The following is a 56,904-nucleotide window of genomic DNA, read 5'->3' as shown; positions in this document are numbered from 1 at the left end:
CCAAGTGAATACCGTACTCAGTGATGGTGAGCCATTCAACGTTGACAAACTAAAGCTACCCGTTTCATTAAAAGCATCATTCGGAGAAAAAGACCACGCTGCTCCGGACGAAGCTGTCGTACTCGCAGAAATCACAACACCCTGATTGGTTATCGACCTATAGACACCATTATCTAACACCCAAGTATTGCTACAATAAGCAATAGCAGGTGCCGTCGGTGCTACCGCATTATTTGCAATGATGATTTGGTAATCCTCAACTTCACCATCACTAGCGGCACCAGTGGGTGTTGAGGCAGCTGTATCACTGGAGAATCTAAAGCGAGCATAGGCTGTAGCAAGTGTTGCACTTAATGGCACATTGACTACGACAGCTAACGTTTCGTCAGCCCCAGCAACGGCATTGGCAATCTGCTCACCTAAGTCGGCAAAGTCCCCGTCACCATTCCAGTCAATCCAAGCAGAGAGCTTTCCACTACCGGTCACTGGCACATACAAAGTCACAGAATCCTCAAGATTAAGTGAAGCATCCTGAAAACCAGTAGTTAATGCTGCATCGGTAAAGACACCATCATCATCACTACCATCGCCCGACGCATCATTACTCTCAATACTCGTGCCATCCGAGTCAACCGTTACCCCTAGCTTCAGACCAGACACTAATGAATGTGTTGCTTCACCAAAACTTGTAGGCGCATCGGAACGGTCTCTTTCAATATCACGGTAGCTAAGATCCTTAGTTAAAGGAACCGCATCACTGCCATTGGCTGCCGTATCATTATCAAAGTCGGCCAACAGGAAATTAGTCCCGTCGTGGGATGATCCGTTATTATCCGCATAGGTATCAGCAGCTTCTCCCTCATTATCTAAACCATTCGTACCAACGACTCCATCCGTTTTCCCGTTAGCATCGGCATCCAGTAGCGACAGCCCACTTTCCGCTAAATCGGTTAAACCATCGTTGTCACTGTCAAGGTCCAAGATATCATTCTGAGTATCCCCATCTGTGTTAACCGGAGTTAAGCCAGCAGAGGCCGCTTCTGCCGTATTGTTATCATCTAGGTCAAAAGCATTATCCAGACCATCATTATCCGTATCGATATTGACGGCTACGAGATAAGAAGCGGTTGTCTGTGCCTCAATGGTATCGGGAATACCATCGTTATCACTATCAAGATCGAGATAATCATCAATTCCATCACCATCACTATCTATCGCAGTGGTTGCAGCGTAGCCGAAAGTGAAGTTTGCATAGTTCTCGTTGGCTGTATACTGAAAGCTAACACTAGAATGAGTGCCCGGCACCCGAACCACTAAGAAACCCTCATTAGCAGTAAATTGCCTCAGACTATCAACGGTGTAGGCACCACCCGCCTCACCCGTTCCCCACAGCACCTGAATATCCTTATTAAAGATCACAGGAACAGATGTTGAAGGATTACCCACAGAGGTAAATACAAACAAAGGATTCTCAACCGGTTGACTGAATGTAATCGTATTATCAGACGCAACCGTATTCTTAATACTCGTCGAATCAGGAACCAAATATTCAGAGGGCACAGTGGCATGATGATACAGTGATGAGGTAGTTTCTACTGTTTGAGAAGAGGTATAGCTTACGCCAATTCCAAATGCCGTCCCGGTAATTGCATTGCCAGATGATGCATTCCACGTCGTCCATTGATAGTTGCGAGTTACGCCCTCGTTTTTATCGATAATACCGTCATTATCATCATCCAGATCACACGCATTGGCGATGCCATCACCATCGGTATCAACCCCTGTCGCACAAGCGGAAGATTCGACCGCTGCTGTTACCGTTAACTCAGCCTGTGCGATATTCTTGAGTTCATTAATATTACTGATATTTGTACTAGGGTCATCGTACACACCAGCGGTTACAGAGGTTACATCGGCAACAACCGTACATGATTGGGTACCCCCCGTCATTTGCCCTCCTGCTAGGGTGATGGTGCCTCTTCCTCCGCTAGTGCCCGTGGTTACAGTTCCTCCACATTGAGATGCTGCAGGCGTACCTACAATGGTAACATTAAGAGGTAGAGTTTCAGTAAAACTTAACGGCCCCTGAGCCGGGTTTCCAGGACGATTAGTGATATCAAAGGTTAACGTTGTGGTATCTCCAACCCCCATCGTATGATCTACATCACCATCATCAGGGCCATAGCGCTTGGTCAATGTTGGCTCAGTGAGCGAAAAAACAAAGTCGTAATCTGCCGTGAAAGTCGTATTTGATACGCTACCAATATCCCACTGCACTGCGGCCCCCACATCATGATTGGTAGTGACTAAGGTATTTGGTAGGTCGCCGCTTTGAGTGCCTGCAATATAAGTATTCGGAGCAGCACTATAGTTACCACATTGATAGCGATCCCAATGATTGCTCACAGAGCGCTGGCGATAACCCGCGTACATTGTCCCAGCGGTATTATCGGCAATGACATACTCAGGGAAAGCCGCAATTCGTGAGCATGTCCCATTGTCATTACCGTCTAACATAAGATCTGTCCAACTGTACAATCTCACGTCTTGTGTATTTCCTACTGGCACGCCTACATCCAGCTTCACAGAGTAAAAATCATTGGGAAAAATGTAGGTAACGGTTTGTGTCACGGTATACGTTAACCCACCCGTGACTGCACTATAAACGGTGATAACCGAGCCATCACCGAGCGTTGATCCCCCACTGCTAGAAATACTTGTCCAAGCAGTATTTACAGCCTGCAAGCCACTCGCACCAAAAACAGTGCTTCCTACACGAAGGTATATTGAGTTGAATACACTGCCCGAAGGAGGTATCGCACTAGTACTATAATACTGTCTTGAACCACTGTTAAGACCATTAGCAGAACAACGCTCAACCTGAAATTGCGAGTTATCCCCGACATAAACCTTAAGCCCCCCATTACTCCCGTCAAACGCACACTGCCCGCCGTTGCTATTAAGGATTTGTGTTGCAGCCTGTGATTGACCGCTTAGCAGCAAGCATGACAACACAAAAAAAGCCACCAACAATGAACTCGTTAAATTATTTTTATCGCTCATTAGTATCTTCATATCCGATAGATTTTCAGTGGCTGATAAATAAGTTTATTTTTTATCAGTTAAAATATGCCATAAAAACAGAATTATAGGCACGTTATTGCTAACATACCCCCTCTGGCCTCGACCGAAGCTGAATAGCAATACAACTGCTGATAACCACCATAGGAGCCTTTACTGAGCTAGTCGGATTAAATGACAGCACCTGACCAATCATTAATTGAATAACACACGAAGTGTGGCCGGTCATTGCTTGGCCGCTGAGAGTGATAGGTGGAAAACACGATGCTCATGTGCGCTTGGTTATGCCATTCGTTCATTTCCTTTGCTAAGCGTTCTGCATTGGTCGTTGCGGGGTACTGCAGTTCATGTGCGAATGTTTGAACGATGTCGTCGTCTTTTTTGCGCTTCTTGCCGATGTCATACCGCGAAGCTGTGCAAAGGGACGCCAGACTCTTGTGTCCACTCAGTTAGAGTTTGGGACAAGTAAGGAAAGGCTTGGAACCAGAAACAGTACGCGCTTCCCAGCGCCTGCCATGGTTTCTGCAACCTTAAGGCTGGTGAAGGTTTTACCCGTCCCACAGGCCATAACCAGCTTGCCGCGCTCTGCTGTTTTAAGCCCTTGTGTAACGCGTTCCAGTGCCTTTTCCTGATGTGGCCTGAGTGTCTTTTGGGGCTTCAGAACAACAGGTTTGTTAGGTTGGTATTTTGCCCAGTCTATCTGGCTGTTTTCGAGGTCATTAAGGTCGATCTTTTGGGCGGGTGCTAGTCTCTCAGCGCATCATCAGCGTGCTCACTCCAGTTATTAGTGGTGGTCACGATGACTCTACGACTAAAAGGCTTCTTTACGGAGGCGGTGAAGAAGCTATCAATGTCACTCTGGATATCCCGTCTGCCTCCCCAGCAACTCACCTGATACCAGTGTGCCAAAAGATATATATTTATATAGATATGTAGTTATATATCTATATATATATAACTAACTAATAGAACGAGCAACAGCGAACCATTCAGCCTCTCCATTAAAAAGCCCGCAGGCAGCGGGCTTTCATGTTTGCAGGTGACTCTCAAAGCCAGCGAGTCACGATGATGAGCCTTGTTTAGTATTCTTCTTCAGATACGATGCCAGAGAGTCCGTACTGCTCGCAGCATAGGTTGTTGAGGTAATAGCACTCACCATTAATATGAGTAATATTGCACTGATGGTTTTCTTTTTCATGGCTAAATCCTGGTCTCAATAAAGTTAACAAGTGTCGGGGTTGCTTCTATTCTCCAGCACTCTCGTTTGCCGCGATGCGTATCCTTGTAAAAGCGAATAATATTAAATCTTTCCAGTCTTTCAATGAGCAGCCTTAACCGCTTCTCCATTGCTTTAATGCTATTGAAGTCTTCACCATCCATTGCCATAGACAGTGATCTAAGCGTAAACGGCTCACCACCCTCAAAAAACTTATGGCACAAAAGTAAGGCAACTACATAGGTGTCCAAGTCAACCAGCGCTCTTTTGGCTTGTTTCTCTGTACCCTGACTCGCAGGGACGTATCCGCTCTCTAACAGGTACGGGTAAATGTCACTCCACTTGGCAAGCTGAAGCAGCTTTTCAACGACTCTTGATGAGGCTTCAGCGTTTGAGTGCTCAAGGTCAGCAGAGCTGTTTAATAATGTTGGTTCCATAGTAATACCTCGCTATGTGTAAAAATAACACATCGGGTCAGGTAGTACATAGGGCGAAAACAGCCCTATAGGGCTAATGCTGATAGCGCTTATGCATAGGTCGGAAACGGACAGGTAGGTTGCGTTATGACGCTAAAAGCTCCTCTTTTCATAATTCCTGAGCTTGTTAAATTGCAGACTCACTTAAACGAAACGGAGTAACTCATGAAAAATTCATTTCTATCAAAAGCAGCTTCAACGGTTCTGTTTGCTTCGGCTATTGGATCTGCCGTGATGGCATCTCCAAGCGCAATGGCCTGCCCTGGGTGTTGCGATGACAGTTGTAACACTGAAACTAAACCAAAGAATTTTGAGCAACCATTCGGGGACAGCATGAGTCAGACAATGGGCTACTACAATGGTAGTCGCGTAACACCAAGACCACGTGGCCACAGCTAACAGTCATATTTCATCAATTGAGCTTTACGTAATAAATGAGTGATTTTATCTAATAGGAGAAAGACAATGATTCGCAAATATTTAATGATTTTTATGCTTGCTGTCAGTGGGCTAACGGCAACTGGCTTGGCGATGGGGGGATACAATGAGTGCATGGACGCTGGTGGGTATCAGGGTGACTGTGAGCACCACTTAAGAAAATAAGCCAAGGCTCAGAAGGCCTCTGACATTAAGAGGCCTTCTATTGCCAAGAACAAATAGTGATCTGTCAGAGACTCATGACGCTGTTTAGGCTTAGGTGGGATGAATTGAATCCCCTTTAGTTTTTCAGAATTCTTTACCCGTGTGCCTACCCAAGGTTTCCTGGTTAGCTAAAGACCTTGCTTTCCTTTGGCATCACAGGTGACCAGCCTGAATTTACTAGTGGCATGAACTCCGCCAAGCATTTGAATAGTTGTTGCGGTGAGTTGACGATCAGCTGGGCTTCTAAACAACCAAATGCCCAAAGCTCTATCAGGTATTTCTCACCATCCCGGTGTGGGAGCACCCCTATCCCAATCCCCTCTTCTGTATTGCCAGACTCAATGCAACCAAAAAAGCCAGCGTCATCCAGTTGGTCCTCAGGGGGAAGTGTCTGATTAAACGGTGAATTGGTTTCTTGCCAGTTGCTGTCTTCCCAGTTGTAAACAATGCCCATTGCCGTACTTCCTTTATTTTTATTAGTGAGCACCCACCCTAAAAAGCATCGTGTGAGTTGCTTTGAGTAAACTAAGCTTGCTCTATTTTTGAGTAAAAATAGCACACAGTCGGACATAAGAGTAGCTTTGTTATTCTAATATTTTTCACTTTGGTCGTTAATAATAAGAAACAATAAGCTTATAATTTATGACAACGTTATCATAAAATGATCACTTAATTTGATGTTGTCGGTGTCTTTGTCAATTGCGATAATGATAGTCACCCCCAGTCACTATATATTCTCAGCGTTTCAGGAAACCTCGAAGGTATGCAGTCTCCTCCTCGTCACTCATCATCTTCAGCACGATGGAAGATAGCCACAGTTCAATTCATCGATAGCGAGTTTGTGGGAGCCGGTTTGTTAAATGCATTTAACACACTACATCCCGAGGCCTATACCTTGAACATCGTTTGGAATAAGGTGCCGGTTGCCCAATACCGCTGTACTCAAAGCACCTGCACACTTCACAATATTGAACGTTTGGTTGATGACAAGCCTCTAGCTTGCTTGTGCCAGCTTCCGTGGCATCAATATCGAAGAAGGTACAAGACTACTTTGGTCTAACCTTTACCGAGCTGGAATCTACCCGGAAACGATCAGGTGTTATGAGGATATTGAAAACAGTTGTCAGTACTTGGCCGGTAGGGAAACGCTGGGGATCTACATAGACGCAGAGATGAGAGTCGCCTATCTGGATTGGGCTCAGTCAGTAATCAAGGATTTCGATAATTTACTCACATTTACGTCAGGATAGTCCAGCCTAGCTATGAAACATAACCAAACCGCTTAATAGGCGTAATGGGGAAATTTTATATCTGATGGGGGGCGATCATATGAGGCCTCATGTGCCCTCTTTCCCACTCTATTTGTTTATTCGCTGTGCTTTAGTTTTAAGCGAATGTCCTGAATGGGTGGGCACTTTCGGCTGCCGTAAGAACAATAGATACAGCAATCTCCTGGCTTTTCACTGAGCAAGGTATGGCATCGAGTGCATTCGTAAAGTTGCCCTCCTGGCATTTTAGGCATGGTAACGGTTTCCTGATGTTTACAATTAGGGCAAGTCATAACTGACTCATAGATAACACCTGGACCAAATGATTTGAACATTTGTTGATCTCATTGATTAATTAATAGTCACGCAAGATACTCCAAAATGCCGCTAATTGTTGTTTTAAATGATGTGTAGTTAAGTGAATGTTCTAAAAAACGTCGGCGACTTTTTAAGAGGCTTATAAAGTTGCTGATTGAAACAAAGCTGTAACACACCGCACTAGTAGCGGTTGTACTACCCCGTATGCCGCGATTAGAAGGTAGTTTATTCCTGAGCAGTTGTCGCACGGATTGCGAAGTGCATTAGCACGGAAGGGTGAAGGATTTGAAAGGCAATGTGTCCCATGGGGATGTAGTGATAGCTTAACCTGTAGAAGCCTGCTGCTTAGCACTCCCAAGGCTATAAACTAAATTGTGTGTCTGCATCCGATGGGTCATTCCTTGGCGATAGCCGCAATGTGCGTAACGGTTACACTCCTGAAACAGTGATTAGCAACCAGGGAGAGGTGATGCTCTATATCTCCCGTGGCCGCACGCAACGCTGCTAGTTAGATGATTACGATAAGCGAATAATCGTACCTACTTTCAGGTTGTTAGCCTTCTTTTTGGTCAAGTTATTCAGCTTCATCAGTTTACTTACAGGTACTTTTGTTTTAGCAGCAATGCTGTAAAGCGTATCGCCTCTAGTGACTCGGTAAGTTTTCTGAATATTTTTATGATTCGCTGACTTCACAGCAACCTTGCTGATTGCCGCTTTACCCTGACCTTTAACGTCGTGTCCTTGTGCCGCCATTGCATTACCAGCCAAGCCAATTGAAAGAAGAGTTGAAAGAACAATTGTGTTTAACAGTTTCATAATGAATCCCTTAGCTAAATATGCTTCAAAAATAGTTGATGTAGTCAGCGACGTTGCGTCAGCCGATTAAGCTATTGTGCATTAGGTGACTGTTAATGTGTGTCAAGCAGGCGTAAAGTCATGCAAACAAAATATGCATTTTTTGCCTTACAATAGGCAGGCATGCAAACTGAGCATAAAGTCATATCTATAAGACCAGTGTGATTGAATCATCCTATTTTTAAAATCGGGCAGAGACACAAAGTGATTTACAGCCTAGTACAACCACAACCGTTAAATCGATAGTGAGGTTCGATAACTACGACCTGAGTGCTTTCAGTCCTCGACTTTGCCTCGCATAAATGCGATCACCGGCTCAATCTCTTGAGGCACCCTGCCCGTCGCCACTAAAATCTTACGCCAGATCCCATAAGGCGGTTTGTTTTCTCCGGTCTTATAAGAGCGCAAGCGGCGCTCTGCATTGTTACCCTTGAGTCCTAGCCACTGAACTATGGCTGCATCAGAGGTATACTCGCTGTGACGCTTTAATTGATCAATATAGGCATGTACCAGATCAGGGTGTGGTGGTTCCCAGCGATCCTCAGATAACAAGTGGCTATGACTATATTGACGCTCGTCTAACTCCAGATCATCGATGACCGGAGCCTGTAGATTTTTTTCTAGTTGTTCAATACCGGCCTTCGTCGCCGCTTCAAAGATAAAGCGTTGCTGCGCGGCCATCCCAGGTACGTTAATCTTCATTGTCTCACCTGCAAAAGAGAACGGGGCTTTGCCCCGTCCTTTGTTATTTCATTAAGAGTTCAATATTGCGGATATCATCAACACGAATCTGAACCAGATCAAGCGATCCATATGCTAGTGGTTTCCAGCGTCCGGTTTCATGCCAATGGATGAACATATAATACAGATAGTCCGGTAGCAAAATCTCTGTTTTCTCGACTTTAACACCAATGTGATAAGGGGAGTAAGTGCGGGAGGGTTGGCCAATTGTCTCAATTGAACCTCGACGGGATAACCAGAAGTCGGCCCCCTCAAAATCGGTACGGACGACCGCTAGATCTTTTAAGCGCATAATAAAAACCCGTAGCAATAACTAGCCCTCCAATGCTGGCGGCTTTCTGTATGCTACAGTCTAATTATATTATAAATCAGTGATTTATAGGTTTATTGCCGATGAATGGTAGTAGTTTTTGAGGAGAAAAAAACAATAATTAGAGTGTTTCAATAACTGACAATACTACGGCCCCTTTTCTGGCAAGACTTATGGCTTAGAATATTTTATGAGTTATATATTTATGTAATTATGCATCTATATAGTTATATAACTTATCTTGTGATGTAGTGCATGTCATGGAGGGCATAAACTAGCGTGCTAACTGATCAATACCTTCCTTCGTTGCCGCTTCGAATACAAAGCGCTGCTTGTGAAAAAATAGTGATCGTCACAACAATTTTTTTTCATTTTCTGGTTGCTAATTTTATGTGTATAAGTCTTCCTCTGAAAAATATAACAATATTGGAAGCTAATAATATGAAAAATAAACTTTCTTTCGCGTTACTTTGCGTGACGCTATGCTGCTCTTTTTCTGTGCTTGCCTATGCAGAGAATACTGATTCTGATGAAACTCCTCTCGCTTATGAAATGAGTGAAGATGAGTTAAACGACGTTATGGAGACTTGCCATCAGCTGGGTGTTGATAGTGGGGTGTCAAATGATGGTCTACCGACTTTTGTTAGTGAGTGCGTCGATGCGAACGACTATGACACTGGTGATGGAAATTTAGAGGAAAGCACCTTACAAATCGCTCAAGAGACATGTAACGAAATAGCGATGGAAGATGAATTACAAGGTAATGAGCTAACCACGTTTTTGGCTGAGTGTGTTGAGGCGAATGCCAGCGCTCTGTAAGCAGTTATAGACGCTGATAACCAACGTTTTAGCCAGTCAAGCCGACGGAAAAAACACGGTTTAAATAATACTCTATGTGACCGAAAAATTCACATAGGGGTTTATTTCAAGAAACAGTCAGTAATCCCTACTGATCTACCCAATTTCTCGGCGACTAATCCTCATATTGGCTGTCTTTATATTTATTCAACATTGCAGGCAAGCTGTCGGAAGCGAATAAGTTTGCTGGTGGCAGCCGCAAAGCGGCCCACTGAGCGGGGAAACTGGGTGCACTCAAGATTCAGCATGAGCAACTAATGAAACAATTGAAGAGTCAATGAGATTATTTCAAGTAAAGAACTAAATACAGATTGACTAAATTGATTAGTTTTAATACATTAATTTTGTTCACGCCCCCCGAACACTTGCTAGATTGCATAGACCTATTCCGGTCTTCTTTTACCGCCATTTTATGGCGGTATTTTTTTGCAAAAAAAAAGCCATCGCGTCCTTGCGATGGCTTAGCAGTGCTTGAGACCAGACTCGGGGGAAGCCGGTTATTCTCGACACTCTCGTGACGCCGGGGCTAGGCGCTACGATTTTTTACACGACACTCGGGCTAAAGGGCCATGTTAGTAGTAGAGGCATTGGTTGTGGGGCCGTTGCCTCTCGGGGTTATTTTTATTTACCATAGCATAGAAAATAGCTAATTTCATTCAGCTAACGTTCATTTTTAAATGAAAATTCGAATAATAACCATAGAAATAAGTCATGAATAGTTAGTAAAAAACAAAAAACCAACCATCGACTCAAATAAACCATTCACCTAAGTACACCTTACTTTATCTACTATTGATGTACTCTCATCGTATTACTGACCTTGATACAAAAAACTAATAAATGTAGTTAATTAAGGTCATGTTCATTTTTCATTCATTAACTATTTGTTATAAATTCATACAATAAACGATCTATCAGGAGTGAACTCATGATTGAAGTACTGGCTGCACATCGGCGAGAGCTAGAAAAAGAACTGCGTGAACGCATTTTGGCATTTTTCGAAGCGAATGATGAAACACCTGAAAGCGTTTCTATTGAGATGAGACTAGACAAATCAGATCAAGAAACTGGGTTGTCAACGATTCACATTTTGGTTAAAGATGCGTGTACTGGTATGACGCTGATGACCGTTTAGCATCGCTATGTCGAAGAAACGAAAAGCAAAGTCTGTGAGTCGGGAGAGTCACTCTCCCTTTATGAAGTTTAAATTAAACCAAGAGATCAAGGCGGTCGAACAGCACTTATCAGGCGATGAGTTGGCGGCATTTAGAAAGCTGCCACAGGCTGAAAAGCGGGATGTTGTGCTAGCGGTGGCAAAAAAGCAGGTAGACGAAGCAATCGATGCTGAAATTATCAATTACTTTAGGCAGCTGAATGTTGGCGACGTGCCTACTGCGACTGACGGTGATGTTGTGAGCGCTCAGTCATAGTATAGGCTTGCTCTGACCAGGCCGGTATGATCTTAATCGGCGCTCTGCATCACTGATTTATTAAGGCTCAGTTTGCTTCTCGACATTAAAACCATTTGATGACTCAAACTGACCGTTTAACGATTAAAGTCATAGCAAAATAGAGTTGTGTATTATGATTTAACCTCGATGCGGTTCATTATTATCTAATGTCTTAGATACCTGTTTAACCGCTTTGTCTTCAATCGACAAAGCGGTTTTTTGGAAATAGTGGATAGTGCCACTCGTCTCACGGTTTGCATTTAGTAGTCGATACGGTTAATCATTGACCGAAAGCTATCCCCCACGAGCAGGCTGTTAACCCAATCAAACCATCGAAGATACTAACAATGACTCTGCACTCAGAATGCACAATCCGGTTGCGCTAATTGGAGGGCTGCCCGTGGTACTCATCATTGAGTATTTCAATGAGTTTCTGTGCAGGTGCTGATAAGGCCCTTGTTTCTCTTGTAATAATTCCATATCTTCGCGCTGGGAAAAACTCGTCTAACTTCACGATGGCGAATTGCTCACGATCTGATTCTGTAATGCAAATTTCAGTGACTATTGAAATCCCAACGCCAATGTGAACGTATTTTTTGGCCGCCTCCCACCCATCAACTTCCAGAGCAACTGTATAGCTGCTACCGTTCAACGCAAACACCATTTTCACCAAACGACAGCTGCTATATTCAGAAGACGGTGTGATCATCCCATACCGGCCAATATCATTCAGTGTAATCTTAGGTAACTCGGTAAGAGGATGATTTTTTGGCATGATCAAAACTAAAGAATACGAAGCCAAAAGCGAAGCATGCAGCCCTTTTGGGAGCTCTAATACAGAACTGACCGCTAAATCGGCTTTGTCCGTCAGAATTAAATGACGAGCCTCGTAGCCCGTCACATTGGCTAATTTAAGTCTAATCCCTGGATAATCGTGAACGAATGTTTGGAGGGATCGTTGTAAGAGGTAGAGTATCGTGGATGCTTCTGCAGCAATGGTCAGTTCACCGCTGCTAAGGTTGTCATAATGTGCGGTGAAATTGTTCTTTATCCCATCAATGCCTTGAACTAGCGGGCTTACAAGGTCGTAGAGTGTTTCACCCTCTGTAGTCAGTGTTAAGCGGGGACCACGACGCTGAAACAGCTTAACCTTCAACGCCTCTTCCAGTACTTTTACTTGTAACGAGATCGTTGGCTGACTGGCATACAATATTTTCGCCGCTTTACTCATACTGCCTTCTTGTCTTGTCACACAGAAAGCGCGCAGCTCTTTTAATAAGTTGCAGGTTGTAAGATGTTTCACCCCTCTCTCCCTTAGCTGTCACGCTCTCACCGCACGACTTGGTTTAATGTAACATAATAAGTGCACTTTCAGGCAGAGCTATGGCTCTATCAATCATCTAGCTAATGTTGAATTTTAAGAATTTTTAGCTACATTTGATGAAATATGGTTTATTTAGATCGCTTTTAGACTATCTAAAGAAAAGCATCACGTCCCTGCTTGGGGTTACCTGGCCTTACACGATACAGAACAAATATGGCAACCACTAACCCTGCCATAATATTTCTTAGCTTCAGCAACAGCCTGTTGGCAGGTACTAAATGCTCCTAGGTAAATTCGACGGTGAGGTCGCGAAAGGTAGTTACAATTAGCCTGATGTATTTCATAGCTGCCGTTAGAAAGGCGAGTTTTATTCACAAAGTACACATTCATTCTAGTTTCTGCTCTTAGCTGAGCATGGTACAAATGTAGGGCAGTATTTGCACACCATGACTTTTATGATTATTTCGAACTACTTGTATGAATCTTTATTTTGTCGACAAAAACAAACAGTCGGAGGGTACTCATGATATTCACACATTTGAGTGCAGCTGTCTGCCAGCAGGCGATCATCGGATATTCTTAGGGGCGTTCGTGACGTGTCAAGAAGCACTTCTTGAAGCGCGTCAGCATTTTAGAAAAGTGAATGGTTGCTTCTTTTGTACGGTCGAGTGCTACAGCTTTAAACATGCAACACTACGGCCCCAATATATCCGGTAATGCCTGTTGACCCGGTTAAGGCCTGATCTATCTCTCTAATGTCTAATTAACTATAGACACAACAAGGAGGAGACATGACTACTATAGAATTTTCTACGCTGATATTAGGGCTCGTGCTGATAGGGCTTATCAGCTTTGCCTATTGGTTGAACCATAAAAACAATGATACTCATCACGATGACAAATAACGGGCAGAACTGATTAGCGCCCTCCTGACTCAATGCCCCGCTAAGATGCTCACCAGCGTGGATCAGGTCGCGTACCGACATCAGCGTGATGTCGCATCACGTCCCTTTGTTGGAAGGTAACCCACTACCTTTTTTTATTCTTCGGATTTACCATGCACAAAGGCAGTCACAGGCTCGACCCCCTAGGCTACCCGACCGCTGTTTCGCATAATCGATGTTATGTTTAGCTTGCCCAAACTTCAGGTACAGAACTGAAACCCGGCACAAGTTCTATAGAGTTACTGATCGCAGGATTATGTCTTGGCGAAAAAATCAAAGGTGATTTTCAATACTTTTGGTACCCTTGTCCAGACGAATTCAACCTTGTTTAAGCCACTTTCTTAGAATAATTTTCTAATTAACTTAGCCATCTGCGTCCAAAACAAAGTTCGCAGTAGCCCAATCGTGCATTGCCCACAAAACTGGCTCTAACGACTCGCCCACATCCGTCAGTGAATACTCAGTTTTCGGCGGTACCTCTGCATAGACTTTACGAAGAACAATCCCGTCTTGCTCTAATTCACGCAGATGTTTAGTCAACATGCGCTGGGATGCAGCAGGTATAAGCTTACGAAGCTCATTGAAGCGCTTCGTACCGGTCAATAAGTGATGAATAATTGGGCATTTCCAGCGCCCACCGACGACTCTTATTGCTATTTCTACAGGACACTCTTCACCTGCTTCGATCGTTCCCTTTAGGCTTTTCTTAGTTGAAATATCCATGGTTACAAAAATGTACCTACTTACAAAAAAATAACTAATATGCAATATTTAACACTAATGAACCCTCGTAATCAAGGGCGAGTAAATCATAGCCATTAGGAGAAGCCCCCATGAGCACTACCCAAAGAGTCATTCACTATGACGACCTACCCCAGAGCGGTTTTGCTGGAATTACTGAACGCCACATGGTTCAAAACCCAGATTTATGGCCACGATCCAGAGGACGCACAGACATTAGTCATGGACTTGGAGACTTTATTTACTTAGCACTCGGTCAGTTTTTACCTAATGACGGTGCACCGTTACACCCGCATCATGATGTCGATATTGTTAGTGTGGTTTTCTCTGGCAGCGTGGGGCACAAAGGAACGCTTGGTGATGGCACCGCGATCCACGCACCTGAGGTTCAGGTGCAGCGCGCTGGTACAGGGATGCAGCACTCCGAATTTAACCTCCGTGATACTGCTGCTGACTTTGCACAAATCTGGTTTAAGCCACCCCAAAATGGCTTGGAGCCAGCCTACAAAAATTTCAAGATCGATGACAATGGTTTAACAACCGTACTTGGCGGCGAGGATGGGAGCTTCAATAGCAATATGGTTTGCAAGGTGGGCTATTTAGCTGTTGGAAAATCAGTAGCAGTGCCTCAACCATTTATAGTTCTTATCACGCAGGGTGACGCGACTGCAAATGGTGTGCCCGTAGCGAAAGGCGATTTAATCGAAGGTAGCTCACTAGAGCTCACCGCCGGCCCTGACTTGGGTCTGGCGCTTATTTATGAAAATCACTAAGGAAAACACGTCACAATGACAATCAACACCCCTAAGCTCTTTGCTTATGCGGCTTCAAATAGTCGCAACTCAATAAATAAACAACTCGTAACGCACGCAGCATCCATGCTTACCGGCTACTCGACGGAAATCGCGGATTTAAATGATTATGAGCTGCCATTGTTTAGCGAAGACGCTGAGAAGGAACTCGGCCAACCGGAAAGTGCCATGAGGTTTTTTAATAAAATCGGAGAAGCGGATGCTTTGCTGATTTCACTTGCTGAACATAATGGAAACTACACAGTAGCCTATAAAAATCTGCTTGATTGGTGCTCTCGGATTAATCCAAAAGTCTATCAAGGCAAGCCCTTGGTGCTGCTTGCGACGTCACCAGGGCCAAGAGGGGGGCAGTCACTACTTGAAATAGCGGCTAATACGGTTTCGTTCTTTGACGCAAACTTATGCGGAACCTATTCCATCCCATCGTTCTATGAGCACTTTAAAGACGGCTCTTTCATAACACCCCAGGCTAATGAAGATTTAGCAGAGGTCGTCAGTGAGTTGAATCCAGAGCGACTAGGGTTATAAATCAAATTTAGTAGGTGTTTACTCCAAAACTCAAGTAAATGTGTGCGAAATGGCAACCTGAAATTGAAAAAATGTCTTTTAAGGAAAACTATCAAGCCATCTCGGGGTAAAAGGTGGTTTGATGGTTGATGTAGTTTTATCGTCAGCCCCCGTGCTTTCCACTCACTGCATTCTTTTCTACCAAAAGTCCAAGTAGCGACTCATTAATCGGTGAGTCCTTAATGCAATCATCGGACCAAATGCATCCATTAATGCTGACGTTACCGCTCATAACATTATATTTAAGGTACACCCTAGTTAGAACGTCTTTTCTTGTCCGAACCTATTCTAACTAGGTTTTTATTTGTATTTTTTATAGGTTGTTATAGAAATAGCTTATAACTTATCTGGAAAGGTTAAAGCATCCAGGCCTAGCATTACGACAAACACAATCACTCGGCACTGCGTGGACCCCACGTCGCAAGGATTGCGGAGTGCGTAGCACGGAAGGGTGAAGGATTTGAAAGGCCATGTCCCGCAGGGATGAAGCGATAGCGTAACCTGAAGAAGCCTGCTGCGTAGCACAACCACTAAAAAGAAGGCCCTTAAATGGCATCGAACCAGCAACTAGAAAGTCACCGGCTCGTTCTCTGAAAAAGGTCAGAATGCAAGGGCACTGACTCAAAATAGCGCCCTTCCCTGCTCCGCGAGCATCTAATCTACAATCTCTTATTCAGTGATGAGACTTTTCACTATCTGAAGTGCACCCTCTAGGTTGCTGGACTTACCACAGAACGTTGGCCTATCCCAAGCTCCACCATTCAGGCAATGTACTTCATACTTAATACCTTCTGGAAAAGACGCATACCAAGATTGCTTTCTTTCCATCATATCTTCTTCATAGTCCTCTTTTGATCGAACCTTTGCATCAGGATACTGGCTCATTCGAGCTACATGTTCCTCCCATGACTCTAGGTTATCTCCCCACTTGTAAGTTCGGATATAGGGCTTTCCCCACCAGTCACTAATCTCTAAACGATCACGATCTTCATTGGGTGTGTCATCAAAACCAGAGCGTTGTTTAGGGTTAATAATTACACCACCGATGGTCTCCTGCTCTGCAGGTCTGTGCTCTTCTAAATACGCTGAAATCTCGCTCATGTTATACCTTGTTATTTAACTGACTAAACATTATTACGTTTTTAAAAAGGATATGGATTACCGATATGCTGAACCAAGTCGAAGACTTGAGAAGCCGTAAGGGAAATCACTCGCCCTGCCTCTCAAAAATAGCCTTAATCTCACTTCGCCAATCAGCTTCTGATAGCTGTAAATTACAATGTTTCGCAACAATTGTAAAAAGGACACTATACGGCATGGCTGCACCAGTAGAACACCATTTACCAATGCGGTTACCGGTGACATCTGCCAACTTTCCCGCCTGACTTCTGGATAATCCTAAGGTCTGTAATATCTCCCGCAGCTCCTCGGGGTTTGGTGGATCATAAACACTCATGAGACCTCCTGATCTGTGATTCAAAATTGCCGCTGGACTAGTGCAAGGCTAAACAGCGGCATCTTACCGGATGGTGAAGTCTTTCACCATCCGTCAGCTTCAGCGCGATATATCGCGCTTCACTTGGGCTATAAATAGCCTCGTTCTGCAAATGACGTTACTCCGTCACCAATAATAAAATGATCAAGTACCCGACAGTCCACCATGCCCAAAGCCTCTTTTAGTCGATCAGTGATTCGGTGGTCTGCCTGACTAGGCTCAGTCATACCTGATGGGTGATTGTGGGCAAAAATAACTGCCGCCGCATTGTGATTAATGACTTGGCGAACAACCTCTCTGGGATGAACAGAGCAGGAATCAATGGTGCCTTTAAATAGCTCCCGATACTCGATCACACGATGCTTATTATCTAGAAATAAGCATGCAAACACCTCATAAGGATACCCTCGTAAGCGAGTTGTTAGGTATTGACGAACAGCATTAACGTCGGTCAAAGCTTCACCGCGTTTAATCTCCTCCTTAATATAGCGGCTTGCAAACTCCATAACAGCCTGAGCCATGTCTGAGCTATTAACCAATGCGGACAGGCTCCCCATTTGGTCTAACCACTGCGCGGATGCTGTTAAATCAAGTCTAAACAGCATAGAAACTAACTCCACATCTGACAATTCACGCGGCCCGCGCTTGCTGCACTCTGCGGCTGAATTAAAGGTGCTCGCGCTGTAGCTCTCAAAGGTTAAGGCTAATGTTTCTTGGATCATCGGGTCTCTCTCCGGTTTTGCCGTTCCGGTTAACCGGTCGGCGTGTTTTTGAAAGTGGTTTTCGAATGAAAACCTGACCCGCTGGCGAAGCGTGGGGGTAGAAAGGATCAAGAACTAAAACGGAAGTTGCAGCTAAGAGAGCGACGTGGCGAAGCCATAAAGAGAATCTGAACAAGTGAGTATTTAGCCGTAGGGCATTCTTTATCCGCGCGCGGGGCAAATGCCCCTAGCCGCCAAACGGAGTACGGAGAGAGTGCAGCGCAGCGGAAGGATCAGAGGGGTAAAGGATCAGGAAGGCTTGTCCCACGGGGATGAAGCGAAGCGGAACCTGTAGGAGCCTGGTGCGAAGCATACCAACATTAAGTAATATTGTGCGTATACAGGTCTCGTTAGCTATTTTGGTATGGCTGATTGATGTTTTCACGCAATAATAGCCAACGGGCTGCTTGCGACTTTGATTTCTACCATTCCATTAAATGCAGTGTGTTAGATGCACTTATTTTAATTGGGGTCACAAGTCTATATAGTTATACATATATACATTTATGGAGTTATACAACAATGCAAGTTTGGGTCTATGCCTGCCAAAAAGGCGGAGCTGGTAAAACGACATTGGCCACTAATATGGCCGTTGCAGCGACGCAAGCAGGCGAAAAAGTCTTGATTATCGATACAGATCCTCAAAATAGTGCGTCTCGCTGGTGGGAACGTCGTGAAGAAGAGGCCCCTGCTCTTGTAAGACTTAAACCTGATGAAGTGTCAGAAGGTATTAAGTTGGCTAAAGCCAATGGTTATACCTTAGTTATTATCGATACAGCAGGTCGTGAGTCTTTACAAGACAACCAAGCAGTTCTTGCTGCTACTTTTTGTCTGGTACCTTGTCAGCCTTCATTAGCTGATATAGAAGCGGTATACCCTACGGTCGACCTGTTGAAGCGGAACAACAAAAACTATGCATTTGTCTTAACTCGATGCCCTTCTGTGGGGCAGGATCAAGTGAGTGCCAGAGAAGGTTTATCTGCATTAGGCTTGGTTGCAAAACCTTTCACTGTTGAACGTAAAGCTTACAAGCTTGCTTATGCAACGGGTGAGGGTGTGAATGAGTATGATGCTAAAGATAAAGCCAGTGATGAGGTAACTGCCTTATACAAATGGGTTAAACAGAAAAGTAAGAGGTTAGCGGCGTGAGCGTGAATAAGACTAAAAAACAAGCAGCAGGTCTTTCTGCATTGAAAAATTTATCAAGCACTACAGCTGAGCCTGAAGTTGATACGCCAGCGGTAGAAACAAAGACAGTTGCAAAACCAGCTAGTCAACGTGCATCAACAACTACACCAGCGGCAAAGCAGCCACGTGCAAAGGCAAAACCGAAAGCCCCCTCCCCTACTTCAACAGGTGAAAAGGAAAGCAAAACTTACTTTTCACTGGGGCTGCCGGCTGAAGCACATGAAAAGTTAAGGGAACTGTCTTATCACGAGCGCACATCAATTACTCGGTTGATTTTGGAAGGCGTGGATCGACTATTTGAAAATCGTGGCCTCCCTCCTCTTGCCAAGTCTTCAAAAGACAAGGATTAGTCAGTCCAGATTTAAGCTCTGACTCGCCAAGCTCACGACTTGGCGGGTCGCCCTCCCCTCCCCTCCCCGCTTTTTGTTCTAACCTCGCTAGCATTTCACGTACCCAGAGAAAGTACCCAACTGCATCTATGCAGTTATGGACCTATACAGTTACATACCTATACAGTTGCATACCTATATAGTTGCATATCTATACAGTTACATACCTATACAGTTACATACCTATACAGTTGCATATCTATACAGTTGCATACCTATACAGTTGCATATCTATACAGTTACATACCTATACAGTTGCATATTTATACAGTTGCATATCTATACAGTTGCATACCTATATAGTTACATACCTATACAGTTGCATATCTATACAGTTACATATATGTATAGTTGTATACCTATACAGATATATTGATGTATAGTTATATAACTGTATATAATTATCTGGCTTGAAAAAGGTTACAGGCATTGCCTTAGTTTGCTGGCGAATGTCATTAGTCAGGATATCTGCCCGCTTTGTAAGTGGGCTCACAAGGAACCTCATGGGGAGTGAATATACTGCGCGGCGTTCGCAAAGCAGGGTTTTGCACGGTTCTGACAATCAGCGTATGTTTGCAAACAAATAGTAAACATTTAAGGAACGAGCAAAAAAATAATGAAAGCGTTAATTAGCCAACTAGAAAGACTGGAAGGAGCAAATCAGAGAAGCCTGGTCTCTATCATTAGCGAATTGAATGAAAGCATCCGCGATGCTCAGGATAAAGGCTACAAGGTTGCCGCCATTCATGAAGCGATTGCAGAGACCGTCACTGTTGACCTTGCGAGCTTTAAAACCTTGCTGTACCGAGCCCGTAAGAAAATAGCCTCATCGGCGACTCAGACGACACCGGTAGTAAAACCAGAAGCGCTGGAAAAGTTAAAACCAAAGCCTCAACAGCAGCCCGCAACCGAACCAGCAACAGCCGATAGAAAATCAGTTACGCAACGTTCAATGAATAAATTAGCCCAATTTGGGAAGGGAAAGGAACCATGAAAATAGCGGTTTTAAATTTTTCAGGCAATGTAGGGAAGTCCACTATTGCCAAATTTTTGCTACTACCTCGTTATCCAGAAGCGGTACATATCACAATTGAAACTATCAATAGTGACACTACCAACAGTGAATCAACACTACAGCTCAAGGGTAAAGAGGTGGATACGATCCAAGAGCAACTGCTCATTAATGATGATGTGATCGTTGATGTTGGAGCCTCAAACGTAGAGCAGTTCATCAATGGTATGAAATTGTTTGCAGGTTCAATTGAAGATTTTGACTTGTTTCTTGTGCCTGTAACACCTGAGAAAAAGCAACAAGTTGATACCATCACAACGGTTGATACCTTGTTAGAAATGGGCGTTGAAGCAGGTAAGATCAAAATCGTTTTCAATCGTATCCAAACAGATATGAATGTAACGGATGAATTTTATGCTCTGATCCAATATCTGAAGACCATCGATATCCAAGTTTCTGCCGATAGCTATATCCCAGATAGCAGCTTTTTTGAGCGAGCTAACATTACTGGTGACACGGTGGAGTCAATCTTAAACGATGACACGGACTATAAAGCCTTAATCAAAGCTTCCGAATCGAAAGCTGAAAAGCTGGAGTATGCGGCTAAAGTGATGATGCCTCGTATTGCTTTAGGCCTTAAGCAGTCACTGGATACTGTGGCAAGTAACGTGCTATGACCGATAAAATCCCCATGAAGGATACATCAGACTTAAGAGCTGCCGCTGCCTTATTCGCGATTGAAGAGGTGGGGGATCTACTAGATAAGTTGGATACCGTTCGAGGGGAGCTAAAAGCTGAGGTTCGTGCTGAGACTCGTTCTGCAGTACTACACGGCATGAAAGGGCTGAGTAAGAAGCAAGAATTGATCATCAATGATGCACTGGATCGCTTAAAGATCCGTGCCAGCTTAGTTGAACCAACACGGTTTACACTTGGTTGGTTGCTAATCTCGGCCATGACTGCACTGCTAACTGGTGTGTTGATTGGTCTTTTTATAGGAAAACTGATCTAAGGAGATAGTCGTAATACCCGATCGTTAAACAGCGCGGGGAAGAGAGCGCGCCAACGCAACTCTCCCCACTTCACTACTCATAATCACTTAACAGGTAAATGAGCAATGCATAAGCATGATAGCACCCCTGATGCACATCAGGTAGGTTCATGCCAGCCCGAGCCAACGCTGGCAGTTATTCCCTTAATCCCTCCCTTAATCCTCTCGATTGCCTACTTTGAGTGGGCCGTGTTCGTCTTACTGCCAACCCTGCTGAATCACCATACAGCGGCTTATCGCCCGGTGATTGAGAATCTGGCGTTTACCGCTATGGGTTTGGTATTGAACATCTCGGCTTTGATTGCGATGAGAGCGAAGCACTGGCGCTACATGTCATTGTTTCTGCTCGGATCTTTCTTAATCACAATCATCTTTTAGGAGGATAAGTTATGGCAGATTCAACACCACTAGTATTGCAAGACGGCTTCGACCCGGGCTTGGCATACAGTACTTATCGCTTACGAAAATTTTCGTTCTATTTAGCTGGCCTAACCGCTTTCTTTGCTTCTCTGTCGTTTATGGTAATGGCCTATGCAGGCAGTAGTTTGTTCGATGACTGGACCTTGCAGCAAACCTTTTATGGATTGATTGGCGTTGGTATTGTGGCCACCGTTACGTTGTTTCAGTTGACCCTATATTCCTCTAGCGAGTTAAAGCGGGAAAAGTGGGTGGCTTTTGCAATGATGGCGGTTGCCATCAGTTTTGCCATCATCACTGAAACGGGTGGAGGTATGCAGCGTGAAGAAGCTCGGGTTGAGGTTCGGTCCAGCAACTCAATATCCATGCAGGGTGTGAAAAAGGCCATCGAGCAAGCCAGCAGCAACCTGACCTCTAACCCCTATCAACCTGCTGTAGAGAACGCCTACAAGGCGCTTTCAGAGGCTGAGTATGAGCTGGGGCGTTGTAACCGACATGCCAGTGTTGGACAGTGGCGAGTTGATCGTTGTGTGACTTATGAAAGCCAGCGTATAGCAAGCAATGAGGGACTGGTGAGCCGCTTAACTAATCAGGAAAAAGAGCTTAAACGTGACTCACTCGCCACTATGGATGCCCTCTTCAGCACAGCCAAGCAGTATGAGCGCGATGATCAGTTTCACATGGCGATCGTCCGTGCCCTTAAGGCCACTTTAAACACCACCTTTGATATAGCCAGTTTGGTCTTGTTTCTAACCACTGTATGCATTTTTGAAGTCGCCCTTCACTACCTTGGACGACGTTATGTCGACGCTCGTGAAGCCCTGCTTGCACATGGCTATGATCTGGTGAGATTTATGCGCCGCACTCCTCGCCGATTAAAGCATGCAGCAGATAAACAGATTGAGAACAAAAAAGAAACATTTGCTCAACTCTCTGGTCAGGATTCAACACGAGCAATTGAGCAATCAGCAAAGCGCGAGCCAGAGGGAGTGCCGAGTACGGTACTTCATAGTGAGCAAACTTTGTATCAAGTGATTCGTGAATTGGTGATTGCTCAGGAGTTGGCACCTAACGTGCGAGCGCTAAAAAGAGCAATGAAGAAGGGTGGTCATTTTTCAGATGACATCATCCGTCAGCAGAAGGCAGAGGAGATTCTGGATACGCTGCATTGCGATACATTGATGAACCTTCGGATATTGTTACCCAATCCAGCCTATACGCAAGGAGGGCTAAAGTGCCCCAAGTACGTATTGAATCCAGCTATCGTAGAGTCGGTATAAAAGTGAAGTAAGCAGGGCAGGGTGGTTATAGCTATCTAGGCGCTGTGATTGCCAGAAATAAATAAGGGATGCCATTGGCATCCCTTATAAGATAAAGATTGACTAGCAATCTTCTAGGCGGTCATCGCGTCCCCGCTGTACCGCCCGAAAACAGTAGCAATAACCAGTGAGTTTGTACAGAACAAGTAAGTGCCAATAACGATGAATGGCCTATTTGACCAGAGGGCGAATACCGCTGTCTGACGCTCTGATTATTCGTTAAATGCCTGGAGCAGGGCAGGGCGGTAGTATCGAGCAAGGCTCAGGGATGAAGCGGCAGTCCACTTGTGAGGGTTTGGGACGGCAGCACGTCTCAATTAATAGCGGATGAGCACCGCGAATTCCTTTCCCGCCCCTTAGAACGCCAACACGTTCTAAGGGAGCCAGAAGGGCTTAGGAGACTTGTAAGGACTTTAGGTAGTCCGCAGCCTTCTCAGCCTGTGAGCAGGCCGTGATGAAGGCTTTAGGCTCGTTTTTAAGTAGTTTGATGTAGCCGTCAATATAGGGTGCATGTTCGTGATCGACTAGAGGTTCAATGCCTAAACTGGGGCACAGGAATGCGGCGGTCAGCTCAGCACATAGCTCTTCTTTGTTGTAGTTCACTGCACTAAATACCGTCAGTGTTTCACGGTTCAGCCGATCACGGTGGCCAGACCAGTGGCCCAGTTCGTGTAGGAACGTTGCATAATAGTGTTCTGATGATAGAAATTGAGTAATAGCCGGCATGAAAATCTCGTCTGTAGAAGGTCTGAAAGCTGGGGTGCCATTACGTTGTACGATATTAGCTGGAATTGCCTGAATAAAGGCCTCAGCGCGTTCCTGAGGGGTGTTCTCGTGAAGCACGGGATTTGCATTAAAGCGGGCTAAAAAGTCCTCGTTCAAGCCATCAATCTGTTCAACGTTAAACACCATATTACGCTTTGCTACTGGAATGACTTTTGCCTCCTGAGTATCTTCCTCAATGGTCTCTAAAGGCTTGAAGAATAATGAGAGTGAGGCCTTTTCACCTTTACGTACACATCCGCCGAGCTTCTTTGCCTGATTGAATGTCATCCAAACCGGATGGGTGTATTGATTCTCGATCATGGCAAAGGTTAATAAAAACCGATTAATGCCGCGATATGGCTCACCAGTCGCCCGCAAGGCGAAGCCCGCTTGTGTGACTGAGTAGCAGCACTCCCAAGGGCGTACACCGCTTTCTAAAGCCTTCAGGATTTTATCGGCGATCTGCTGGTATAAGTTGCTCATTTCTTGTTACTCCGCTGTTAAAAATAAAGGTCGTTTTCGATGAAAACCTGACCCACTGGCGAAGTGGCGGGTAGCAAAGATCCAGTACTAAACCGCAAGTTGCAGCTAAGCAGGCAAGGTACGCGACTGTCTGAACAAGTGAGGAGTTAGCCGAAGGGGATGCTTTATCTGCGCGGGGCTGAAGGCCTTAGGGCTTGCTTAGGAATAAGCAATGAAGCGTTGTATTGAGACTGCTGCGGGAGGATCCCGCAATGCAAAATCCGGGCACGGGAAATCACGGGGGCAGAATCCCCATCAGTGGTCTGGTATGGACTTTTGACAGCGGAAAAACGCCAGAATAGCTAACCATTACTGGGGAGTCTGTGTCGGTATTGAAGTAGAGGATGCCCCAACGGGTTGCCCAATAAGGGTTTGTTAAGAAAGTTCTTTAATAGTTCTTTAAAAGTTCTCTTTTAATCGATCAGTCAGGATATACTGTATAATGAGCTTCAGGCATTTTTAACGGTAAACGGTTTAGAAAAATCAATCTGCCCCGTCTTGTCACAAAGCTTGGGCTTTTGTGGCAACGGGCACTACAAGCGTTTACAGGCTAATAAAGGATAACGATGAGCAATCAGGAAAACGAAGAGGGTCTTACGGAACAAGTTGATTCTCAACAGCTTGAGATATTCCGTAATTTCTATGGAAAAGACGCCGATCAGTCAACCAATCTGTTTAATGCCTGGGATTTCTATGGGGTGTATGCCATTTCCCGCAGAGAGCAGATCAAAATGCGCAAGATCAGCCCCAACCTTCCGATCACGGAGCATGAGTTTCACGTAAATGGTTACAGCCATGCGATTGAGATTACCCCTGCGATTATACCGGTAGACGGTCAGCGGGTGGAGTATTACCCCTCTGAGCGTGAAGAGATTGTTGAGCAAGCCTTACGCCGGATCTTCTTGGAGGAGGGCGGTTCAGTACATGTCCCTGGAAAAGAGACCTGGGTACGCTTCACATTGAAGCAGGTCCAGAATGAACTGTCTCGTATGGGCCATGGAATGTCGATAAAGGCACTGAAAGAGTCTTTAGATATTATGATTGGCTGCAAGATAAAAGTCAGTCAGGGACGAAAGAAGGCGTTTGAGGGCTCGATCCTAACCGAACGACTCTTCACTGACCGCGAAGAGTATTTGGAGACGGGTAAGAGTGTCTGTGCGGCCAGATTCAACACCTTGATTACCGATAGTATCGATAAGCTAGAGTTCCGTCAGATGAACTATCTTCTGTACATGTCTAGCAAGCGTAGCGTCACACGGTGGATCTATAAGCTATTAGTCAGTAACTACCGCAATGCGGGGTATGATGCGCCGCCGTTTAGAATCAGAGCCAGTCAAATCATTCAAGCATGCCGGCTTACGTATACTCGTGAACGTGATGCATACAAGGAAATCCGCTTGTGCTTAGAGGAGCTGAGAGGATTAAAGGATAATACCGGCAACAATGCAGTGATCCCTGATGACAAGGGAGACTTCTTACCCATACAGGAAAAACAACTCAAGCAGGGAGCCAAGATTGTGGACCTTGAGTTTACAATTACAGCTTCAGCGGCATTCATTGCGTTTGTGAAAGCTGCTAATCGACGTTCTAAGGACTTACAACGAATAACTGGCTAAAAGAATATGCACAATGACGCTTTAAGTGGGTAATGCAACTCGCACTTTGTTAAATCGGATTATTCACTATTTGGTTCTGAACCAGCGGACACTGAACCATTGGTTGCAGTTCGTCGATAATCGGTAGAAAAGTGGGTAATCGAACTCGCACTTTGTCTGTAGATGATTGTATGAGAGCCGAAAAAGAGACAACAAGTAATACGCTAATTCCAAATTACGTTACTTAAAATAAATCACTAAATTTACTTTAAAACAATCCTCTCAATGACTGAGGTTCCGTCCAAAGTGGGTAATCTAACTCGCGGAAGTGGGTAATTGAACTCGCGGAAGTGGGTAATCTAACTCGCACTGCTTTATTATTACTCACATACATCGTCGTCAAAATCGACTTATCCACAGGGTAAGCCACTTTTTGAAAGGAAAAGTGGGTAATCGAACTCGCACTAGTGGGTAATCTAACTCGCACTTTGCAAAAAAAGTGGGTAATCGAACTCGCACTAGTGGGTAATCTAACTCGCGTTTTTACCTAAGTGGGTAAAGTAACTCGCGGAAGTGGGTAATCGAACTCGCGCGAAATCATTTTTATACTTATGTTTCAGCCACTTAAAAATAGCTCCCTTTTTCCCTTTCCCTTTTTCCCTTTCTTCCCTGTTTGCACCCCACTTTGTATCAATAACAAATTGGAAACAGAAAAAGAACTTTTGATGAACATTTAATAAAAAGAGTTCGCAAGCTCACCCAATAACACGATAGTGTGTTTATCAAGCCAACGAATACTCTGCTAATAGGAACATCATACTGGCCAAGCCAGCCAAATAATGTGTTCGTACCTCACATATCACCATACATTGCGGTAGTAGGGATATACAGCCCACAATTACCGCTCACTGATTAGCAACAAACCTACCCATGCCAACCATAAATGAAACGCTGCGCTAGGCATTATTAGGGGCTCATCGCCGCCCCTCTTTTTCGCAAGCGAAAAATTCACCCGCTAGGATACAAACTAGAAGATTAGCCTTTGATTATCGCTATATTGGCGATAATTAATTGCTTAGGTGGGGTTTGATCGCTGCTTTAAGCATCAGGCTTAAACACGTTACTTACTGATGTGATTGAAGTGACCTTATGATGCAATTGAAAACTAGCACCGTGGTGCTTAAAACAGGAGCCTGGTGCGGGCGATGGTTTTGCGGGTTTGACTTTGCTTTGCATACGTCACTAGATAGTTAACTAGACAGTGACGTATGCAACTTACGTTGCTTACCTTGGGCTTCTGATGTATATTTTGCAGTGACAGGCCAGTGATGGACTGGCATTGCAAAATATACAGACAAAATTCAGGTCAATAGTTGTTCACAACTATTGATCAGACAAGGCTTGAAAGCATGAGGAAGACAAGTCGGATAAGGGGAAACCTTTATTTCATGCACTTTCAGGCGAAAGCCAAAATGCACAATGGTGCATAGATTCAATCAAAGTGCCTCAGGGCATAGTTCAACCGTAGACAAATCGTTACATTCAACCGAGGGGGGTGTGCAACAGCACCGAACCTATTTTCAATCCAACAGGAGAAATATCAGACACTAACTTTAGATACACTGGCGTAAGGTGACGGCAAGTCGTCATGCTTACAACTGACCTTTTTAGGGCTTATCTCAACTCTCACTTCACCCGAAAGGGCTTCATTAGACGCTTAGTCTCTTGATGGTGACTAACACTAAGCTAACTGTTTTATAAAGAGATAATGGGTATTTGATGGATAGGCTGAATTGGTTACTACGTAAAATGAGTCTATGAAGATGAAAACGAGATAATTCGCTACAGGCATAAAAAAACCGCCCAATGGACGGTTCCAGGAGTTCCAAACTATTTACAGTGGACGAAAGTAAATAGCCTGGGAACAAGGTCATGCAGTAAGCAATTATGCTTAGCCGCCTACTATTGTATTTTAAGCTTATACATTGATAAGAACGGTGTCAGTTCGGGTGTCTTTAACCACGATCTTGATTGTGGACAGTCCGTTATTATCGTTTTTATCATTCAATTGCATATCGATGGAGATACTTTCCGGACTTACATTATGCACTTCATAGAAGGCTTTCAAACTTTCTTGAAGGTCAGATGTAAGAGCCTTCTCATGCGCTGCTAATCCCATGCTTATCACCTTCCTTCAGTTATTATTATGCATCTTGTTATAGCAAGATGATCATGAATCAACAGTGAATAGACAGGGTCGACTTAGGAAGCCAGTGCTGTTGTCCGGGTGCATTTATCGCCAGCTTGGGATGATGATTCCGATATATCAGGTGCTTAAAGTCGTGCCTATGACTATTAATGCAAGCAAGGGTATTAAATTTGAACAGTTTAGATTGGCAGTTGCGAGAATTACAAAAGCATAATCGAGATGGCGGATTTTCTACCCAAAAAAGTCGTCAAGAGACGCTATCGTTGGCTTCACGGCAGCTAAAAACACTTGGTTTTAATCAGCTATCCGTAAAAGGATTAAAGGCTAAGCACGTAGAACGGCTCGTCGAAAAATGGAAAGCTGATGAACTAGCTACAGGTACGATTAAAAATCGAATGTCACACATCCGATGGTGGGCGACCAAAGTAAATGCTAGCCATAAGATTCCATCAAATGATGCACTGAATATAGAACATCGCGTCTATATTACAAATGATAGTAAAGCCGTTGTGCTTAAAGACAGTCATCTTGCAGAAGTTTCGGATAAAAATTTGCGTGATAGCCTTCAGTTGCAATCATTGTTCGGATTGCGACGTGAAGAAGCGATCAAGTTCAACCCAGGTTATGCCGATCTTGGGGCAGCAATCAAATTAAAGCCCAGTTGGTGTAAGGGAAGTCGAGGCAGGGAAGTACCCATTACCAACGATGCACAACAAAATCTGATCGATCGCTTGAAGCGAGAGTATGGAAATAACTCCCTGATCCCTCCTCAGCTGATGTACAAAGATCAATTGAATCTTTACAAAAATGTGGTGCCAACAATTGGCTTAGGGAAGGGGCACGGATTAAGGCATAACTACGCGCAAGTGCGGTATAAGGAGCTCTCAGGAAATGAGTGTCCGGCCTTAGGAGGGATACGTCAGAGGGATATGGATGAAGAGCAGCGGACAGTGGATCGTAACATACGCTTGCAAATCAGCGAGGAACTTGGTCATAGTCGGGAACAAGTTACCTCAATTTATCTAGGTAGCTAGTCTTTATATATTTGGCCGGTACGAGGTGAAATTTATCCAGTTATCGGTTAGGCATGTTGCAATTCAGAGAGATCGGTATAAAGGGGCTCATTACCGCCCCTCTTTTTCGCTACGCGAAAAATTCACCCGCTAGGATACACACTAGAAGATTGATTTAGCCATGCCAGTGGGTTGAGGTTTTGATCTTTGCTAACTGATGCTGACGGATACTGCATGAAACTCTTCCCCTCCTTCAAACGACAAACAATAGATGTTTCCAATCCGGTTATTGAGGGCTTAAACCAGCCATTGCCGGTTGAAGAGTTACTGACTCAGTATCAACCTACAATTGATACGGTGTTTGGTTTGCTATCAATGGACCGGATTTCATTTGACCATCACTTCCAAGAATTTATTAAAAGCCTTCTCCATACATTGCAATGTATACCGGCGGTCAAATATAAGCGTTATTGTCGGCCGTATGGGTTGGCTGACCTCTGCCTACTCGCGGGCATCAATGCCTTAAAGTTACGACGTGGACTGGTATTACCACCAGGTACCCGGACTGATCTGGTTGATGCGCAGCGTAACCAGTGGTCCTTTGTTATTTTCTCAGTAGCTGTCATGGCAACGATTAGGGACAGTCTGAATGACTGTCTAATTGAGATAAGCCACAACGGCCATAGTTTTAAGCGTTGGGATGCTATGCACTCAGGACTTGGAGATGTGGGGTATTTTAGGTTTAAATCAGCGCACTCTAATGACTCTAGTTATGCGATCGCTAGCGCTAATATTCTGGGGAACCGTTGGATAACACCAGAGACCTTAACTTGGCTCGCAGTTGACAATACCGTGATCAGTGAATGGTCAGCAGGGATCAGTGGCCATCACGCGTTGTGTCGGTATGTAGTTAAGTTTATGCAGTTGGCGACTTGCTGCCCGTCTCTGGTTGTGCAAACAGAAGTGGTAGATCCTGCGTCTAAGAGTAATGATGTGAAGGTAAAAAGTTTAGCGCCTGAGACCCAAAGTCAGGTCTTTGATAGCATTGCCAAGGAGCCATTCTTTGATTGGATCTATGAACAAATTGAGCAAGGTACGCTAGTAATGAACACCTCCAACTCATTAATTCATGTGGTCGAGAAAGGCCTATTTGCAGTGACTCCGACACTGTACTCTCGTTATCAAAAGCTGACGGGGTGCTCTGATGAGTCACTTGCCGATATTAAACTACTGGTGCAGGATCATTGCCTGACAGTACGTTACGAAGCGTATGGACGTACTCTGGAAGGCTTTCGGTTTGATTCTAATGATGAGTTGATAGACGGTATGTTTGTCAATGATGAGTTGGTTATTTTGTAAGACAAAAGGAGACCCGTTTAGCGTTATCCATACGTATAATGCGCACCCTCACTTAGATGAATATCAGGCTTTAAAACCATTCAGAATAAGAATAATTCATCTTAATACAGAGAGTATCTGGCTTGATTCGCGTAGGGTCAGATAACAACTATCTATCAGAGAGGCGAGGAGTAGCCATGAATCAGATTGCGGGAATAGTTACGTCTTTAATGGTGTTGAAGGGTAGGGTGCTGAATGCTTAAATCATCTCTAGCCTTGCAATTAGTAACGGAGATCCAGCAATACAGCTTGGATGGTCAATTAGAAAAATTAGAACGTTTAGGTGTCGATCATACGCTGGCAAACAGACTTTCAAAAATGGATGCCAGAGCAGTTCGTAGCGTTTGCAGTAGTCCCTTTTTTGATATCACAGTGAATGCCTCCAAACTAGAGAACCTCATTAGTTATGCAGATCAGGAGGTAAAACTTGCGGATCTGATTGATCAGCTAGTTCTCAACGATGCACCACGTAAAATGCTAACGAAAGAGTATGGCTTGAGTGGTAAAGAATACATGGTTATTCGTGAGCGTCATGGTATGGAAAGGGCACCCATTGGGCGCTGGAAAATACCGGAAGTTGAGCAGCATAGTGATCAGCATAAACGTCTATTAACAGACTTTGATCGCCTGTTTAATGAAGATATATGCCTCATGTCTTCTCCTGAAAGATGCTTGCGACTAGCCAATGAGTACAACCTGACGATCAGAGAAATTCTGACCTTGTGGAGTCGATTCACATATGACGAAATAAGTACTGATGAATAGCCCTAAGGCCGCAAAATTGGAGCTACTCACATTTCAGGCAAAGCGTATGCTGCAGGGGCGGCCCGGTGATGCTGAGTTCGGTTTGCGGCCGATCTATGGCCTTTTCCAGTTTGCGAGTTTAGCTCGCATTATTTGGGATGATGCTGCTTTGGGGAATCCTTATGCCTTGTGGTGGTTGGTTCGGTTAACGGATAGGCAACAGAGTATTCAGTTGTTGTTGGAACAGTGCCAGCAAACGGTGCAGACGTTAATGAATACAAAGGATGTAGTTCCATTCCAGCCCTTTGAGCCAGACCGGCCTATGTCGGTCGATTTGAATCTGAAAACACCTTACAGCTGGCAAGCTGCCAGACAAATAAAGCAATTTGATGATTTTTGTTTGATGGCCATGCAAGTGAATAGGGTGGGGTTGATGACAGACAGTCAGATGCATACCCAGATTGCAACACTAAACCAAGGCTTGCTGGCCTTGTTTAGTGAAGCGATGCTATACCATTCCCATGCTCTAAATCGTGAGCAACTGCAGCTACAGACGGATGTTGCGAAGGCTGCTATGAAGCAAATGGGGATAGTGCCTAAAGCGATCCTCACTGGGCAGCTAGTTCCGGCCTATTCTCCCTCTGGTAAATAGAACCCTATTCATGATCTATTTCTTCTCAGCTCTCAAGCCAATGAAGTCAAATGGCCAAATTGAACGGTCACGCTTCGTGAGGGCTGTCGTTAACCACAAGTTATATAGTGCTGTGTTCACAGTCGAATTCTAATAAAAATTATTTAAAACAAAAACACACTTTCATTTTATCAGCATGACCTAAAAGTCGCTGTCGATGACCACTCTTAACCCTGAGTCTACAAGCAACCAGTTACCAATTTTTTAATACCTTTGGTATCACCTAGTGGTGCTCAAACATCACTTTGCTGACTGGCAATCCGTACTTTCTTTGCCGTTTAAAGTGACAGGCTTGTGATTCTTATAAGGCAGTTCATTCAGTAGCGTCCATGCTCTAATAGTTTTAGTTAATCGAGGTGCGAGGGTGCCATATGAGCAAGCTAAAATTAATGGTCAGTGTCATGTCACTTCTCTTTTTAAGTAGTCATGAACTGGCTGCCTCACCCAAGGGTGATTCATCTCAAGATGCCATGCGTGTATCGCGCTATGTGACATTGAGCCCTGGGGCATCAATGGCACAACGCAATCCATTGCAGTCAGTGATTCCAAAAATTGTCTTTAGTCCACATGTGAAAACTGTCTTTAATGCTGTCGAGTCTTTGCTTAAAGATTCAGGGTATCAGATTGCCAAATACCATCCGGATAGACGAGTCCATCAGCTATTCGGTTTGCCTCTACCTGACGTGCACAGAACGATGGGACCGATGAGTTTAGAAAGTGCCTTGGAGACCCTGTCTGGGGAGCCGTGGATATTAGCTGTTGATCCAATTAATCGACTGATCACTTTCCAATTGCCACTGAGTTATAAAGCCCCGCTGGTATCTGTCCCTGTATCCGTAAGCCGTGCCTCACATCAGGTCAGAGCAGCGCGGATCAAACCAGCAGTTAAAGCGGCAGCAAGTAGAACCATACCCGTTGTGCGTAAGGCTCCGATGGTGCCTGTAATTCAACGAGCTGCAAAACCTCACAGTAGCCGGAAACAGGTTGCCAGCTATAAGCAAGGCTTGAGCACAGTACTTGGTGAGATCAATTCATCTGTACTGAATAAAGGCACCGTTTTAACGCTGGATATGATCCCACAGGAGCTACGCTAATGATTACCAAACGACACCTCTGCTTACTCAGCCTGTCCGTGATTATCATCGCTGGATGCTCGGTATCTAGCCCAATGTTAGGGGAGAATCGTTCGCTTGTTAAAATTGTGCTGCCAACTATGAGCAAGCAGCGTAAGCAAGTTGAGAACGAGCGACTAAGGCCTGTGTTGGCCGTCGCCAAGGCAAGCACGACGGCGGTACCCGTTCGCGCTGTCCTAGCGAACAGATTGCCACCCAAACCAAAATACGCAAGCAGGCAGCGCTCTGCTATTAAGGTTGCCACACCATCAAAAGCACTATGTCGCTATATCATTAGAGACTTATCCAGGCCTAACTCCAAAGTGGTGTATTGCATGCCAAAGCGAGCTTACTGATGCGCCGCCGATATGCCATATTAGCCGGTGTTTTACTAATGCCGTTGTTCGCTAATCCAGTGTTGTTAACGGCCAAGGAGAAAGTGCCGGATACCACTCAGTTTAGTGAATCTACTCTAAGTCAGGCAGCAATCAGTCAGGCTAAAAGTTGGGACTTATTACCCAAAGACTGGATGGACTACCAAACCCTCATGCAAGGCCCGCGCGGACTATGGAGTCCTGACTTGGATCCAATTACCGTGTTAGGCATTCATGCAAAGACGGTATCAGAGCGAGAGTATTATGCCCGTAAGCTGGTAAAGATCGAGCGCCAGCGAGTTGAACAGGAGCTGGCATTTGAAGCAGCTTATCAGGCAGCGCAATCACAGCTGTTCGGAGATATACCATTGTACCGTCAAGGCCCGGCACCTGCCGGTGGCTACGGTGAGGCGAAGAGTACTCAGACCGTTGATTTCTTTTTAAAGCTGCCTTGCAAGGTCTGTGAGCCCAAGCTCTCGGCACTCATTGAGGCAGGTGTCACCGTCAATATTTACTTTGTCGGTGCAACGGCGAAGACGATTAAAAAGTGGGCCGTGTCAATGAACATCTCACCCGCAAGAGTGAGCAGTAAACAGATAACGCTTAATCTTGATAATGGTTTATCCCTGAGTCGGGGTATCACTAAGTTACCTTATATGGTTGAGCGATGAGCATGCGATTTTTGATGCTATGTGCCTTGTTTTGTGGACAGTCTGCTTTTGCAGATTCCAGTCGTTATGACCACTTAATTGAAAAACATGCGCGTCACTATGGTGTGGATTTTTCATTGATCAAAGCGATGATTCGTCAAGAGTCAAACTTCAAATTAAGAGCAGTATCAACGGCAAATGCTCAGGGCTTGATGCAAATGATTCCGGCTACAGCCAAACGTTTTGGCGTGACCAATGTGTATTCTGCTGATCAGAATATCCGCGGTGGTACTCGCTATATTAAGTGGCTACTGAAACGCTATAAGGGGAATATCGAATTTGCATTAGCGGCCTACAATGCAGGCGAAGGTAAAGTGGATCGCTATAAGGGGATACCTCCTTATCGGGAAACGCAGCATTACGTTAGACGCGTAAAGCGTTTCTATAAAGAATACAAACAGTCCAGATTGGGCTTGGCAGTTACAACGAAACCGTCAGTGTCTCCAGTCCCAAAGATTCGTGACCTTGCTGCCTTATTGGTGTCACAAACGCCGGTAAATCGGGCAACCGATGGCCAGCGTCCGTCACTAGAACAGCGATCATCAAGCCAACCGGTTCGCCAATCTGCTAGGTTAAAAACAACCTCTGCGCGTAGTCCTCAGGTCTTTCAATCACAGGCAGGTGTTACCCGCTACCGATCAGTGACTCTGCAGTCTGAGGTTGGCCCAATGAATGGGCACACCCGAATTCGGGCAACGGCTGATGAGTAAGGTTTATCAAATAGAGGCCTTGCTGCGTCCGGCTATTGAATTTAATACGGTACTGGTTACAGGCTTGTTCATGGTGTTCCTGTACTGGGCTCCAGGGATTATCTTTATGACGCCGTCGGTAGCGAATCTGACATTGCTATTGTTGAGTATCCTACTAGTCATCCGTGCCCGTCAGGGATGGCGAATCGTACGTTATAAGAAGAACCTTAGAGCCCTGCCTTACTATGAAATGAGTAATAAGGAGATACCGGTCTCTAATAAGGTGTTGTTCGTGGGTAAGGGCTTTGAGTGGCAGCAAAGGCATGTCCAGAGAATGCGCGATATCTCATTATACGGGGGACGACGATATACCGAGCAGTCCCGAAGCTATCGGTTTGTACGGGCCTGTGAATTGCGCTTTGAGCACAACCTTTGCATCAGTCGATTGTTAGCGCCGTTGTCGGCCAATAGTCGCTTTAATCCATTTCGTCCGGTACCAAGTATTGGTGGGCATCCTGAGATTCATGCGGTTGGCATGTATGAAGGTGAGAGTAATGTCACGTTGAATCTTGGTGAGCGCAACGGGCATACCTTGGTTTTAGGAACCACTCGGGTTGGTAAAACTCGAACCGCAGAGGTTCTGATCAAGCAGGATATCGCGCGTGGTGATGTCACCATTGTGTTTGATCCGAAAGGTGATGCTGATCTGATGCGTAGCACGTTTCAGGCTGCATGTGATGCTAAGCGAAAGTGCTATGTATTTCATTTGGGGTATCCAGACATCTCTGCCCGCTATAACCCGATTGGTAATTTTAGTCGGATCACTGAAGTTCCAACAAGGATTACAGACCGGGCCTCAGGTGAGGGCAGTTCTGCCGCCTTTAAGATGTTTGGTTGGCGGTATGTGAATATTGTGGCGCAGGCGTTGGTGTTCCTGGGATACATTCCAGATTATCAGAGTATCAACCGGCACATTTTATCCATGGATGAGTTATTCGTGGAGTTCGGTCATGCCTTCTTTAAAGGTCAGCGGGTTGAGGATTATTCTGAAAAGCTGGCGACACTCGCTGCGGCAGTGAACCATAACCAGCTGCCTCCCGCGATTCGTGGGCGGGACAATGAAGCCATTGCGGTAATGCAATTGTATAAGAATGAGGAGTTATCAGATCCAATTTTTGATGGTTTACTCTCATCGTTTCGGGCCGATAAAAGCTATTACGATAAGATTGTATCCAATATGACGCCCTTGCTGGAGCAGTTAAATACGGGGCGGACTAGTGAGTTGTTAACCCCTGATTATCTGGACTTGGATGACCCTCGTGAAATCTTTGACTGGAAGTCAGTCATTGAGCAGGAAGCTGTGGTTTATGTGGGCTTGGACTGTTTGAGTGATTCGGTGGTCGGAGGTGCTGTGGGTGCTTCAATGTTCAGTGACCTGACCGCTACCTTAGGCGGAATTTATAAAGGCAATTCAAAAATCCGTCGTATTTGTCTGCATGCAGATGAGTTTGCAGAATTACTGGGTGACCAGTTTATTCCTCTGGCCAACAAAGGCGGTGGTGCAGGTTTGCAAATCACCGCCTATACCCAAACCAGTGCGGACTTAACGGTGGGGATTGGCAATGCTGATAAGGCCAGACAGATTGCCGGAAACTTCAATAATTTGTTGGTATTGCGGGTTAAGAATAAGGAGACCGCTGAGTTTCTAACAGAGCAGTTGCCACAAGTTCAGGTCGCTCAGTTAACCACGGTCACCAGTGCCAGAGACAGCTCAGAAGTTGATACAGAGACGCACTTCACGTCCACGAATGAGGACAGGATAACGACTGAGAATGTGCCGTTATTGAGCCCTAGTGAGCTAATTGCCTTACCTAAAGGGCAGGCCTTCTTATTTACCGAAGGAAACCTGTTTAAGGTCAGAATTCCATTCTCGCATACCGATGACAGCTTGCCTGATGCACTGGAATCCATTGCGGAAGATATGAAAGAGCGTTACCTGAGTACCACACCTGAGGATTGGTTTAAACGCAGCGAAGCGGGCAAGGGATACGTATGAACCAAGCAGCTTATGCCACACAACAGAGCACAGTGCATAAACCTCAGGGTATCCTCGCCAAGAGTATTGACCGTGTGCTGAATGTCGCCGCATGGCTGATCTTCGCCTTGATATTCAATGTGGCGATTGAGTGGGGTGGGATCTTTTTTCGTTACTGGGATTTATCCGGTGCTTTGCATTCATCACAGATGTTAAGTCTTGAACTGGGTTGGTTGAATCAGGACTTTGGGCGGGTAGTAGGTCAGCCTGCTGCTGCAGCGGTTGGCTTTGCCAAGCAGTTCTATAAGGCGTTGTTCGTGTGGTCCGGTAGTGATGTCTTACAGGGCATTTCTGTCGGCATCGGATATCAGCAATACCTAGAAGCGACAACTAACATGGTTTACTTATTTGCGGTTCGCCTTGTGGTGATTGTGTTTTCATTCCCGGTCTTTTTGGTGTTCGGGGTGATTGGTTTAATCGACGGCTTATCACAACGGGATCTGCGTCGATTCGGCGGAGACAGAGAGTCATCCTATTTTTGGAATCGTGCAGTGGTGCTAATCAAGCCCATGTTTATTTTGCCGTTTGTAATTTATCTGGCCAGTCCGTTTTCGATTCATCCGAATTGGGTAATCCTGCCATTTGCAATCTGCTTTGGCCTAACCGTCTGGCTTAGCAGTTTGAAGTTCAAGAAGTATTTATAAGGTGATCATGATGTTCAGACTAAAGTGCCTAGTGCTATGGGTATTGCTGATGCCGGCTGCAGCTGCGGATTATCCGGTCTCGCTGGAGTCTATCCTAGATGATTTAACGGCCAGCTTTACGATCATAGATGAGGCGCAGCGTAATGCAGATCGTCAGGAACGGTTCCGCTTTGAGTATCAGGATCTACGTGCAGATCTGGTGACCGTAAAGCAAGGGCTAAGAGCTGCATTGCAGGGGGCTGAGCAAGGCTCGTTTCTGCCACGTGCTTTATTTGTTCAATACGGTTATGCGGGTAAGCGCACGGAAAGCCGTTTCTTGCTGTTACTGATTCAGGAACTAAACCGCCTACATGATGACTGCTTGCGCCTAGAAGCAATGGAGTCTGAAAGTGGTACTAATCGACGAGTTGATTTTAATTTTATTGCCAGTGACTTAAGTGCAGTTGTTGATGCCATTCGTATTGCCATCGCCGGTGCTGGCGAAAGACCAAGACGCTTTCCTTCAGGATCTGGTGAGTATTGATGCTGCGTTGTGGACCAATGGGGTTGTTGCTATTGCTACTTGCGTGGCAAGGGATAGCGGTTGCCAATGATCAGTTTGATGATTTTATTGCTGAAGCTTCGCAAGCCTATGGAGTGGATTCGCGTTTGATTCGGTCGGTGATTCGACAAGAGTCTCAATTTGATCCCAATGCGCAGTCTGCTGTTGGGGCTCAAGGTTTAATGCAGCTAATGCCGGATACGGCAAGTGATATGGGGGTTAGTGATCGTTTAGACCCTCGTCAGAACATTATGGGTGGAACACGTTATTTGGCGCAGCAGTTGGCAACCAATGATGGCAATGTCGTTCTGGCTTTGGCGGCCTATAACGCAGGGCCTGGCAGAGTGCAGCGTTACGGTGGTGTGCCACCCTTTGAGGAGACGGTAACGTATATCCGAAGAATCTCCGGGTTTCTGGAGGAGTCTGGCTATGGCGCTCTGGCTTTATCCGGATTACCTGAAAGTGTTTCATCAACGCCCGCAAGTACGTCAGGTACGTCGTACAAACCAATCAATACGCCATCACTGAGTACCGTGATGGCCTCGTTTGAAGCCGCAGTAGGTATCCAGGCGTCAGCCATCCGACGAGGGCTGGTATATGCCTTGATCGTGATCATTCTGGTTTGGCTAAGTTGGCAAGTTCTCTTTGTAGTGAGTGGCTTACGAGAGCATCAATTTTCGGTGACCTCATCCCTGATCTACATCGTTCGTTCACTGGCACTAGCCAGTATTTTTATCACGTTTATCTCAAACTAGGAGTGTCTATGATAAACCCGACCCAAAAAAACCAAGGACTGGTTTTTCAGTCATTTAGCCCATTGTCGTTACTTGGCTTACTGCTCACCATCCTCGCCAGTACTTTCTTATTAGGGACGGAGGTGCAGGCTGCCGCAGGGGCTTTACCCACCGTGGGTACTGATGGTGGAGAGATTGCGACAAACACGGCTAGTTTTTTCAAAAAATATGCGCAGTACATCATTTTCGGATCCGGTGCTATTGCCTTCGTGATCGCCAGCTTCTGGATTATAGGATCCATTAATGATTGGCGACAAGGAAAGCCTGGTGCCACCTTAGGCAGTGTTTTGTTGATGTTCTTTATCGCAATTTTGGCCACGGTGTTTGTGATGTATCTACTGACTCAGGGTCTGGCGATTCTGAACGATAACTTCTAAATGAAGCCTTCGATTCCATCACTGGTCCCCAATCGGATTGATCGTGATCCCGCCATTATCAGAGGAGTGACGGCTCCAGAGCTGTACTTGATTATTGCCATGGCAATCCCGCTGGGCTTGTTTGGGGTACTAGTGATGGGATTGATCTTCCAATCTTTTTTTGTAGGGATTGCCTTCGGCATGATGACTACAGTGTGCGTATTGATTGTCGGAGTGCTAATGATCGCAGCGATTAAGCGTGAGCGTCCAAATCATTATCTGACCCACGCAGGCTACATCAAAGTAGAAAGGTTGGGGTTCAAAGTGGCTCCTTTTATCCATAAAACCACCAGCTTTAAGGTTAGCCGATGAATCTTTTTGATGACCACAGTGAGAACCAAACCGCTTTAATCCGAGTGTTCGGGACCATTATATTCACCTTAATTATGGTCATTATGTATCAGGTACACACCATCAATAATGTACGTCAGGACATTCGTATCGCGATTCCACCAGATCTGTCCTTGGGTGCCTCATTAGTGCCGGATGAAATTCCAAAAACAGCCGTCTACGATTTTGCCAGCCGGATTTTCCAATCCTTACAACGCTGGAACCTCAATGGTGCAAAGGATTATCGGGACAACATAGAACAATACAGTGACTTTTTTACCCCGCAATACAAGGCGTTTTTATTGAGGGACTTTGAGCGCCGAGCAAAGGCGGGTGAATTGAATAACCGGGAACGGGCATTACAGCCGTTACTGGTGAGCTGGGATTATGACCGGGTCAGCATCAGTCGCCGGTCTAACGGACTAGCCACCGATTGGGTCGTGGCATTGGATATGGAGCTACAGGAAACCTATCGGGGTGAAGTAGTGAAACGATTGTTTTTGCGCTATCCAATGATAGTGACCCGCCGCGAGGTAGATCGAAACCGCAACCCTTGGGGCTTGGTATTAGGTGGCTATGCAGCGGAGCCTGAACCATTAACTCTGGAGACAAAATAATGTTTAAACACCTACTTATAGGGCTGACTCTACTGTGCATCAGTTGGACTGCTCATTCAGAAACACCGCCAAAGCAGTACGTTTGGAAAGGCGACCCTATCGCCGTGTCACTCAGCACTCATGCGGAGCAGCGCATTACCTTTCCGGGAGCCAAGCTGGTCTGGGCGGATATTCCGAACTTTGTGAAAGATAAGCTAAAGACCCAGATTGTCGGTAACAACGTGTATTGGACGGCCAAAGCGGCATTCAAGCGAATCCGGATTACTTTAGGAGAAGAGGGAAGTGGCAAAGTCTATTTATTGGATGTGGTGTCCAGCAATGCCAGATCCAATAATACTCGCATTGTTATTAAAGATGGTGTTGACCCCTACGGTGCTGTGGCGGCTAAGCCTGCGATGCCACGTAACACACCGGTTGACCGGGCACAGAAAAGGAGTCGGTCTCCGATTGCAGGATATGCCTCCTTGCTGAAGTTTGCTGCCAAAGAGGTTTATGCACCTGAGCGGTTGCGTGATAAAGGCACTGGTATTATCAAAGTACCCACGGGACAGCAAACGGTTCAGCACTTATTGCCAGGCAATGCTTACCATGCTCGCACTGCGGTCGCTTGGCGGGCAGGCGGCTTGTACGTCACTGCCGTTGAGATATCCAACCGTAGTCGCCAACCCTTGAGGTTGGATCCACGGGAGATTAGGGGAGTGTGGAAAGCGGCCTTATTTCATCGTAATGCCTTAAGCGCAGCAGGTTCCCGAGGGGATAATACCACCTTGTTTCTGATCTCGGAGCAGCCGTTTAAGGTCGCAGTTCAAAGCCATCCCATGATTCGGGTAGGGCGCTAAGTATGAAGCAGAATAAACTGGTTAGCGTGTTGGTGTTGCTGGTCTTTTTGATTGTAGGAGGCATCGTCGCCTTGGCCGCTAATGATGAGAGCTTACAAACGGCTGAGCCAGACTCGACCTTATCCTTCTTTGATTTTGGTAAAAAAGCGCCGGTAACTCAGGTGCAGCTTGATGCGGATACTGCAGAACATACACTGAGTAATATCGCCAGAGACAGCGCAGATATCCGTTCGCAGTTTAAGGGTTATCAGGAGGGCGCTAGTCAAAGCCAGCAACAAATCGATCAACTGGCAAAAGTGGTTCAGCAACTGACAGAACGTAACCAGTTGCTGGAACAGCAAATTACAATGCAATCCGGCACCATCACACAATTACAGCAGCAGCCTGCCCCATCGTTTGACATCGACTCGCTGCGATCCAGTCTGGTTAGTGACATCAAGACTGAGATGGAGTCTTTAAGAGGGACTTCATCAAACACTGATACCGCTGATTATGAAATTCACTCTGATGCCGTGGAGCCAGAGCCAGTGGTACCGGTAGATGATGGCAGTACTTCCAGAGTTCGCAGTATAAACCTGCCTCTAAATGAGAAAGGAGAGTTGGATTCAGGGTACCTTGATAGCCTGAAGCCTGTCACTTCAGTGCCACAACCAGAGTCCGAGAGAGTGTCATCTTCGGACTCAGAGCGCAAAAAATCTGTGGTGATCGATCCGCGCTATACCGTGTTTGCGGATTCTATCTTAAATGATGCTCTTACCGTAACGCACCTGATTGGTCGTATCCCGCGCGATGGGGATATCTCAGATCCGGCTCCTTTTAAAGTCATCATTGGTAGTGAAAATCTGGCGGCCAACGGTTTTGAGATTCCTAACCTCAAAGGCATGATTATGTCCGGTATTGTCTACGGTGACTCGATGCTTAAGTGCGTTAGAACGAAGCTAAAGCGGGCAACTTATATTTTCGAAGATGGACGTGGGATTACGTTTCCTAGTGGCAACAGTGGACGAGATACGGTGATTGGTTATCTGACCGACCCTTATGGCAACCCCTGCATACAGGGAACCTACTACACCAATGCCAAGCAGCAGCTTCAACGATCATTTCTAACTGGATTAGTCGCGGGTGCTGCCAATGCTTTTGCCGCGTCACAAACGACCACCAATCTATCCAGCACGGGGTCTACCTCATCCAGCGTGACTGGTGATACCGAGAAATACATTGCAGGTGTGGCGCTATCTAATGGCACCAACCGCATTGTTGAACACCTTCAAAAGCAAGAGTTTGATATTTGGGATGCGGTTGTTGTGCCGAGCGGCCAGCGTGTGGCGGTACACATGGAAATCACTTTAGAGCTTGACCAAACATCATTACAAAGGAGAGTTGTATATGCGCCAACAAACAATCTACACAGTTTTACTGACTAGTATTCTAATGGGCGGTTGTACTATCGTTCAGGCTCCGGATGAGTCTTCACCACGCCCGAAACCTGCTCAGGCAAGTATGCCGCAAGGTCAAACGATGAAAGATATTCTAAGAACGCATGCCAATCAAAGCAGTGTTGCGCCGGTGGCCGAATATCGTAAAGTGACCGTCAATGCGCCGCCTGCTAACGGTTTGACTAATTACGTTGACTATACGCGTTCTCAGCAAAAAGAGCTGAACGGGATATTTCCACGGCTGCCGAACCCTGATATGTGTATGTATGTCTATCCGCACCTCTCCAATGAGCAGGCAACCGTGCCGGGTTACACCAGCTGCTTTCCGTTATATGACCGTAATCAATATGCTCTGCCGGGAGAAATGAATGCGGCCTGGTAATCGCCCACTATCACCTTGTCAAGTAATCGGAAGTATCTAAGATGCAGCAATCCTCAGAACATACGGTGTACTCACGAGTCCGTCGGGTGAGCCCTCCCTCGGGATGGTCGACGTGGTTAAAGCGGATAGTGGGTGTGTACCCACGATTAGGTCCGGTTCCTGTTGAGCGTTCTAAAATAGAACAACCAATCATTCAAGGTGGTCCACTTCCGGTGGATTCTTTTATGCCATTTGCTCCGTTTCAGCGGTTTGATCCGGAGCATCAGCAAATGGTCACACCTGATGGTCGCAGGGCTGTATTTTTAAATCTGGTACCAGCGGATATTGAAGGGCGTGAGCAAGCAATTATTGAGGAGATTGCCAATAAGGTAAGTATCGCATTTGAAAATATTCCGTCGAGTAATCCGGCGTGGATTATTCAGATCTATATTAATGATGAGCCGATCAAGGCGTTGATTCATAACGTCTCTCAATATGCGCAATCGAAAACAGAAGGGTTTCCTTTCCAGCGTGAATGGCTACGAGTATTGGATGAGCACTTTCGATTGGCCTCACGCCGAAATGGAGTGTTCAAAGATCAGAAGTCTGGACTGAATTGGCGAGCTAAGTACCGAAGGGTTCGTCTGGTGATCTATAAGCAGTCTCGTGAGGTCAGTCCGGAGGCTTTAAATGGTCAGGCTTTGCGGTTAGTTGAAGGCTTGAATGAGGCGGGAATTAAAAGCTCAAGGATGCATGGAAAAGCGGTCTATGAGTGGTTGATGCCTTGGTATTCGGGTGAGCGAGACAACGCATATAATTTCCTGGATCAGTTTGAATACCCAGAAGAGGCGGAAGCTAACGGTGAGCTGGGGCCAGGTTTTGATTTAGCCGAGATGTGTTTTCGAGGCAATCAGGTAACGGCAGATGCGGCCAATCAATGCTGGCACTTTGGTCAACGGGTAAACCGATTTATTACCTTGCAACCGTATCGGGGAATACCACGTGCTGGCCTCTGGAATATTGAGAGTACCGGTGGTGGTGCCCCGTTTGATCGGATGCCGGACGGAGCCATTTTGTCCACGACATTAGTCATTGAACCACAGGATGCGGTAGAGGGGAGATTACAGAGCATTATCAATGCGTCGATTGGAGATAGTCAGGATGCCATGCTAACGTCAACGGAGTGTACCGAAGCGTTGCAGTGGATGGCTAAAGGCAATCGCTTAATCACCTGGTTATCGGGACTCTACATTGATGCAGAAACGATTCCTGCCTTAAATGACTTAACCTCAAAAACCATTGCTGCGGCGAATGCCGCCAACTTTGAAGTGATTAACCCAGAGTATGACTTACAGACTCTGGATACTTTTGCCCGTTGTTTACCGATGGCATTTCGCCCCGAACTGGATCGCCGTGTGCAAAAGCGTGCGCGTCTCTCCTGGGATAGTCATGCTTCTCGGTTATTGCCTTTATTTTGCAGAGGTCGGGGGACTCCGCACCCTGGTATGTTGTTCTTTTCAAGAGATGGGGAGCCGGTGCAGTTTGACCCCTTGGGCGCAGATAGAGAAAAGAATGCTCACTTGTTGATGCTGGGGCCAACCGGTTCTGGTAAGACTGCCACACTGGTGAGCTTATTGTTGCAAACCATGGCAGTTCATAAACCACGCTTGTTTTTGATCACAGCACTACCGACATTTTATTTGTTAGCTGACTACTACGAGTCCCAAGGATTGAGTGTTAATAAAGTACAAATCAATTTGTCCACGCCACCCTCATTACCCCCGTTTAGTGACATCACCAAACTAATAACCAACGAAGAGGCAGGCCTTCTGGTTAATGAGCGGGATATTTTGGGTGAAGCAGAGATATCGGCTCGCTTGATGATCACCGGCGGGGACCCTGATGAAGAGAGACGTCTGCGAAAAGAGGACAAGGCCTTAATCAAGCAAGCGATCCTATTGGCTGCCAAGACAGTGGTTGATGCTGGACGAGATCAGGCTTTGACTGAGGATATTGTGATTGCGATGCGAGAACTGGCTCAGGATCAGGAGAATTACAATCAGTCTCAGCGAGATTCATTAAGTAACCGGGCTGCGATTATTGAAATGTATACCATTGGCTTTGAGGGACAGGTGTTTAATCGATCCGGAGAGCCTTGGGAAGATGCTGATGTCACCATCGTCGAGTTAGGTCTGTTTGCCAGAAAGGGCTACGAGGATAAGTTGGCCATTGCTATGGCGGGACTGATGGCGAAAATCAACAATGTGGTTGAAGACAATCAATTTAGCGGCAGACACACCATCACGGTCATCGATGAGGGCCACATCTTGGTGAAGAATCCATTGATTGGGCCATACCTGAATTCGATTACTTCCATGTGGCGAACCTTTGGTGGATGGCTGTGGTTGGCTACGCAGAATTTGGCACAGTTTCCGGAGTCGGCACGGGAGTTATTAAACCAGCCGGAGTTTTGGATTTGTCTGAACACAGATGAGGACGAAGTGGCCCAAATTACGCGTTTTAAAGAGCTCTCCGATGAGCAGCAGGGCTTATTAAAATCGACGCGTAAGGAGGTTGGGAAGTACACCGAAGGCGTCGTGATGTCTAAGAAACTGATGACGCTATTTCGTAATGTCCCTCCGGCACTTGCGCTGGCGTTGGCACAAACTGAACCGGATGAAAAAGCACATCGTCGTCACATCATGAACGAGCTAGGCATCGATGAGCTAGCGGCGGCAAGGCATATTGCCACTGAAATCAATCAAAAACGTCAGCGGCATGGAGGTTAGTCATGCAACGATTAATCGGTATTTTCCTACTACTAATTAGTAGTTCAGTGTTCTCTGAGAATGTAGAGATCTTTCTAACAACTGGGCAAGCGTCATCTATTCGTAATTTAGATCAGGCAAGAGAGGACGGCGATACCTTGGTGTTTTATTACTTGGATGCCAGAGAAAACTTGGAGCAGAAGGTTAATGAGGCAGTAACACAGGTGTTGCAACCCAGCTTGGACAAGGTCTTGGAGGGGCTTTCTGATGGTGATCTTAGTCAGTTATCTGAGGAGGCGATTGGCCAACAGGTAGTGGCTCATCATCAGCAACACTCCTCAGCGGATCTGGCTAATGTACTCGCTAGCATTATGGATGCGGAGTATCTGGCAGCGTTAAACCGTGCCGCACAAGATCAAGCTTATGCCACGCAATACGGCATTGCACCGGCAATGCTGCCCGCCATATTGCTTCGTGGTCAGGTGTTTCCTAAGGTTGATGACTATGCTCGATTGAGGTTCCCCTAAATGGCCGCTAACTGTGGGATCAGAAGAAGCCTTAAGCACGCCGTGTTGATGGCTGTTGGGGGATGGTTGATCGCCTTGCCGGCCGTCGCGGAGACGTTTAATACCACGGATGTTTTGCGGGTCGCATCAGATGGACGTTCATGTCTTAACTATCGAATTACCAGTCAATGTGTGTATGCCTACATCAGCTGCAATCTATTTGGCTGCAAGATTAAAACACAGCTGCGTGACCGCATTGAGCATCGCTTACCGGACTTGATAGTGACCGCTTTTCAACAGCCAGGAAAAACACCATTTACCGAAATTCGAAACACAGCCAGTGTGGCGGCATTAGCGGTTTTGAATTCCCCTGCAATGCAAGCCGCATTGGGTGACACAGCATCCGGCGGTTCGGTGCAGTTCAACAATGGCCGAGGGATCAAGCAAGGGCTTACCTTTAATGAAAGCAATGTGGTTGGTACCCCGGTCATTGAGGTCATTCGAAACGTCTACAAGTATCAGGTGCCATCACTATCAGGGTCTCCTTATCTCTGCCCCAGTGCGGTTACGCCGCTTAAGCCATATTTCATGAGTGAGCTGGACGCCCTTGCTTGGCGCAGTGCGGCATTAAATACGAGTATGGAATCGTTGGTGCCTGGGCTTCGGGAGATTGGTACCAATCTGCTTAAAACCTGGGGCAGTGTGTATCCACGGATTGGCTTTGTGATGCAAAACCAAGCTCCTAAAGCGGCAGCGGTCATTGCGCAGCGAGCGATTGATCTGGTGACTCAGCGTCATCAGCGACCACACATTTATAGCCCGTTTGTTGTTGAAGGTGTCTCGGAAAAAAGTCCTGTGTGGCAAATGATTTCACCGACTCCGGCTAGCCATTGTGAGGCGTTTGGGGCAGAAGGTGAGTGGGCGGCGAATAAGCAAACGGAGTCTGGTGAGTTTGCCTGGAACTATTGGAAAGAATATGAGTGTTGCAAGCCGGGTCGTGGCTGGCGAATTTACCCATAACGGAGAACGACAGATGATTAAACGGATGCGATACCCACAATTAGCGGCGGCGACTTTATGCCTGCTAAGTACCAGCAGTTATGCCGAAGAGCCGGTGTTACCACCTTATGATATGACTCAGTTCTTTTACAGCATCGGCAGCGGAACAGGGATTCGGGAAGTCGGTGGAGTGGACGTGCCGACGAACCTGATGCTGCGCCGTGACTTTGCAATGATGTTTGGTAGTGGGGTGTTTGATCCGGTGTACTCAATCAAGCAAACCCTAAACAACATTCAAAATGAAGTGGAGTCGAAGCTGGTTGGAATTGGTACCGAGATCACGGCGTCAATTTCCGCTTTGCCAGGGTATATTTTTTGCAGGGCGAACCCGTTGGCTTGTCAGTTACATGAAAATTACACCACGCGGGCTGAAGAAAAATCGAAGGTGGCGGTTAAGTATCTGGAGGATATGGAGCAGCAGGTGGCCAAATCCCGTGATCATTTGGAAGGCTGGTTTCAGGCTGCTAAAGCGAACCATTTAGTGACCGCCATGAATACTGCAGCAGCACGCGGTGAACAGGATTTAGAAAAGGTCGTGGACGAGGTACGTCGTTTCTCCGGAAAGGAGGGGCTTAGATGGTTGGGTGGTGAGTTTGCCGGTGGTGATAGCCAGCCACCGATCAGGCCAATCGCTGATACGGCCAAAGCCGGATTTAACATGCTGTTGGGTAAACCTGTGACCAATAAGTTAGCGGTAACAGGGACGGATCCTATGCTGTCGATTTGGGACACTCCAGAGGAGGCTGGTCAATGGATTGCGGAGGTCGTTGGGGAGTTTAGACCAGACATTAATAACAATGTGATGCAGCGAACCGCTGGCACGTTAACCCAAGGCAGTGATGACGGAGATTCAGGCCTTGGTGGAGAGGATGTTCTGCTAACGCGTCAGTTTCTGGAGCAAGATGTGTCGACTCCGGCTTTAGGGTTAACCGGCAAAGTACGCAAAGAGTCGCAGACTATTCAGCAGAAGTTACGAACCTTGTCGGCTTTGAGTGGTATGCCTACTGCTGAGCAGGTTACGCAGATTATGGGGGAGTCAGGTAATAGTGTGATTCCTCGGGACTTATTTAACATCCTCAGAAGCTCAAAAATAGAAGGCGCTTTAATTCGTCGAATTGCTGAGGATATTGCAATCAGTAATGTGATTGGCTATGCCTTGGAAGCGCGTCGGGTATTAATTGCCGGGCGCAATGAGCCGCATATTGGCAGCTACCAAGTTGCACAACAGGAGATCGCTCAGAAAATCGCAATTCTGGAAAAGGATATCGAGATGCTGATGTTTGAACGCAAAGTCTCCCAGTCACTATTGAGCGAGACCATTGGCAAGATCTATCAATACTCGGATGACCAGCTACGTAATAGCCGCTTGATACCTAACCCATCCTCAGCCAAACGGCTGGGGTATGGCGTAGCACAATAGGGGAGTTGAGCATGGATGTGGGGAGCAGCTTTAGCATTTACGGTCACTTATTCGGGTGGTACGCCAACAATCAAATCGTAGGGTTCCTGATTCTGAGTGGGATTTGGTTGGTGCCTTACTTCTTCATTCTATATCTGGCTATCTTTGGTGGGCGGGGTAACGGGGAAGGGCATCGCTATAACCCGGTCAACAGCCTGATTACGCTGGAAATCCAGATCTATTTATCATTGTTAATGATTGCATTGTTTTTAAATCCAATGGTTCCGGTGAGCAAAGCGAACTTTGCCTATGATAATGGTACGAGTCTTGAAACCGGAGCCGGTGGCGGTTCTGGTTTTAGCGCTCTGTCGGCAACGTTACCAGATACCGTTAAAATCCCTCCGGCCTGGTATGGCATGATTGTCTTTACGCATGGGTTTAATCATACCTTAAAGCAAATTCTGCCCACTGCGGTGACGGTTAGGCAGTTGATGCATCAGGTCCAACAAATCGCAGTGAAGGATCCCGTGTTGCTGGATGAGTATCAATCCTTTAAAGCGCATTGCATGGTGCCGGCACAAGCTCGATATGCGTATACCATGAGTATTTCAGGATCTCAGTTAGCGACTCAGGTTGCCGGTGAAACTCAGCATATTCAAAGTCAGATTGATGCGGCAGGTGAAGACTTATCCGAAGAGTGGAAGATTGCGACGGGCTATGCTGGAAATCAGTTTTATACCAACTACTTTTATCAAAATACTATTTGCCCGAGCACTGACCCTAATGGATCTGGATCACTCTGCATCCCTCGTGGTGCTCCACCATTGACCCCTCATTTGGCAGGCGAGCGCTTCAGTGATTTAGGGTGTTTTGATTGGTGGGATAATGGTGGCCTGACTGGGTTTGGGTTAAAAACGCGCTTACAGTCAGACTTTAATGGCAGTGGCGTACAAGCAGGGTTAAGTACCCTGTTTTTTGATACAGATAAGGCTTTGTATGGACAGCTGACCCGGACCAATCTGGCAGCATCCGGTGGTGATGCAGGGATTGGCAATCGCGAGGGAAGTGTCTTTCAATGGGCGATTGAAAAGGGGAGTGCGTTAATGGGCGGCATGGGTAATGCTGTGAATCAGTTCGCCACAACAATTGTGCGTTTTGCCTTGCCGATTTTACAGGGCGTTGTGGTCATGTTTATCGTCATTATTTTGCCGTTTCTGATTCTATTTGGACGCTATCAACCCAGTAGTATTGTCTCGACAATGGTAACCATTTTTGGGCTGTTTTTATTGCCAGGAATCTGGCACATCGTTACTTGGCTTGATCAGGTCGTTTTACAAGCTGTATGGTCAGATCAGAATTACTTTGTTGGTCAGGTATCCATGGGCCGCGTAGCCTGGGATCTGGTGATTCTAAGTAGCTATGCGGTCTTTACCTATTTGTGGATCCTGTTAGTGGTCTCAATGGGCGGTCGGGCGGCGAGCTCTATGGGGTCTGCGATGAGTGGGGTGTCATCTGCCAGTAACTCGGCAATGAGTGGCGGTGTAGGCTTAGCTAATAGCTATGCTAGAGGTGTTAAAACCAAAGCTTCGGTTGGGAAGTAATGAGTCACTGTGACACCGTTATGATTGAATCGGCCTAAGGTAAAAAAGAGTTATCTGATGAAGTCATGAGGTTTTCTTTTTTGCTTGTACTCTAGTTGATTGATTAATAACCATTTTGGTTAAAATGTAGGCCTGCCTCACGCTACGGTGGTTGTTGTTTTGCTATCAACACGCTTATCCACAGATTTTGTGGACAACACACTGTCTCTGTGAGGCGGCTGTGTTGTGTGACTATCTGAGTGTTTGTAGCTCTGCCGGAGTAGTGACTTTAGGAAACATAGTATGTGTGGACTGGCTCTAATATGTTGTTAGGCCATCATAAAGAACAAAGAGCCAATGAATATCCGCTGGTCTAATGATTAACAATAGTTCATCAAAGTGTTTAATAATATCCCCACAGTATTTTCCCCACCATGCTGTCTACCCCCAATCAATTAGGTATAAAAATAATGAATAAGTCCTTCTATGATGATTGTAAAATCCGGCGCCAACATGCAACCCTTCAGAATGAGGTTAGCGAGACTGAGGACCCTACTCCACTGAAGCTGTCACAGTTGAAAACTCTGGAGTTAGTAATGAACACCTATCAGTGTCCAAGGTACAAAGCAGAGTTAGCAGTAGCTAAAAGCTAATACCCCTATAACGATATTTGCAGCTTCAAGAAATCTCAAATTCTGTTGCTTCATTATGTTTGTAGAGCGGATGATATGGATGTCATTAAGCGGATACTCGATTGTGTTTGATCAGTTGGTTAAAGTCCTTAATGACAGCCATAACCCAGTCTAGGTAGGCGACTCTGGTTTTTGAGTCAGTGTAAATTGCGATAGTACTTCTTAACGGAAAGTGTAGGCAGCCATTTTCAATAGCCTCAAAGCTAGGTAGCTTAGTTGGATCTATACCTGCAAAATGTAGTTTAGACCACAGTATTCTTGTTCCTTCATCAATACTAGTATCTTGAAAGTTGGCTTTCGCCTTTTCAGAGTGTAAAGCACTGCCATCAATTAAACGCACGATGTCACTAATTGTGCAGGTCTCCTGAGTACAACGGTATTGAGCCGCAGATTTGTTATTCCAGATGATATTAAGTATTTTTGCTTCAGGATGTAACTGGTTAAATGCACTCACTAAGCTGGCGCAGACAAACTCATCATCGTCTAAATGGATCGAGACTGTTTTCCAACGAGCGGAGCAATGTTCTGTATCCTGCATGTCATTCACTTGGTTAGTCGGCTTAAACAAGTCTGATGCCGAAGGGAGAGGGTCAGTATCAACCTTTAGCTTAGTAAACCACCCATTCCTATGATGCAACGAGATTGCATGGCCCGCATAGCTGGAGCTGGGCATAAGTGAGAAGCCTGTTATTGTTTTTTTTATTATTGATATCATGATCAAGTTCCAAGGAGTGATTTTCTTATCTGTTTAATTTTATATCATGCCTTATGCCGTCTGAATATATAAAAATGCTAAAGCATGTAATTTACGAAATAAATGGCCTGGAAACATGACAGGAATTTGAGCAATAAAGATAAATTCGTTGTTCTTGAGAACTAGTTAAACAGTCTTAGTCTTTGACTGGCAAAGCCACCTTTAGTGGAGGCGCAGACGTAAATTATAGAAACTACGAAAGCATCTCGCCGACGTTGCATAAGTGCAGGTCAAAGCAGCAGAGGATGGTGTAAGAGCTGCCCGAATGGCCGCAACTGCCGAACGTGCGGCAAAGCCGTACATCAAGTTCGGGAGTGTCTTTGCGGCGACTCGGGCGGCCTGAAAGCTTCCTCTGTGCAGTTTGAGCTGTCCTGGCGCAACCTGGAACACACTAGACCGGTAGACTTGTTGCAGTACACTGATAGCCGACCCAGTTCTAATTGGTCTCGGCAAAAGAGGTAAGCGTTTCAATTTAAAAGTGGATGGGCTTCTGAGTGATCAGTGATATTGGTCTCAATCACAAATGAAGCCTAGTTTAGACTTCTGCAAAAAATTTTCCTCGATACAATATACTTAGGCGATCTTTTGAGAAGCTCATTTCTAGAATATCCACTCCAATCATCTGCTTAGAGGCCTCATTGAAGTAGGTGGCATCTTGAAGCGTGGCTTTATTTTTCACAACACAGTTAAGTATTTTTTTAGTATCTTTAAGATCAGGAACATGGGTTTTACCCATAGTTTCGCCATTAAAGAATACTTCCAGAGAACCAAGAGCCCAGTTTGCTTGGTATCGAGAGTCATCAGGGGAGTTAATTTTCATTAAAACTATGCCTTTCTATATACATTGATCTATTAATGCACATAATACCAGATCGAAACAATAGTGAAATATATTTAAGCAGTCTGGCTTTTAACTTAAAAGATAGGCCTTTATTTGATTAAAATAAGACGGTAATCGATACTTAAATGCTGTTCGAAGACCCAAAAGATGACCAAGGTAGAGACTCATAAAACTCGCATACATGGTTATAGGCCAGATCAAATCTCGGTAGCTCGCCCATGACCTCATCCTTTAGTAATTCGTACCCAACAAGTGAGGCGGCTCTTACATCTGGTCTGCTGAAGGTGGAGGCTTGAATCAAAGAGGCGTCTAAGCGCGCTGCTGACTTGCGTTTAAAGCTATTTAGGACTTGCTGTTTTTCTGCCTCAGATAGTGGGGGGCAGGTTGTTAGCAAATACCAAAGATCATAGATGTCTTGTCGCCGGTTACGTTTTCTAACCACTTGTTGAATCACTGACCTTAATTTTTCAGCGATAATATCCACTAACGCATAAGCTTGAATGACCTCTTCACCCGCAAGGCTAAGTTCTTCGATTTGATAACTGGCTTCATTAAAGCTGTAATCAATTTTAACGGTTTTGGGCGAGTCTCCTCGTTCAATACGTTGCATGCTTCGCTGGTCTCTGGGGTCTGAGTAAGCGATTTGCATTTTAAGAGAGGGGAAGGTGCCGCCCTGTTTGGGTTGGACTTTTAATGACTGAAGCCGGCAGGTGACTTGATACGGCAACTCATCCTCTGCAACCACTAAGGCATCTTTGAGTAAGTCAGAAAAATGTTGCTGATTGATGTCCTGGAGCTGATGGCCAATTGAGAAATCGATATCTTCTGTATAACGAGAGCTTTGGTATCGAATTCCTAGCAACATACCGCCTTTCATGATCATGTTCATACGCAGGTATTCATCACCACCAATACCATGCAAGATCAGATGAACAGCCTGCCTGAATAAGCGGCGATCCGCTGGGGCTGCCTTGACCCATTCGGCGATATTAGATTCCATCGGGCAAGTTTATCGAAAGACTCCAGGTTTCGGAATACGTTTCACTAAAGGGCTGCCCCGCAACTAATACTCTGGAGCCTCCACGCTGTGCCAGCGTCTTCCATGTTTCTATTTTGGGGTGAGAGAGACCTAAGTGTTCTTCCAGTACATAGCCCATACGGACCTTATCAATGGGCTTGCCATCGCGCTCAGTGGCTTTAACAATGATGGATAAATAGTGCGCGGCGTGATCCTCAAAGACGTTCAGCACATGCGCGAAACCGCCACAAAACTCGGGCTCCTTCAGCATGTCTAAAAAGGTTTGGCCAATCGAGGCCACTCGAACCCCACCACTATCATCTAGTGGCAGTGGATTCTTAAACAGCTTGCGTTGGTGTACCTCAATCTGTCGGTCCAGAATTTTCTCCTGAATAGTATAAGGCTTGACCGGTACAAAAGGGATGCGCTGATCATTTGGGAAATCGGCCGCAGCTAGTTCAGAAGCTAGCTGTTTGAACTGTGCCGCACTGCAGGTCACTACATGGAGAGAGTGAGGGATACGATCTGTCAGGTGATGCCACTCCATCGCACTTAAGTGAGACAAGTAACAAAATGGATTTAGCTTGCAGATTACCTGCTGTGCCGAGGGAGCTGGGTGACCCACTAATTTATAGACGGGCAAGTCCTGTACTGGAGTGATGATTCCGGTATTGATAAATGTTTTGATTAACGTGTTGATGTGCGCACTTCTCAGAATGGCCGTGTCCTGCTCTTGTCGCTTCAGTGCTGCCCGATACTTTACAAATTCATACCGACTGATTAGTGCTTCTGAGTGCTCGGTGAGTATCGTTTGTTGCAGTTCAACCGCTAATGTTTTTTTATCTGACAAGATTACTTATCCGCTGTATATGTCCTAAGGACATATACAGCGGATAAGTAATCTTGTCAATATTTAGAGTGCCGATACCTTCTGAAATCGATTAATAGTGTCTATACGTCATACGTGAGTACAGAGCCTCGATAAAGAATTGACCTTCGACTGGGTGAAAAGTACATGTCATCCATTTTGACTTCAGGATGGGCTTGGCTAAGGTCATAAAAGCGCTGTGCATCATAAAGAGCGCACTTTCTAGTTGACCAGTAGTCGATGATCGCTTGTGCCTCAGCTTTATTTCGTACTGCTAAGTGAGATATTAAAGTCCCATTTAAGTAACATTTGAGATGATTCACCGCTAATACAGCAGTGTAATCAGCATCAGTTTTTGAAATAATTTTCACGCTTATGGCATCTCTTGTTCGGATTACGCTGTGTATGAACGTTGATGGCGAGTAATAGTACAGGAAGATAATCTGCTAAAACCGGATATATCGTAATGGGTTAAAATAAAATAATAAAAGTGGTTTTTAGGACTGATATGATGAAAATATTAATATTTTTTGCTCTGCTGTCACTGGGTTTGATCAGTGAAATGAGTATTGCTGAAAACCTATCGCAGCCATTAGGGCTATGTGCTGTTTCTGGGAAAGTGATTAAGGTGACTGATGGCGATACCGTTAAAGTTCTCGACTCTGACAATGCTACACATACGATACGGTTAGCTGGTATTGATGCTCCTGAACGTAAGCAAGCTTATGGAAAAGCCGCTGGTAAGTACCTTGCAAAACAGGTCAATCAAAAGCAGGTGTGTATAGCCGGTAACAAACTGGATCGATACCGCCGACTGGTCGGTGTTATTTGGTATCAGGGTAGGGATGTTAACTTATCGATGGTTTCCGCAGGGTATGCTTGGCATTATAAAAAATATCAATTAGAGCAGTCGCCTGATGACAGAGCCTTGTATGCAAAAGCTGAAGTTCAGGCAAAGTCTGATGTGGTCGGCTTATGGTCTGAACCTAATCCAATTACACCCTCGGATTGGCGAAAAGGCGTCAGAACTAGTAAAAGCACAGTATCAGTACTTACTGAAAACCCCATTACACCAGAGCACTTTAGTTGCGACTCGAAGCGCTTTTGCAAGCAAATGACTTCATGTCGTGAAGCCTGTTTTTACTTGGAGACCTGTAATATCTCACGGCTGGATGGTAATCATGATGGGATCCCGTGTAACCAACAGTGTGATACTTCTTGTCCCTAGTCTCAGAAAAACAGACATGTTGCTTTTCGTTGTAAAACTTATCAGCTCACTAAATAAAAGCGGAATACATAGGAACAACTTCAAAACAGGACTACTATTCTCTGGTCGCTAAGAAAAGCCCTTAGTGCATTCCCCTTTGGGTTGTCTCATGCTTGGAGCATGGGGCAACCCATTCAACACTCAAGTAGCTAACGAACAGACTTTAGCTCTGAGTATTGTGTGGTATAACGAGGTGAACGGAGTCCTTGTTTCATACGCCAGCCAGCCTCAAACCCTTCACCAGCAAATCGCAAGGTCCCGTTTCCCATTTTCGCATTGATCATGTCTAAGGTACTCATTAAGGCAACAGAATGTTGGCTTTGATTGGTCTTTTCAAATAGGTCTTGTTGTTGAAAGCGGTGTGGAACCAGATCTATTAACAATACCCCCGCTCTTTGATAACTCTGACCTGGTAAGTAAATAGTCTTTAGTAGGTGTTGCGCTAACGCGGTTAATTCGCGGGTATCATCACTAGCAATCGTTAACTGTCTGGTGGTCGCATTGTTATAATACTCACGGCGCTCATCAAATGGGCTAGTGCTGATATGGACGCTGATAGCATTGGCTAACAGCTTCTGAGAGCGTAGCTTCTCAGATGCTCGGGATACGAAGTGGGTGATAGCGGCTCGCATATCTTGAAACTCAGTGACTCTCACGCCAAAGGAACGTGAACATAGAACCTGCTGGCGATCTGCCTGAGTCTCTTCCAGCTCAATACACGACATACCTTGAAGCTCCTGAACGGTTCTGGCTAACACCACATTAAAGCGTTGTTTTATGGTACCTGAATCACAGTTTTTAAGGTCTAGTGCGGTGTAAATACCTTGTTGTTTAAGTCTTTCAGCCCAGCGCTGACCGACACCCCAGACATCAGCAACGGCTACTGTCGCCAGCACCATATCCAGGTCTTCGGCATCTGATAGATTAAATACACCATTTAATCCAGCCCTTTTTTTGGAGACTCGGTTGGCAAGTTTGGCCAGCGTTTTGGTGGAACCAAATCCAACCGATACCGGAATGC

60 protein-coding genes (1 of these 60 only partly in view) are annotated in these 56,904 nt (G+C 45.6%); 38 read left to right on the top strand and 22 right to left on the bottom strand.

Features of this window, described 5'->3' with window-relative positions; translation table 11 throughout:
- The 5 genes from LEUMU_RS0123740 to LEUMU_RS0123735 all read right to left on the bottom strand — a co-directional run.
- Positions 1-3,063, bottom strand: the beginning of a protein-coding gene (locus LEUMU_RS0123740; RefSeq protein WP_022954794.1) for a GEVED domain-containing protein. The gene continues 3,351 nt to the left of window position 1, outside the view; 3,063 of the gene's 6,414 nt are visible here — the first part of the coding sequence; the start codon lies at positions 3,061-3,063; its stop codon lies beyond the left edge, outside the window.
- A 463-nt stretch (positions 3,064-3,526) separates the two neighbouring features.
- Entirely contained in the window at positions 3,527-3,742 is a 216-nt protein-coding gene (locus LEUMU_RS29455; RefSeq protein ID WP_425411610.1) for a DEAD/DEAH box helicase family protein, read from the bottom strand.
- An 83-nt stretch (positions 3,743-3,825) separates the two neighbouring features.
- Positions 3,826-3,972: a restriction endonuclease gene (locus LEUMU_RS29450; RefSeq protein ID WP_211223111.1), complete on the bottom strand. Its 147-nt coding sequence runs from the start codon at positions 3,970-3,972 to the stop codon at positions 3,826-3,828.
- Between the two features lie 169 nt (positions 3,973-4,141).
- The gene (locus LEUMU_RS28915; protein ID WP_157474571.1) at positions 4,142-4,279 is read right to left on the bottom strand and encodes a hypothetical protein; all 138 of its coding nucleotides are present in this window, start codon (positions 4,277-4,279) and stop codon (positions 4,142-4,144) included.
- 2 nt (positions 4,280-4,281) lie between these two features.
- Positions 4,282-4,734, bottom strand: coding sequence for a hypothetical protein (locus LEUMU_RS0123735; RefSeq protein ID WP_022954793.1), 453 nt, complete (start codon positions 4,732-4,734; stop codon positions 4,282-4,284).
- 204 nt (positions 4,735-4,938) lie between these two features.
- Between LEUMU_RS0123735 and LEUMU_RS28910 the strand changes: the two genes are divergently transcribed.
- Together LEUMU_RS28910 and LEUMU_RS28905 are read left to right on the top strand one after the other, a co-directional pair.
- The gene (locus LEUMU_RS28910; protein WP_157474568.1) at positions 4,939-5,172 is read left to right on the top strand and encodes a hypothetical protein; all 234 of its coding nucleotides are present in this window, start codon (positions 4,939-4,941) and stop codon (positions 5,170-5,172) included.
- A 66-nt stretch (positions 5,173-5,238) separates the two neighbouring features.
- The gene (locus LEUMU_RS28905) at positions 5,239-5,376 is read left to right on the top strand and encodes a hypothetical protein (RefSeq protein ID WP_022954792.1); all 138 of its coding nucleotides are present in this window, start codon (positions 5,239-5,241) and stop codon (positions 5,374-5,376) included.
- Positions 5,377-5,539: 163 nt separating this feature from the next.
- Here LEUMU_RS28905 and LEUMU_RS0123725 read toward each other — a convergent pair whose 3' ends face one another.
- From LEUMU_RS0123725 to LEUMU_RS0123710, 5 genes are all read right to left on the bottom strand, one after another.
- Positions 5,540-5,869 (bottom strand): hypothetical protein, encoded by a 330-nt coding sequence (locus LEUMU_RS0123725; protein ID WP_022954791.1) that lies wholly within the window; start codon positions 5,867-5,869, stop codon positions 5,540-5,542.
- 912 nt (positions 5,870-6,781) lie between these two features.
- Entirely contained in the window at positions 6,782-6,976 is a 195-nt protein-coding gene (locus LEUMU_RS29375; RefSeq protein WP_281169957.1) for a GDCCVxC domain-containing (seleno)protein, read from the bottom strand.
- 541 nt (positions 6,977-7,517) lie between these two features.
- Positions 7,518-7,817 carry a LysM peptidoglycan-binding domain-containing protein gene (locus LEUMU_RS0123720; RefSeq protein WP_022954790.1) on the bottom strand — a complete coding sequence of 100 codons (300 nt, stop codon included), beginning with the start codon at positions 7,815-7,817 and terminating at the stop codon, positions 7,518-7,520.
- A gap of 315 nt (positions 7,818-8,132) precedes the next feature.
- Positions 8,133-8,558, bottom strand: coding sequence for a hypothetical protein (locus tag LEUMU_RS0123715; RefSeq protein ID WP_022954789.1), 426 nt, complete (start codon positions 8,556-8,558; stop codon positions 8,133-8,135).
- A gap of 43 nt (positions 8,559-8,601) precedes the next feature.
- On the bottom strand, positions 8,602-8,889 hold the full coding sequence (locus tag LEUMU_RS0123710; protein ID WP_022954788.1) for a hypothetical protein: 288 nt from the start codon (positions 8,887-8,889) through the stop codon (positions 8,602-8,604).
- Positions 8,890-9,186: 297 nt separating this feature from the next.
- Between LEUMU_RS0123710 and LEUMU_RS0123705 the strand changes: the two genes are divergently transcribed.
- From LEUMU_RS0123705 to LEUMU_RS0123695, 3 genes are all read left to right on the top strand, one after another.
- Positions 9,187-9,726, top strand: coding sequence for a hypothetical protein (locus LEUMU_RS0123705; protein ID WP_157474565.1), 540 nt, complete (start codon positions 9,187-9,189; stop codon positions 9,724-9,726).
- Positions 9,727-10,693: 967 nt separating this feature from the next.
- Positions 10,694-10,900: a hypothetical protein gene (locus LEUMU_RS0123700; RefSeq protein ID WP_022954786.1), complete on the top strand. Its 207-nt coding sequence runs from the start codon at positions 10,694-10,696 to the stop codon at positions 10,898-10,900.
- A 7-nt stretch (positions 10,901-10,907) separates the two neighbouring features.
- Positions 10,908-11,195, top strand: coding sequence for a hypothetical protein (locus LEUMU_RS0123695; protein ID WP_157474562.1), 288 nt, complete (start codon positions 10,908-10,910; stop codon positions 11,193-11,195).
- A gap of 403 nt (positions 11,196-11,598) precedes the next feature.
- Here LEUMU_RS0123695 and LEUMU_RS0123690 read toward each other — a convergent pair whose 3' ends face one another.
- Together LEUMU_RS0123690 and LEUMU_RS0123680 are read right to left on the bottom strand one after the other, a co-directional pair.
- Positions 11,599-12,519: a LysR family transcriptional regulator gene (locus LEUMU_RS0123690; protein ID WP_022954784.1), complete on the bottom strand. Its 921-nt coding sequence runs from the start codon at positions 12,517-12,519 to the stop codon at positions 11,599-11,601.
- Between the two features lie 1,328 nt (positions 12,520-13,847).
- Positions 13,848-14,207, bottom strand: a complete 360-nt coding sequence (locus tag LEUMU_RS0123680) for a winged helix-turn-helix transcriptional regulator (protein WP_022952431.1) — start codon at positions 14,205-14,207, stop codon at positions 13,848-13,850.
- 110 nt (positions 14,208-14,317) lie between these two features.
- Between LEUMU_RS0123680 and LEUMU_RS0123675 the strand changes: the two genes are divergently transcribed.
- Entirely contained in the window at positions 14,318-14,998 is a 681-nt protein-coding gene (locus LEUMU_RS0123675) for a pirin family protein (protein ID WP_022952430.1), read from the top strand.
- A gap of 15 nt (positions 14,999-15,013) precedes the next feature.
- Positions 15,014-15,565 carry an NADPH-dependent FMN reductase gene (locus tag LEUMU_RS0123670; protein ID WP_022954782.1) on the top strand — a complete coding sequence of 184 codons (552 nt, stop codon included), beginning with the start codon at positions 15,014-15,016 and terminating at the stop codon, positions 15,563-15,565.
- A gap of 708 nt (positions 15,566-16,273) precedes the next feature.
- Here the strand turns inward: LEUMU_RS0123670 and LEUMU_RS0123665 are convergent.
- From LEUMU_RS0123665 to radC, 3 genes are all read right to left on the bottom strand, one after another.
- A complete protein-coding gene (locus tag LEUMU_RS0123665; protein ID WP_022954781.1) occupies positions 16,274-16,705 on the bottom strand; it encodes a hypothetical protein in 432 nt (143 codons plus the stop codon).
- Positions 16,706-16,811: 106 nt separating this feature from the next.
- Positions 16,812-17,060 (bottom strand): transcriptional regulator, encoded by a 249-nt coding sequence (locus LEUMU_RS0123660; RefSeq protein ID WP_022954780.1) that lies wholly within the window; start codon positions 17,058-17,060, stop codon positions 16,812-16,814.
- Between the two features lie 128 nt (positions 17,061-17,188).
- Positions 17,189-17,821, bottom strand: a complete 633-nt coding sequence (radC, locus tag LEUMU_RS27585; protein WP_022954779.1) for a RadC family protein — start codon at positions 17,819-17,821, stop codon at positions 17,189-17,191.
- Positions 17,822-18,235: 414 nt separating this feature from the next.
- Here radC and LEUMU_RS0123650 point away from each other — a divergent pair, with 414 nt between their 5' ends.
- The 7 genes from LEUMU_RS0123650 to LEUMU_RS0123620 all read left to right on the top strand — a co-directional run bounded on the left by LEUMU_RS0123650 (position 18,236) and on the right by LEUMU_RS0123620 (position 23,197).
- Complete coding sequence (locus tag LEUMU_RS0123650) at positions 18,236-19,009, top strand: AAA family ATPase (RefSeq protein WP_084708228.1); 774 nt, start codon at positions 18,236-18,238, stop codon at positions 19,007-19,009.
- Positions 19,010-19,011: 2 nt separating this feature from the next.
- Positions 19,012-19,398 (top strand): hypothetical protein, encoded by a 387-nt coding sequence (locus tag LEUMU_RS27580; RefSeq protein ID WP_157474559.1) that lies wholly within the window; start codon positions 19,012-19,014, stop codon positions 19,396-19,398.
- A gap of 655 nt (positions 19,399-20,053) precedes the next feature.
- Entirely contained in the window at positions 20,054-20,431 is a 378-nt protein-coding gene (locus LEUMU_RS0123640; RefSeq protein WP_022954776.1) for a hypothetical protein, read from the top strand.
- Positions 20,428-21,126 carry a StbB family protein gene (gene stbB / locus LEUMU_RS0123635; protein WP_022954775.1) on the top strand — a complete coding sequence of 233 codons (699 nt, stop codon included), beginning with the start codon at positions 20,428-20,430 and terminating at the stop codon, positions 21,124-21,126. Before LEUMU_RS0123640 ends, stbB begins: the two co-directional genes overlap by 4 nt.
- Positions 21,123-21,461, top strand: a complete 339-nt coding sequence (locus LEUMU_RS0123630; protein WP_022954774.1) for a hypothetical protein — start codon at positions 21,123-21,125, stop codon at positions 21,459-21,461. The genes stbB and LEUMU_RS0123630 overlap by 4 nt, the downstream gene beginning before the upstream one ends.
- A gap of 105 nt (positions 21,462-21,566) precedes the next feature.
- Complete coding sequence (locus LEUMU_RS0123625; protein ID WP_022954773.1) at positions 21,567-21,878, top strand: hypothetical protein; 312 nt, start codon at positions 21,567-21,569, stop codon at positions 21,876-21,878.
- Positions 21,879-21,889: 11 nt separating this feature from the next.
- On the top strand, positions 21,890-23,197 hold the full coding sequence (locus LEUMU_RS0123620; protein ID WP_022954772.1) for a hypothetical protein: 1,308 nt from the start codon (positions 21,890-21,892) through the stop codon (positions 23,195-23,197).
- Positions 23,198-23,629: 432 nt separating this feature from the next.
- Here LEUMU_RS0123620 and LEUMU_RS0123615 read toward each other — a convergent pair whose 3' ends face one another.
- Positions 23,630-24,484, bottom strand: a complete 855-nt coding sequence (locus tag LEUMU_RS0123615; RefSeq protein ID WP_022954771.1) for an ArdC family protein — start codon at positions 24,482-24,484, stop codon at positions 23,630-23,632.
- Positions 24,485-25,089: 605 nt separating this feature from the next.
- Here LEUMU_RS0123615 and LEUMU_RS0123610 point away from each other — a divergent pair.
- Positions 25,090-26,139: a hypothetical protein gene (locus LEUMU_RS0123610; RefSeq protein WP_022954770.1), complete on the top strand. Its 1,050-nt coding sequence runs from the start codon at positions 25,090-25,092 to the stop codon at positions 26,137-26,139.
- A gap of 1,957 nt (positions 26,140-28,096) precedes the next feature.
- Here the strand turns inward: LEUMU_RS0123610 and LEUMU_RS0123605 are convergent.
- On the bottom strand, positions 28,097-28,297 hold the full coding sequence (locus LEUMU_RS0123605) for a hypothetical protein (RefSeq protein ID WP_022954769.1): 201 nt from the start codon (positions 28,295-28,297) through the stop codon (positions 28,097-28,099).
- Positions 28,298-28,497: 200 nt separating this feature from the next.
- Between LEUMU_RS0123605 and LEUMU_RS0123600 the strand changes: the two genes are divergently transcribed.
- The 22 genes from LEUMU_RS0123600 (at position 28,498) to LEUMU_RS0123490 (ending at position 50,464) form a co-directional block, all read left to right on the top strand.
- Complete coding sequence (locus LEUMU_RS0123600; protein WP_026745072.1) at positions 28,498-29,361, top strand: phage integrase N-terminal domain-containing protein; 864 nt, start codon at positions 28,498-28,500, stop codon at positions 29,359-29,361.
- A gap of 213 nt (positions 29,362-29,574) precedes the next feature.
- Positions 29,575-30,699: a conjugal transfer nickase/helicase domain-containing protein gene (locus LEUMU_RS0123595; protein WP_022954767.1), complete on the top strand. Its 1,125-nt coding sequence runs from the start codon at positions 29,575-29,577 to the stop codon at positions 30,697-30,699.
- Positions 30,700-30,933: 234 nt separating this feature from the next.
- Entirely contained in the window at positions 30,934-31,503 is a 570-nt protein-coding gene (locus LEUMU_RS0123590; protein WP_022954766.1) for an STY4526/YPO1902 family pathogenicity island replication protein, read from the top strand.
- A complete protein-coding gene (locus LEUMU_RS0123585) occupies positions 31,496-32,134 on the top strand; it encodes a PFL_4669 family integrating conjugative element protein (RefSeq protein ID WP_022954765.1) in 639 nt (212 codons plus the stop codon). The genes LEUMU_RS0123590 and LEUMU_RS0123585 overlap by 8 nt, the downstream gene beginning before the upstream one ends.
- Before the next feature lie 410 nt (positions 32,135-32,544).
- Positions 32,545-33,267 carry a PFGI-1 class ICE element type IV pilus protein PilL2 gene (pilL2, locus tag LEUMU_RS28450; protein WP_022954764.1) on the top strand — a complete coding sequence of 241 codons (723 nt, stop codon included), beginning with the start codon at positions 32,545-32,547 and terminating at the stop codon, positions 33,265-33,267.
- 373 nt (positions 33,268-33,640) lie between these two features.
- Positions 33,641-34,330, top strand: coding sequence for a TIGR03759 family integrating conjugative element protein (locus tag LEUMU_RS27570; RefSeq protein ID WP_022954762.1), 690 nt, complete (start codon positions 33,641-33,643; stop codon positions 34,328-34,330).
- Complete coding sequence (locus LEUMU_RS28445; RefSeq protein WP_022954761.1) at positions 34,327-35,079, top strand: lytic transglycosylase domain-containing protein; 753 nt, start codon at positions 34,327-34,329, stop codon at positions 35,077-35,079. Before LEUMU_RS27570 ends, LEUMU_RS28445 begins: the two co-directional genes overlap by 4 nt.
- Positions 35,072-37,114 carry a type IV conjugative transfer system coupling protein TraD gene (gene traD / locus LEUMU_RS0123560; protein WP_022954760.1) on the top strand — a complete coding sequence of 681 codons (2,043 nt, stop codon included), beginning with the start codon at positions 35,072-35,074 and terminating at the stop codon, positions 37,112-37,114. Before LEUMU_RS28445 ends, traD begins: the two co-directional genes overlap by 8 nt.
- Positions 37,111-37,797: an IncC plasmid conjugative DNA transfer DtrJ family protein gene (locus LEUMU_RS0123555; protein WP_022954759.1), complete on the top strand. Its 687-nt coding sequence runs from the start codon at positions 37,111-37,113 to the stop codon at positions 37,795-37,797. Before traD ends, LEUMU_RS0123555 begins: the two co-directional genes overlap by 4 nt.
- Before the next feature lie 7 nt (positions 37,798-37,804).
- On the top strand, positions 37,805-38,320 hold the full coding sequence (locus LEUMU_RS0123550; protein ID WP_084708226.1) for an RAQPRD family integrative conjugative element protein: 516 nt from the start codon (positions 37,805-37,807) through the stop codon (positions 38,318-38,320).
- A complete protein-coding gene (locus tag LEUMU_RS29370) occupies positions 38,320-39,093 on the top strand; it encodes a lytic transglycosylase domain-containing protein (RefSeq protein WP_022954757.1) in 774 nt (257 codons plus the stop codon). Before LEUMU_RS0123550 ends, LEUMU_RS29370 begins: the two co-directional genes overlap by 1 nt.
- An 8-nt stretch (positions 39,094-39,101) precedes the next feature.
- Complete coding sequence (locus tag LEUMU_RS0123540; RefSeq protein ID WP_022954756.1) at positions 39,102-39,509, top strand: hypothetical protein; 408 nt, start codon at positions 39,102-39,104, stop codon at positions 39,507-39,509.
- A complete protein-coding gene (locus LEUMU_RS0123535) occupies positions 39,510-39,860 on the top strand; it encodes a DUF3487 family protein (protein WP_022954755.1) in 351 nt (116 codons plus the stop codon). It begins immediately after the preceding gene.
- A complete protein-coding gene (locus LEUMU_RS27555; RefSeq protein WP_022954754.1) occupies positions 39,857-40,495 on the top strand; it encodes a PFL_4703 family integrating conjugative element protein in 639 nt (212 codons plus the stop codon). The genes LEUMU_RS0123535 and LEUMU_RS27555 overlap by 4 nt, the downstream gene beginning before the upstream one ends.
- The gene (locus LEUMU_RS0123525) at positions 40,495-41,334 is read left to right on the top strand and encodes a TIGR03749 family integrating conjugative element protein (protein ID WP_022954753.1); all 840 of its coding nucleotides are present in this window, start codon (positions 40,495-40,497) and stop codon (positions 41,332-41,334) included. The genes LEUMU_RS27555 and LEUMU_RS0123525 overlap by 1 nt, the downstream gene beginning before the upstream one ends.
- 2 nt (positions 41,335-41,336) lie before the next feature.
- Positions 41,337-42,758, top strand: a complete 1,422-nt coding sequence (locus LEUMU_RS28435) for a TIGR03752 family integrating conjugative element protein (RefSeq protein WP_022954752.1) — start codon at positions 41,337-41,339, stop codon at positions 42,756-42,758.
- Complete coding sequence (locus LEUMU_RS0123515; protein WP_022954751.1) at positions 42,721-43,152, top strand: TIGR03751 family conjugal transfer lipoprotein; 432 nt, start codon at positions 42,721-42,723, stop codon at positions 43,150-43,152. Before LEUMU_RS28435 ends, LEUMU_RS0123515 begins: the two co-directional genes overlap by 38 nt.
- A 41-nt stretch (positions 43,153-43,193) precedes the next feature.
- Positions 43,194-45,920, top strand: a complete 2,727-nt coding sequence (locus LEUMU_RS27545; protein ID WP_084708225.1) for a conjugative transfer ATPase — start codon at positions 43,194-43,196, stop codon at positions 45,918-45,920.
- A gap of 2 nt (positions 45,921-45,922) precedes the next feature.
- On the top strand, positions 45,923-46,426 hold the full coding sequence (locus tag LEUMU_RS0123505; RefSeq protein WP_022954749.1) for a hypothetical protein: 504 nt from the start codon (positions 45,923-45,925) through the stop codon (positions 46,424-46,426).
- Entirely contained in the window at positions 46,427-47,425 is a 999-nt protein-coding gene (locus LEUMU_RS0123500) for a TIGR03756 family integrating conjugative element protein (RefSeq protein ID WP_022954748.1), read from the top strand. It begins immediately after the preceding gene.
- Positions 47,382-48,884, top strand: a complete 1,503-nt coding sequence (locus LEUMU_RS0123495) for a hypothetical protein (RefSeq protein ID WP_157474556.1) — start codon at positions 47,382-47,384, stop codon at positions 48,882-48,884. The genes LEUMU_RS0123500 and LEUMU_RS0123495 overlap by 44 nt, the downstream gene beginning before the upstream one ends.
- A gap of 11 nt (positions 48,885-48,895) precedes the next feature.
- On the top strand, positions 48,896-50,464 hold the full coding sequence (locus LEUMU_RS0123490) for a conjugal transfer protein TraG N-terminal domain-containing protein (protein ID WP_022954746.1): 1,569 nt from the start codon (positions 48,896-48,898) through the stop codon (positions 50,462-50,464).
- A 717-nt stretch (positions 50,465-51,181) separates the two neighbouring features.
- On the opposite strand, the gene LEUMU_RS0123480 is transcribed toward LEUMU_RS0123490, so the two are convergent.
- From LEUMU_RS0123480 to LEUMU_RS0123465, 4 genes are all read right to left on the bottom strand, one after another.
- On the bottom strand, positions 51,182-51,673 hold the full coding sequence (locus tag LEUMU_RS0123480) for a hypothetical protein (RefSeq protein WP_157474553.1): 492 nt from the start codon (positions 51,671-51,673) through the stop codon (positions 51,182-51,184).
- A gap of 751 nt (positions 51,674-52,424) precedes the next feature.
- Entirely contained in the window at positions 52,425-52,709 is a 285-nt protein-coding gene (locus LEUMU_RS0123475; protein ID WP_022954743.1) for a hypothetical protein, read from the bottom strand.
- A gap of 142 nt (positions 52,710-52,851) precedes the next feature.
- Positions 52,852-53,730, bottom strand: coding sequence for a nucleotidyl transferase AbiEii/AbiGii toxin family protein (locus LEUMU_RS0123470; RefSeq protein WP_022954742.1), 879 nt, complete (start codon positions 53,728-53,730; stop codon positions 52,852-52,854).
- Positions 53,720-54,598, bottom strand: coding sequence for a type IV toxin-antitoxin system AbiEi family antitoxin domain-containing protein (locus tag LEUMU_RS0123465; protein WP_022954741.1), 879 nt, complete (start codon positions 54,596-54,598; stop codon positions 53,720-53,722). The genes LEUMU_RS0123470 and LEUMU_RS0123465 overlap by 11 nt, the downstream gene beginning before the upstream one ends.
- Positions 54,599-55,127: 529 nt before the next feature.
- On the opposite strand from LEUMU_RS0123465, the gene LEUMU_RS27540 reads away from it, so the two are divergent.
- Complete coding sequence (locus LEUMU_RS27540; RefSeq protein WP_022954740.1) at positions 55,128-55,844, top strand: thermonuclease family protein; 717 nt, start codon at positions 55,128-55,130, stop codon at positions 55,842-55,844.
- 188 nt (positions 55,845-56,032) lie between these two features.
- Here the strand turns inward: LEUMU_RS27540 and LEUMU_RS0123455 are convergent.
- A partial coding sequence (locus LEUMU_RS0123455) for a DinB/UmuC family translesion DNA polymerase (protein ID WP_026745068.1) occupies positions 56,033-56,904 on the bottom strand: 872 nt, incomplete at its 5' end.

Origin of the sequence: Leucothrix mucor DSM 2157 (genome assembly GCF_000419525.1) — a bacterium.
GTDB lineage: Bacteria > Pseudomonadota > Gammaproteobacteria > Thiotrichales > Thiotrichaceae > Leucothrix > Leucothrix mucor.
The sequence above is the reverse complement of the archived record's forward strand: the minus strand, read 5'-3'. Positions and strand labels throughout refer to the sequence as shown.

What these genes read in the sequence shown, in the direction of transcription:
- LEUMU_RS0123610 (WP_022954770.1), top strand. Translation starts at nt 25,090, where the DNA reads ATGAGCAATCAGGAAAACGAAGAGGGTCTTACGGAACAAGTTGATTCT.
- LEUMU_RS27545 (WP_084708225.1), top strand. Translation starts at nt 43,194, where the DNA reads ATGCAGCAATCCTCAGAACATACGGTGTACTCACGAGTCCGTCGGGTG.
- LEUMU_RS0123630 (WP_022954774.1), top strand. Translation starts at nt 21,123, where the DNA reads ATGACCGATAAAATCCCCATGAAGGATACATCAGACTTAAGAGCTGCC.
- LEUMU_RS0123535 (WP_022954755.1), top strand. Translation starts at nt 39,510, where the DNA reads ATGAAGCCTTCGATTCCATCACTGGTCCCCAATCGGATTGATCGTGAT.
- LEUMU_RS28910 (WP_157474568.1), top strand. Translation starts at nt 4,939, where the DNA reads ATGAAAAATTCATTTCTATCAAAAGCAGCTTCAACGGTTCTGTTTGCT.
- LEUMU_RS0123500 (WP_022954748.1), top strand. Translation starts at nt 46,427, where the DNA reads ATGGCCGCTAACTGTGGGATCAGAAGAAGCCTTAAGCACGCCGTGTTG.
- LEUMU_RS0123605 (WP_022954769.1), bottom strand. Translation starts at nt 28,297, where the DNA reads ATGGGATTAGCAGCGCATGAGAAGGCTCTTACATCTGACCTTCAAGAA.
- LEUMU_RS27540 (WP_022954740.1), top strand. Translation starts at nt 55,128, where the DNA reads ATGAAAATATTAATATTTTTTGCTCTGCTGTCACTGGGTTTGATCAGT.
- LEUMU_RS29370 (WP_022954757.1), top strand. Translation starts at nt 38,320, where the DNA reads ATGCTGCGTTGTGGACCAATGGGGTTGTTGCTATTGCTACTTGCGTGG.
- LEUMU_RS0123725 (WP_022954791.1), bottom strand. Translation starts at nt 5,869, where the DNA reads ATGGGCATTGTTTACAACTGGGAAGACAGCAACTGGCAAGAAACCAAT.
- pilL2 (WP_022954764.1), top strand. Translation starts at nt 32,545, where the DNA reads ATGAGCAAGCTAAAATTAATGGTCAGTGTCATGTCACTTCTCTTTTTA.
- LEUMU_RS28905 (WP_022954792.1), top strand. Translation starts at nt 5,239, where the DNA reads ATGATTCGCAAATATTTAATGATTTTTATGCTTGCTGTCAGTGGGCTA.
- LEUMU_RS0123595 (WP_022954767.1), top strand. Translation starts at nt 29,575, where the DNA reads ATGAAACTCTTCCCCTCCTTCAAACGACAAACAATAGATGTTTCCAAT.
- LEUMU_RS0123735 (WP_022954793.1), bottom strand. Translation starts at nt 4,734, where the DNA reads ATGGAACCAACATTATTAAACAGCTCTGCTGACCTTGAGCACTCAAAC.
- LEUMU_RS0123540 (WP_022954756.1), top strand. Translation starts at nt 39,102, where the DNA reads ATGATAAACCCGACCCAAAAAAACCAAGGACTGGTTTTTCAGTCATTT.
- LEUMU_RS0123620 (WP_022954772.1), top strand. Translation starts at nt 21,890, where the DNA reads ATGGCAGATTCAACACCACTAGTATTGCAAGACGGCTTCGACCCGGGC.
- LEUMU_RS0123590 (WP_022954766.1), top strand. Translation starts at nt 30,934, where the DNA reads ATGCTTAAATCATCTCTAGCCTTGCAATTAGTAACGGAGATCCAGCAA.
- LEUMU_RS28915 (WP_157474571.1), bottom strand. Translation starts at nt 4,279, where the DNA reads ATGAAAAAGAAAACCATCAGTGCAATATTACTCATATTAATGGTGAGT.
- LEUMU_RS0123695 (WP_157474562.1), top strand. Translation starts at nt 10,908, where the DNA reads ATGTCGAAGAAACGAAAAGCAAAGTCTGTGAGTCGGGAGAGTCACTCT.
- LEUMU_RS27570 (WP_022954762.1), top strand. Translation starts at nt 33,641, where the DNA reads ATGCGCCGCCGATATGCCATATTAGCCGGTGTTTTACTAATGCCGTTG.
- LEUMU_RS0123640 (WP_022954776.1), top strand. Translation starts at nt 20,054, where the DNA reads ATGAAAGCGTTAATTAGCCAACTAGAAAGACTGGAAGGAGCAAATCAG.
- LEUMU_RS0123470 (WP_022954742.1), bottom strand. Translation starts at nt 53,730, where the DNA reads ATGGAATCTAATATCGCCGAATGGGTCAAGGCAGCCCCAGCGGATCGC.
- LEUMU_RS0123625 (WP_022954773.1), top strand. Translation starts at nt 21,567, where the DNA reads ATGCATAAGCATGATAGCACCCCTGATGCACATCAGGTAGGTTCATGC.
- LEUMU_RS27555 (WP_022954754.1), top strand. Translation starts at nt 39,857, where the DNA reads ATGAATCTTTTTGATGACCACAGTGAGAACCAAACCGCTTTAATCCGA.
- LEUMU_RS0123495 (WP_157474556.1), top strand. Translation starts at nt 47,382, where the DNA reads ATGAGTGTTGCAAGCCGGGTCGTGGCTGGCGAATTTACCCATAACGGA.
- LEUMU_RS0123615 (WP_022954771.1), bottom strand. Translation starts at nt 24,484, where the DNA reads ATGAGCAACTTATACCAGCAGATCGCCGATAAAATCCTGAAGGCTTTA.
- radC (WP_022954779.1), bottom strand. Translation starts at nt 17,821, where the DNA reads ATGATCCAAGAAACATTAGCCTTAACCTTTGAGAGCTACAGCGCGAGC.
- LEUMU_RS0123700 (WP_022954786.1), top strand. Translation starts at nt 10,694, where the DNA reads ATGATTGAAGTACTGGCTGCACATCGGCGAGAGCTAGAAAAAGAACTG.
- LEUMU_RS28445 (WP_022954761.1), top strand. Translation starts at nt 34,327, where the DNA reads ATGAGCATGCGATTTTTGATGCTATGTGCCTTGTTTTGTGGACAGTCT.
- LEUMU_RS0123480 (WP_157474553.1), bottom strand. Translation starts at nt 51,673, where the DNA reads ATGCAGGATACAGAACATTGCTCCGCTCGTTGGAAAACAGTCTCGATC.
- LEUMU_RS29375 (WP_281169957.1), bottom strand. Translation starts at nt 6,976, where the DNA reads ATGACTTGCCCTAATTGTAAACATCAGGAAACCGTTACCATGCCTAAA.
- LEUMU_RS0123525 (WP_022954753.1), top strand. Translation starts at nt 40,495, where the DNA reads ATGTTTAAACACCTACTTATAGGGCTGACTCTACTGTGCATCAGTTGG.
- LEUMU_RS0123585 (WP_022954765.1), top strand. Translation starts at nt 31,496, where the DNA reads ATGAATAGCCCTAAGGCCGCAAAATTGGAGCTACTCACATTTCAGGCA.
- LEUMU_RS0123515 (WP_022954751.1), top strand. Translation starts at nt 42,721, where the DNA reads ATGCGCCAACAAACAATCTACACAGTTTTACTGACTAGTATTCTAATG.
- traD (WP_022954760.1), top strand. Translation starts at nt 35,072, where the DNA reads ATGAGTAAGGTTTATCAAATAGAGGCCTTGCTGCGTCCGGCTATTGAA.
- stbB (WP_022954775.1), top strand. Translation starts at nt 20,428, where the DNA reads ATGAAAATAGCGGTTTTAAATTTTTCAGGCAATGTAGGGAAGTCCACT.
- LEUMU_RS0123710 (WP_022954788.1), bottom strand. Translation starts at nt 8,889, where the DNA reads ATGCGCTTAAAAGATCTAGCGGTCGTCCGTACCGATTTTGAGGGGGCC.
- LEUMU_RS0123475 (WP_022954743.1), bottom strand. Translation starts at nt 52,709, where the DNA reads ATGAAAATTAACTCCCCTGATGACTCTCGATACCAAGCAAACTGGGCT.
- LEUMU_RS0123680 (WP_022952431.1), bottom strand. Translation starts at nt 14,207, where the DNA reads ATGGATATTTCAACTAAGAAAAGCCTAAAGGGAACGATCGAAGCAGGT.
- LEUMU_RS0123650 (WP_084708228.1), top strand. Translation starts at nt 18,236, where the DNA reads ATGTTTTCACGCAATAATAGCCAACGGGCTGCTTGCGACTTTGATTTC.
- LEUMU_RS0123550 (WP_084708226.1), top strand. Translation starts at nt 37,805, where the DNA reads ATGATGTTCAGACTAAAGTGCCTAGTGCTATGGGTATTGCTGATGCCG.
- LEUMU_RS28435 (WP_022954752.1), top strand. Translation starts at nt 41,337, where the DNA reads ATGAAGCAGAATAAACTGGTTAGCGTGTTGGTGTTGCTGGTCTTTTTG.
- LEUMU_RS0123660 (WP_022954780.1), bottom strand. Translation starts at nt 17,060, where the DNA reads ATGAGTGTTTATGATCCACCAAACCCCGAGGAGCTGCGGGAGATATTA.
- LEUMU_RS0123505 (WP_022954749.1), top strand. Translation starts at nt 45,923, where the DNA reads ATGCAACGATTAATCGGTATTTTCCTACTACTAATTAGTAGTTCAGTG.
- LEUMU_RS0123490 (WP_022954746.1), top strand. Translation starts at nt 48,896, where the DNA reads ATGGATGTGGGGAGCAGCTTTAGCATTTACGGTCACTTATTCGGGTGG.
- LEUMU_RS0123555 (WP_022954759.1), top strand. Translation starts at nt 37,111, where the DNA reads ATGAACCAAGCAGCTTATGCCACACAACAGAGCACAGTGCATAAACCT.
- LEUMU_RS0123665 (WP_022954781.1), bottom strand. Translation starts at nt 16,705, where the DNA reads ATGAGCGAGATTTCAGCGTATTTAGAAGAGCACAGACCTGCAGAGCAG.
- LEUMU_RS0123675 (WP_022952430.1), top strand. Translation starts at nt 14,318, where the DNA reads ATGAGCACTACCCAAAGAGTCATTCACTATGACGACCTACCCCAGAGC.
- LEUMU_RS0123670 (WP_022954782.1), top strand. Translation starts at nt 15,014, where the DNA reads ATGACAATCAACACCCCTAAGCTCTTTGCTTATGCGGCTTCAAATAGT.
- LEUMU_RS0123720 (WP_022954790.1), bottom strand. Translation starts at nt 7,817, where the DNA reads ATGAAACTGTTAAACACAATTGTTCTTTCAACTCTTCTTTCAATTGGC.
- LEUMU_RS0123715 (WP_022954789.1), bottom strand. Translation starts at nt 8,558, where the DNA reads ATGAAGATTAACGTACCTGGGATGGCCGCGCAGCAACGCTTTATCTTT.